This window comes from Rhodanobacter umsongensis (assembly GCF_042654965.1).
In the GTDB taxonomy this organism is placed as follows: domain Bacteria; phylum Pseudomonadota; class Gammaproteobacteria; order Xanthomonadales; family Rhodanobacteraceae; genus Rhodanobacter; species Rhodanobacter umsongensis.
On the sequence record NZ_JBHSMK010000007.1, the window covers coordinates 1 to 42,619 of the forward strand.

At 66.6% G+C, this 42,619-nt stretch carries 39 protein-coding genes; 12 read left to right on the forward strand and 27 right to left on the reverse strand.

What is annotated here, in order from left to right; genetic code table 11:
- Positions 1 to 169 precede the first annotated feature (169 nt).
- The 6 genes from ACFPME_RS11715 to ACFPME_RS11740 form a co-directional block, all read right to left on the reverse strand.
- A complete protein-coding gene (locus ACFPME_RS11715; RefSeq protein WP_377305470.1) occupies positions 170 to 661 on the reverse strand; it encodes a hypothetical protein in 492 nt (163 codons plus the stop codon).
- A gap of 67 nt (positions 662 to 728) precedes the next feature.
- Entirely contained in the window at positions 729 to 1,070 is a 342-nt protein-coding gene (locus tag ACFPME_RS11720) for a hypothetical protein (RefSeq protein WP_377305472.1), read from the reverse strand.
- Positions 1,071 to 1,124: 54 nt separating this feature from the next.
- Positions 1,125 to 1,535 (reverse strand): hypothetical protein, encoded by a 411-nt coding sequence (locus ACFPME_RS11725; RefSeq protein WP_377305474.1) that lies wholly within the window; start codon positions 1,533 to 1,535, stop codon positions 1,125 to 1,127.
- Between the two features lie 99 nt (positions 1,536 to 1,634).
- Positions 1,635 to 2,186 carry a hypothetical protein gene (locus ACFPME_RS11730; protein ID WP_377305476.1) on the reverse strand — a complete coding sequence of 184 codons (552 nt, stop codon included), beginning with the start codon at positions 2,184 to 2,186 and terminating at the stop codon, positions 1,635 to 1,637.
- A 59-nt stretch (positions 2,187 to 2,245) separates the two neighbouring features.
- Positions 2,246 to 2,614, reverse strand: a complete 369-nt coding sequence (locus tag ACFPME_RS11735; protein ID WP_377305478.1) for a hypothetical protein — start codon at positions 2,612 to 2,614, stop codon at positions 2,246 to 2,248.
- Positions 2,615 to 4,095: 1,481 nt separating this feature from the next.
- Positions 4,096 to 4,506, reverse strand: coding sequence for a hypothetical protein (locus tag ACFPME_RS11740; protein WP_377305480.1), 411 nt, complete (start codon positions 4,504 to 4,506; stop codon positions 4,096 to 4,098).
- A gap of 301 nt (positions 4,507 to 4,807) precedes the next feature.
- Between ACFPME_RS11740 and ACFPME_RS11745 the strand changes: the two genes are divergently transcribed.
- Entirely contained in the window at positions 4,808 to 5,782 is a 975-nt protein-coding gene (locus ACFPME_RS11745; protein ID WP_377305482.1) for an integron integrase, read from the forward strand.
- Positions 5,783 to 5,815: 33 nt separating this feature from the next.
- Here the strand turns inward: ACFPME_RS11745 and ACFPME_RS11750 are convergent, their stop codons facing one another.
- Together ACFPME_RS11750 and ACFPME_RS11755 are read right to left on the reverse strand one after the other, a co-directional pair.
- Positions 5,816 to 7,816 carry a hypothetical protein gene (locus tag ACFPME_RS11750; protein WP_377305484.1) on the reverse strand — a complete coding sequence of 667 codons (2,001 nt, stop codon included), beginning with the start codon at positions 7,814 to 7,816 and terminating at the stop codon, positions 5,816 to 5,818.
- 38 nt (positions 7,817 to 7,854) lie between these two features.
- Entirely contained in the window at positions 7,855 to 8,712 is an 858-nt protein-coding gene (locus ACFPME_RS11755) for a hypothetical protein (RefSeq protein WP_377305486.1), read from the reverse strand.
- Positions 8,713 to 9,143: 431 nt separating this feature from the next.
- Here ACFPME_RS11755 and fusA point away from each other — a divergent pair, with 431 nt between their 5' ends.
- A complete protein-coding gene (gene fusA, locus ACFPME_RS11760; protein ID WP_377305488.1) occupies positions 9,144 to 11,183 on the forward strand; it encodes an elongation factor G in 2,040 nt (679 codons plus the stop codon).
- A 21-nt stretch (positions 11,184 to 11,204) separates the two neighbouring features.
- Here fusA and ACFPME_RS11765 read toward each other — a convergent pair whose 3' ends face one another.
- From ACFPME_RS11765 to ACFPME_RS11800, 8 genes are all read right to left on the reverse strand, one after another.
- Positions 11,205 to 12,512 (reverse strand): DUF58 domain-containing protein, encoded by a 1,308-nt coding sequence (locus tag ACFPME_RS11765; RefSeq protein WP_377305490.1) that lies wholly within the window; start codon positions 12,510 to 12,512, stop codon positions 11,205 to 11,207.
- Complete coding sequence (locus ACFPME_RS11770; protein ID WP_377305492.1) at positions 12,512 to 13,519, reverse strand: AAA family ATPase; 1,008 nt, start codon at positions 13,517 to 13,519, stop codon at positions 12,512 to 12,514. The genes ACFPME_RS11765 and ACFPME_RS11770 overlap by 1 nt, the downstream gene beginning before the upstream one ends.
- A complete protein-coding gene (locus ACFPME_RS11775) occupies positions 13,516 to 14,637 on the reverse strand; it encodes a hypothetical protein (protein ID WP_377305494.1) in 1,122 nt (373 codons plus the stop codon). Before ACFPME_RS11775 ends, ACFPME_RS11770 begins: the two co-directional genes overlap by 4 nt.
- Positions 14,634 to 16,145 carry a DUF4129 domain-containing protein gene (locus tag ACFPME_RS11780; RefSeq protein WP_377305496.1) on the reverse strand — a complete coding sequence of 504 codons (1,512 nt, stop codon included), beginning with the start codon at positions 16,143 to 16,145 and terminating at the stop codon, positions 14,634 to 14,636. Before ACFPME_RS11780 ends, ACFPME_RS11775 begins: the two co-directional genes overlap by 4 nt.
- Positions 16,135 to 17,112 (reverse strand): stage II sporulation protein M, encoded by a 978-nt coding sequence (locus ACFPME_RS11785; RefSeq protein WP_377305498.1) that lies wholly within the window; start codon positions 17,110 to 17,112, stop codon positions 16,135 to 16,137. The genes ACFPME_RS11780 and ACFPME_RS11785 overlap by 11 nt, the downstream gene beginning before the upstream one ends.
- The gene (locus ACFPME_RS11790; protein WP_377305500.1) at positions 17,109 to 17,789 is read right to left on the reverse strand and encodes an RDD family protein; all 681 of its coding nucleotides are present in this window, start codon (positions 17,787 to 17,789) and stop codon (positions 17,109 to 17,111) included. Before ACFPME_RS11790 ends, ACFPME_RS11785 begins: the two co-directional genes overlap by 4 nt.
- On the reverse strand, positions 17,789 to 18,307 hold the full coding sequence (locus ACFPME_RS11795) for an RDD family protein (protein ID WP_377305502.1): 519 nt from the start codon (positions 18,305 to 18,307) through the stop codon (positions 17,789 to 17,791). The genes ACFPME_RS11790 and ACFPME_RS11795 overlap by 1 nt, the downstream gene beginning before the upstream one ends.
- An 85-nt stretch (positions 18,308 to 18,392) precedes the next feature.
- The gene (locus ACFPME_RS11800; protein WP_377305504.1) at positions 18,393 to 18,881 is read right to left on the reverse strand and encodes an SET domain-containing protein; all 489 of its coding nucleotides are present in this window, start codon (positions 18,879 to 18,881) and stop codon (positions 18,393 to 18,395) included.
- Between the two features lie 111 nt (positions 18,882 to 18,992).
- On the opposite strand from ACFPME_RS11800, the gene ACFPME_RS11805 reads away from it, so the two are divergent.
- Both ACFPME_RS11805 and ACFPME_RS11810 read left to right on the forward strand, forming a co-directional pair.
- Positions 18,993 to 19,475 carry a hypothetical protein gene (locus ACFPME_RS11805; RefSeq protein ID WP_377305506.1) on the forward strand — a complete coding sequence of 161 codons (483 nt, stop codon included), beginning with the start codon at positions 18,993 to 18,995 and terminating at the stop codon, positions 19,473 to 19,475.
- Between the two features lie 52 nt (positions 19,476 to 19,527).
- The gene (locus tag ACFPME_RS11810; RefSeq protein ID WP_377305508.1) at positions 19,528 to 21,303 is read left to right on the forward strand and encodes an acyl-CoA dehydrogenase C-terminal domain-containing protein; all 1,776 of its coding nucleotides are present in this window, start codon (positions 19,528 to 19,530) and stop codon (positions 21,301 to 21,303) included.
- Positions 21,304 to 21,480: 177 nt separating this feature from the next.
- On the opposite strand, the gene ACFPME_RS11815 is transcribed toward ACFPME_RS11810, so the two are convergent.
- Positions 21,481 to 21,717 (reverse strand): hypothetical protein, encoded by a 237-nt coding sequence (locus tag ACFPME_RS11815; RefSeq protein WP_377305511.1) that lies wholly within the window; start codon positions 21,715 to 21,717, stop codon positions 21,481 to 21,483.
- A 132-nt stretch (positions 21,718 to 21,849) separates the two neighbouring features.
- Between ACFPME_RS11815 and ACFPME_RS11820 the strand changes: the two genes are divergently transcribed.
- A complete protein-coding gene (locus ACFPME_RS11820; protein ID WP_377305513.1) occupies positions 21,850 to 23,778 on the forward strand; it encodes a CocE/NonD family hydrolase in 1,929 nt (642 codons plus the stop codon).
- A gap of 166 nt (positions 23,779 to 23,944) precedes the next feature.
- Complete coding sequence (locus ACFPME_RS11825; protein ID WP_377305515.1) at positions 23,945 to 24,424, forward strand: DUF2127 domain-containing protein; 480 nt, start codon at positions 23,945 to 23,947, stop codon at positions 24,422 to 24,424.
- 6 nt (positions 24,425 to 24,430) lie between these two features.
- Here the strand turns inward: ACFPME_RS11825 and ACFPME_RS11830 are convergent, their stop codons facing one another.
- The 5 genes from ACFPME_RS11830 to ACFPME_RS11850 all read right to left on the reverse strand — a co-directional run bounded on the left by ACFPME_RS11830 (position 24,431) and on the right by ACFPME_RS11850 (position 31,845).
- Complete coding sequence (locus tag ACFPME_RS11830) at positions 24,431 to 25,336, reverse strand: DMT family transporter (RefSeq protein ID WP_377305517.1); 906 nt, start codon at positions 25,334 to 25,336, stop codon at positions 24,431 to 24,433.
- Positions 25,333 to 26,211: a glycosyltransferase family 2 protein gene (locus ACFPME_RS11835; protein ID WP_377305519.1), complete on the reverse strand. Its 879-nt coding sequence runs from the start codon at positions 26,209 to 26,211 to the stop codon at positions 25,333 to 25,335. Before ACFPME_RS11835 ends, ACFPME_RS11830 begins: the two co-directional genes overlap by 4 nt.
- Positions 26,212 to 26,302: 91 nt before the next feature.
- Entirely contained in the window at positions 26,303 to 27,019 is a 717-nt protein-coding gene (locus ACFPME_RS11840; RefSeq protein ID WP_377305521.1) for a hypothetical protein, read from the reverse strand.
- A gap of 62 nt (positions 27,020 to 27,081) precedes the next feature.
- Complete coding sequence (purL, locus tag ACFPME_RS11845; protein ID WP_377305523.1) at positions 27,082 to 30,960, reverse strand: phosphoribosylformylglycinamidine synthase; 3,879 nt, start codon at positions 30,958 to 30,960, stop codon at positions 27,082 to 27,084.
- A gap of 111 nt (positions 30,961 to 31,071) precedes the next feature.
- Positions 31,072 to 31,845, reverse strand: a complete 774-nt coding sequence (locus tag ACFPME_RS11850; protein ID WP_377305525.1) for a DsbC family protein — start codon at positions 31,843 to 31,845, stop codon at positions 31,072 to 31,074.
- Positions 31,846 to 32,080: 235 nt separating this feature from the next.
- On the opposite strand from ACFPME_RS11850, the gene ACFPME_RS11855 reads away from it, so the two are divergent.
- Positions 32,081 to 32,755, forward strand: a complete 675-nt coding sequence (locus ACFPME_RS11855; protein ID WP_377305527.1) for a Fe2+-dependent dioxygenase — start codon at positions 32,081 to 32,083, stop codon at positions 32,753 to 32,755.
- Between the two features lie 90 nt (positions 32,756 to 32,845).
- Here ACFPME_RS11855 and xerD read toward each other — a convergent pair whose 3' ends face one another.
- Positions 32,846 to 33,763 (reverse strand): site-specific tyrosine recombinase XerD, encoded by a 918-nt coding sequence (xerD, locus tag ACFPME_RS11860; protein ID WP_377305529.1) that lies wholly within the window; start codon positions 33,761 to 33,763, stop codon positions 32,846 to 32,848.
- A 49-nt stretch (positions 33,764 to 33,812) separates the two neighbouring features.
- On the opposite strand from xerD, the gene ACFPME_RS11865 reads away from it, so the two are divergent.
- The 3 genes from ACFPME_RS11865 to ACFPME_RS11875 all read left to right on the forward strand — a co-directional run bounded on the left by ACFPME_RS11865 (position 33,813) and on the right by ACFPME_RS11875 (position 36,473).
- Positions 33,813 to 34,316 carry an RDD family protein gene (locus ACFPME_RS11865; protein ID WP_377305531.1) on the forward strand — a complete coding sequence of 168 codons (504 nt, stop codon included), beginning with the start codon at positions 33,813 to 33,815 and terminating at the stop codon, positions 34,314 to 34,316.
- A gap of 47 nt (positions 34,317 to 34,363) precedes the next feature.
- Positions 34,364 to 35,131, forward strand: coding sequence for a class I SAM-dependent methyltransferase (locus ACFPME_RS11870; RefSeq protein WP_377305533.1), 768 nt, complete (start codon positions 34,364 to 34,366; stop codon positions 35,129 to 35,131).
- Positions 35,132 to 35,219: 88 nt separating this feature from the next.
- Positions 35,220 to 36,473 (forward strand): polyhydroxyalkanoate depolymerase, encoded by a 1,254-nt coding sequence (locus ACFPME_RS11875; protein ID WP_377305535.1) that lies wholly within the window; start codon positions 35,220 to 35,222, stop codon positions 36,471 to 36,473.
- 175 nt (positions 36,474 to 36,648) lie between these two features.
- On the opposite strand, the gene ltaE is transcribed toward ACFPME_RS11875, so the two are convergent.
- The 3 genes from ltaE to lptF form a co-directional block, all read right to left on the reverse strand.
- Entirely contained in the window at positions 36,649 to 37,668 is a 1,020-nt protein-coding gene (gene ltaE / locus ACFPME_RS11880) for a low-specificity L-threonine aldolase (protein ID WP_377305537.1), read from the reverse strand.
- 65 nt (positions 37,669 to 37,733) lie between these two features.
- Positions 37,734 to 38,849: an LPS export ABC transporter permease LptG gene (gene lptG, locus ACFPME_RS11885; RefSeq protein ID WP_377305539.1), complete on the reverse strand. Its 1,116-nt coding sequence runs from the start codon at positions 38,847 to 38,849 to the stop codon at positions 37,734 to 37,736.
- Positions 38,846 to 39,970 (reverse strand): LPS export ABC transporter permease LptF, encoded by a 1,125-nt coding sequence (gene lptF / locus ACFPME_RS11890; RefSeq protein ID WP_377305541.1) that lies wholly within the window; start codon positions 39,968 to 39,970, stop codon positions 38,846 to 38,848. The genes lptG and lptF overlap by 4 nt, the downstream gene beginning before the upstream one ends.
- 100 nt (positions 39,971 to 40,070) lie before the next feature.
- On the opposite strand from lptF, the gene ACFPME_RS11895 reads away from it, so the two are divergent.
- Together ACFPME_RS11895 and ACFPME_RS11900 are read left to right on the forward strand one after the other, a co-directional pair.
- Positions 40,071 to 41,558 carry a leucyl aminopeptidase gene (locus ACFPME_RS11895; protein ID WP_377305543.1) on the forward strand — a complete coding sequence of 496 codons (1,488 nt, stop codon included), beginning with the start codon at positions 40,071 to 40,073 and terminating at the stop codon, positions 41,556 to 41,558.
- A gap of 24 nt (positions 41,559 to 41,582) precedes the next feature.
- Positions 41,583 to 42,005, forward strand: coding sequence for a DNA polymerase III subunit chi (locus ACFPME_RS11900; protein ID WP_377305546.1), 423 nt, complete (start codon positions 41,583 to 41,585; stop codon positions 42,003 to 42,005).
- A gap of 15 nt (positions 42,006 to 42,020) precedes the next feature.
- On the opposite strand, the gene ACFPME_RS11905 is transcribed toward ACFPME_RS11900, so the two are convergent.
- Positions 42,021 to 42,619: ATP-binding response regulator (locus ACFPME_RS11905; RefSeq protein ID WP_377305548.1), on the reverse strand; the 599-nt coding region annotated here is incomplete at its 5' end.

The following is a 42,619-nucleotide window of genomic DNA, read 5'->3' on the forward strand; positions in this document are numbered from 1 at the left end:
CCCAGATGTATGGATCGTTGGGTTTGAAGTTGGCGAATTGGTCCCACAGATACCAGCCGGTCATGAGACCGACCGGCACGAGGATTGCTGCAAGGAATGCGAGAGTGGTCTTCATGAGCCCTAACGCTTGAGTTAAGCGGCGGCGAAGCCGTCCGCCTTGAACGAGATGTTAGCTGCCGCCGCCGAATACTTGATGTGGACCGGCCACAGCGAACGGGTTTGCGAAGGAAACCACACCAGCCTTTATGGTGTAAGGAAAGTAAATTGTTGCGTTGTAGCCGTTATGGTGTTCGACCTCGATGGCCACGGCATCTGATTTTGATGATGTGCCAGGTGCCTGCACGCGAGCATCGTACGCAAGGGCCGTTGCACGGACCTGGCCTGCTTTTGCCTTTGCTGCAAAGCCTGCGTGCAACATGGTAATTACCTCGGCGGAGCTTGGATGCCCTTGGCCGTTGTAGCCCATTGCCGCCTCGACCTTGCCAGAGCTGGTGAGCTCTACCCCAAACGGATAGAACTCCCCGCGTTTGGACAGAGCTTGCTCTGCGAAGGGGAGGACAGCGTCTACGAGTTGCTGAGCTTCTTCTTTTGGAGTCGCAGCCATACTTAAAGCCGGCACGAAGAGGGCGAAAAAAAGCAGACCATTTTTGAAGAGTTTCATAGGCGGCTAACGCTGGAGTTAAGCGGCGGCGTAGCCGTCCGCCTTGAACGAGTGGTTAGCGCCCACCCTACGCAAAATTGATTTGAAAGTCGAAGCCTGTCACGAAGGATGAAGAGTGAAGCGCGTCCTTGTAGGACGGCAGATGCAGCACGCTCGAACTGAAGGTTTTGAAGAACATTGACACTTCGTCTTGCGGCACCGAGTAGCAATCGAGTTGCACAGTGACATGCGCGCCATTGGACTCAGGAAACTGTTGGGCGAGGTGGCCGTCAATTGCCGCATCAATGCAGCCGTAAAGCCTGCTCTGAACTCGGCTTAGATTTGCTGATACGTCCTCCCACGGCCCTTCCTCGACCAACACCATTCGCCATGGATCTTTTACGATGAAGTCGATGGTCACTTCAGACATAGGCGCTAACGCTGGAGTTAAGCGGCGGCGAAGCCGTCCGCCTTGAACGAGTGGTTAAGTGGACGCTCCGAAAGCCGCGAACACCGGATCTATGCTTAAGTCGCCGAAGTACGATTGCACAAACACGGGGTCCCCAAACTGGCGCTTACGACCGGGGGCAAGAGGAGTATAGATACTCCACACCTCGTCGACTGGTCCCGCGGCCCCTGGAAATTTCGCCTTCGCGCCGTTGCCAAACACAAACGTCAGATTCGAAGAATTGTCCACTTCGACGCACTGAACCGTGCAAGAGGTGGCTAATACGAGTGCCTTGGCTAGCTCAGCGTCTGATTGCAGATTGCTGTCAGGATCGGCCTCCGCGTTGAGGACAACGTCGTTCAACTCGGCGAGGAAGCCTGAAGAAACGGCCGCACTGTTTTCGCCAAGACTAAACGAAACCTCCCATGCGTTACGCAAGTATTCCACGCGCGTTATCCACGCACCCGCAAGCAAGCGAGTAAGACTCGCAGAGCATTGCTCCTTGGACGTGGAAACGTGCACTTGCGAATCACTCCCCATGGCCACCTAACGCTTGAATTGAGCGGCGGCGTAGCCGTCCGCCTCGAATGAATTGTTAGACCCACGCTGCACGTGAAACTCTCTGGCCACCACGAAGTTTCTGCCTGCGACGAAGGATTGCATAGGCCAACGGCTAGGGAGATGGGGCAACACTGTGAACTTTACGCCCGCTGCGCCAAGTATCGGATGAACCAATGCGACGATTGCGTTGGGTGCGCGGAGCAATAGACCGGCACCTTTTTGGAGCAGGCTAGATGGGTCTGCTTGACGATTGAGGTAGTCGTTTGACCTGCGCCATGGCCCTACGACAACGGCAACCTGAGAAGCAATACGCTCGAGAATTTGGGTGGGGTCTGTTGCAGGCGATGCGACGTAAATTGAGCTCCAAGGCTGCGAATAGTCGATTAACACAGGATGATCGGTGACCACTCCGAACTGGTCGCACTCAGGCGAGACGAAATGCTGCTCCTGTTTGTGTGCAAAGTGGAACCTGAACTCACCTGAAGAATCCGCTAGTTCCCAGAACGTGGTCTGTCGACGTGTAATGCGTGCGGTCATCACAGTGGGCCTAACGCTGGAATTGAGCGGCGGCGCAGCCGTCCGCCTCGAATGATTGGTTAGGCCTGACGAACAGCATCGGCGAAAGGCCTGAGGGATACGATGGACGGTAGTGTCTTGGGGGCCTCTCCAGCAAGGCCGTAGACTTCCAAACCGGAGAGGACGCCTGTTTGCTCATAGACAAAAATGCCACTGAGTTCGTTGGGTGCGCCAAATAGGAAGTCGGCGAGGATGTGCATGCCACCTTTGGGGTCTGGCATGCCAGGAACAGCTAGGTTGAAACTGGCACAGCCACAAGGACACTGCCAGGGAGCGACCAACGCCTGCTCCAGTTGCGGCAGGAAGGCAATTGCCCCTGGGTTGCCATGCTCCAGCATCCAGTGGACGAGGTCATGCTCTTTCGTTGTCAGCTGCCGAAGAGTGGTCACACAGAAGGCCTAACGCTGGAGTTAAGCGGCGGCGTAGCCGTCCGCCTTGAACGATTGGTTAGCCACCGGAGCTACCCAGAGCAAAGCAACTTTAGTCGAATGTCGCGGACAGTGGCCCACTTAGAAGTGTCGACTGTACCGCTGGCGGCAACTTGATAGAACTGACAATCCTCGTTGGGGCGAGGATTGATGGCGCATGTAGCTTTGTAGATAAAGTGCGGCACACCATGAGTGGCGTTGCGCTGCAGCGATTCGTTACGGCAGGCGCCTAAAAGCGAATGAAATACGAAGTCCGTTGCTTTGATGTGTTGAATAAGTGCAGCGTCGTCAGCGCGAAGATCCGACGGGAACGAGATTGCACTGCTTGGCAACGCGCCGAAGCACATGACCAATAGCAGAGCTGAACTGCGGGATCTGGCTATGACGGGATTCTTCAAGTTGATGGCTAACGCGGGAGTTAAGCGGCGGCGAAGCCGTCCGCCTTGAACGAAATGTTAGCTGCCGCGCAGCCCTACATAGGAACGTACGACCGTAAGCTCGTGACTGGTACGCATCAGAGTGCCCGACGTGTCCCGAGTGTGCACGAGGATCATAAGAGAGTTTGGGTCGCTCCAACTTATTGTGGGAACCGGAAGCCCTTGATCTCCGTTGAGGCCGTCGTATTCCAGCGGAACTGTGTAGAACCAGCCGCCCTTGCCAAGTTTCTCAACTTTGACGCTCACGCTGTTCGCAGCGAGACCGAGACCCCACCTACAAATCTGATTCTTCATTTCAGCGCGATAAAGGCCACTGGGTGAAGTCACCGCTTGTAGCGTTGACCTACAGGCTTCGGCCTCGCTGAACTCATGATGGTAAGCAGCGGCAAGAAGGCCTGCGATTGCAAGCACGATCCCTGCGCCGATTGCACCCCCGATGATGTATGGCTTGTGCACGTGGCCCCTGGCTTTGACAGCTAACGCTGGAGTTAAGCGGCGGCGAAGCCGTCCGCCTTGAACGAGATGTTAGGCAACGCTGCCGCGAAACGTCTTGAGCGCGACAAACTCGCCTGCTGTTGAGCCAAAGGCCATAGCAGCATGCCACCACACAATCATGACGCCCTGCGATGTGGCATGAGGCAACGTAAACAGTGAACCAAGGAACATGCCGCTAAGCAACAGGCTAGTTACGCGAAGGCACTGTAACGAGTCTGCCCACCACCCACCGCGAAACCCGCGCGAAAACGAAGCGGCAGGAAGACGAGTTGTTGTGCGTGAACGCGCATACCCGACCGCCAAGGACGGAAAGACGAGGAGGCCTAGGAAAGAGACGGTTACGAAAACCCAGTCTACGTTGGTGTGGCCTTGAGTTTTGCCAAAGATCGGCAGGCCACCAAGGAAGGCGGCTGCAAACGACGCTAAATACATCCATGGCCACAGTCGTTTCATTGCGCTGCCTAACGCTGGAGTTAAGCGGCGGCGAAGCCGTCCGCCTTGAACGAGTGGTTAGGTGGACGCTCCGAAAGCCGCGAACACCGGATCTATGCTTAAGTCGCCGAAGTACGATTGCACAAACACGGGCTCCCCAAACTGGCGCCTACGACCGGGGGCAAGAGGAGTATAGATACTCCACACCTCGTCGACTGGTCCCGCGACGCCTGGAAATTTCGCCTTCGCGCCGTTGCCAAACACAAACGTCAGATTCGAAGAATTGTCCACTTCGACGCACTGAACCGTGCAAGAGGTGGCTAATACGAGTGCCTTGGCTAGCTCAGCGTCTGATTGCAGATTGCTGTCAGGATCGGTCTCCGCGTTGAGGACAACGTCGTTCAACTCGGCGAGGAAGCCTGAAGAAACGGCCGCACTGTTTTCACCAAGACTAAACGAAACCTCCCAGGCGTTACGCAAGTATTCCACGCGCGTTATCCACGCACCCGCAAGCAAGCGAGTAAGACTCGCAGAGCATTGCTCCTTGGACGTGGAAACGTGCACTTGCGAATCACTCCCCATGGCCACCTAACGCTTATTAGACCCCACATTGGGCCATATGCCTCGGATGTTCAGCTCCAGGACGCTCTTCGTCAAGCGGACAAATCTCACGGACGGACAAGGGTTTGCCGCATGGTGGGCGCCGTGCGAAGGGGCGAGGATGGCCTTTGCATATTGAGTGGAGCGAGGCGCTATGTCTTATGGCCCTGGAAACGCAGGAATAAACCGTATGGTCGGTGGTTCGGCTGCACCGCGGTTGATGGACGAAGTGCGGCGGGTATTGCGGCTGAAGCATTACAGCATGCGTACCGAGACGGTCTATGTCGGCTGGATCCGCCGCTTCATCCTGGCCAATGGCAAGCGGCATCCACGCGATATGGGCGAAGCCGAGGTCGAGGGGTTTCTGTCGCATTTGGCGGTTCAAGGCAAGGTGGCGGCGGCGACGCAAAACCAGGCGTTGGCGGCACTGCTGTTCCTGTACAAGCAGGTGCTGGGTATCGACCTGCCATGGATGGAAGGAGTGGTGCGGGCGAAGCGGTCGCAGCATGTGCCGACTGTGCTTTCGCGTGACGAGATCACACGCGTGCTGGCGAGGATGGACGGCCGACCGTGGCTACTGGCGAGCCTGCTGTACGGCACCGGCATGCGCCTGATGGAAACGCTGCGGCTGCGGATCAAGGACGTGGATTTCGGGCGCAATGAAATCACCGTCCGCGACGGCAAGGGTGGCAAGGACCGCCGTACCATGCTGCCGCGATCGCTGGCCGAATCGTTGCTGCGCGAGATCGAACGTGCCCGCCTGCTGCACGAGGTTGATCTAGGCGAGGGATTTGGCGCGACCTGGCTGCCGCACGCGCTGGCACGCAAGTATCCGAATGCCCCGCGGGAGATCGGCTGGCAGTACGTGTTCCCCGCTACGCACCGTTCCCGTGACCCACGCGAAGATATCGAGCGCCGGCATCATGTTGACGACGCCATGCTCTCGCGCGCCTTGAAGAAGGCGTGCCGCGCCGCCGATATCGCCAAGCTGGTGAGTGCGCACACGCTGCGCCACTCGTTCGCCACCCATCTGCTGGAATCCGGATACGACATCCGCACGGTCCAGGAACTGCTCGGCCACAAGGATGTCGCTACCACCCAGATCTATACGCATGTACTCAACCGCGGAGGCCACGGTGTGCTGAGTCCGCTGGACCGAGGCTGAGGGCAAGCCGCGCAGAGGCGACGTCCGCACGATTCAATGGAACTGATCGCTGGCCGGCACCCACGACGAGCTGGATGAAGACGCGGGCGTGCCCGCCGGCTTGACCGGCAGTACGATGCCTTCGCAGCCGGGTGGCGGCGGGCCGCCGGCGACGCGGGCTGCGGCGCATTCGGCGCCGTTGTCGAACTTGACCATGGGTGCCGGCGCCGCACTGCTGACTGCCGGCGCCGGCGGTGCCAGCGGCCTGGCGGGTGCGAGGTGCATGCGTTCGTAGACCTTGGCGTCGACCGGCTTCGGCGGCGGGTCGGGATTCCTGCAGCCGAGCAGCGACATCGGCAAGAGCGGCATCACCGCGCATTCGACGCGCACGCCGCGCGGCAGATGGAAGGTGTGCTTCACGGTGGTTTTTTCCACGGCGTGGCGCAGCGCGGTGTCGATCGAGCTTTCGCCCTCGGGCGCCCAGTCCTGCTCGAAGCGGGTTGGCCGGTAGCCGATGTTCGGCGTGCCGTGGTTCATGATCTCGGTATCGCCGCGCGGCTTCAGTTGCACATAGCTGCCTGGCGCTCCCTGCTGCGCGCCCGCAGCCAGGCTGCCTTGATCGGCGCCGGGCCGGTTGCCGCCCGGCTGGCCGACTCCTTGCTGTTTGCCCACACCCTTGTCGCCAGGCTTGCCCCTCGTCGGTCGCGCGGTCGCCGCGGTGCTGCCTGCGTTCTCAGGCGCGACGGGCGCGCCCTCGGGTTCGCCGGGCTTGGCTGTGTCGCTGCCTTGAGGGATGGCGTCGGGTGCGCTGCTGACGTCGCGACCCGCGGCAACCTCGGCCGGACTGGGCGTGATTTCGTGCGCTGCCGCCTGCTCGGCGGTGTCGGGTGACGGCGCCGGAGCCGCCTTGCTGGCGGTGGCGGCTGTCGCAACCGGCACGGCCGGAGCGCTCGGAGGCACGCTCAGCTGGGGACGTTCGATGGACGGCTGGACGGCTATCCTGGATGCCGCATCCGCGACGTCGATCTTCACCGTCGGTGCGGCGGGCTTCGTTTGTGTCGGTACGCCAGCGCTCAGCGGCACGGCTTCGAGTTCGGCCTCGGCTACCTCGATGGCCGGCGCCTGCACCTGCGGCTTTTCCATGGGAACGGTCGGCGCAGGCATGTTCGCTCGCGCCTGCAGGTTCACACTGGGCGATGGCTGGGCGGGCAATGGAACCGGTTGCAGTTCGGGCACGGGTGGCGCGGCCGGCGGTTGCGCGCGCGCTGGCATCACGCTCGCGGGCGACGCCGTCTTTGGCACCTCGGCGTTCAGCGCCATGCTGGACACGGCGATGGGTGGCGAGGACGGGGCCGATACTTCCGGCAGTGCCAGCGAGGCCGGTGGCAGCAGCGGCTGGTTGCCTTCCAGCTGCGGCTTGCGTACCGACTCGGGCTGGAACTTCGGGGGCACTGGCGGCTGCAATGACGTGGTCGGCAGCGTCACCGATGGCGGTTCGACCGCGAGGGGTATGGGCTGCAGGTCGGGCGTCGGCGAAGGCTGCGGCAGACTGACCGGCGGCGGTGGTGCGGCCACCGGCTTCGGCACCGGTGCGCGCGGTTCTGTCGCCTTTGCGATGACCGGTGGCGCGGCGGCCGGTGGCGATTGCACCGCGACAACCGCCTGCGTATGGGCGCTGCGCTCGCGGGTGGGTGTGGGCCGGGTGCTGCGGCCCTGGTGCCGCGGCCCGCGCTCCTTCGGTGGCGTGCCGCGCACGGGTGGCGGAGGCGGCGGCTCGGGCGGCTCGATCAGGCGCACCTGCAGAAACGACTGCGGCGATTCCGGCGGCAATTTCAGCTCATACGCGGGGCCGAGCACGAAGGCGAACAGGAACAGCAGATGCACCAGCAACGCGCCCAACGCGGCCAGGATGCGCAGCTTGTTGTCGCGTGGTCGCTGGCGGGTGCGCTGGTGATAGACGCGCGCCCGCATCGCCGCCGCCAGCGGCGAGTTCAGCATGATCCGCGCTGGATTGGCCGAACGGGTGGCGGGTTGATCCGGGGGTGGCGAAGACATGCGAGCAGTGTAGCGGGCGCCGCCGTTCCGCATGACGCTCAGTGGCTGCGGTTGGCACCTGCGGCGCGCTCGCGCAGTTCGGCGTCGATGGCGCGGTTGGGCGTATCCACGGGGCAGCCCCATGCCAGCGGTTTGCCCGCCCGATACATCGCGATGCAGGCTGCTTCGTCGGGCTTCCTCGGCGCGTGCGCGGAACCGTCCAGCGGCCGGGCCGGCGCCATGCTGAGGCGCTCGTCGCCGTCCTTGGCGGAGGGCGGCGCGGGCGGGTCGCCACCGCAGCCGCCTGCCAGCATGGCGAGGGACACACCGCAATGAATGCGCACGCCGCCGGGCAGATGGATGGTCTTCTTGACGGTGGTCTTGTCCACCAGTTTCTGCAGCGCCTGGTCGACGGCGCTGCCTTTGCTCCAGTCGTCCTCGAAGCGGGTCGCCTGGTATTTGATCGGGCTGTCGTGCTGCATGATGCGCGCGTCGCCGCGCGGCAGGTTCTGCACGTAGCCAGGTGCGGGCGTGCTGGCGGAGGCCGCCGGCAAGAGCGGCTGGCCATGTTCGTCATACAGCCTTACCGCCCGGGGCGGCGTGGGCGTCGGCAGCTGCAGGGTCATCGCGTTCTTGGCCACCGGTTCGGAGCGCTTCGGCAGCGCGCGGATCTTCGGCGGCGGTGGCGGTGCCTGCCGGGGCGGCGGCGCGGCGAGGGTGGCAGGGGTGCGGGCAATGAAGCGCACCTGCAGCACTTCGCTGGCTTGCATGTCGCGGGGCGCGGCGAGCGGCGGCGGACGCATGCCATACCAGATCGCCACCATGAAAACGCCATGCAGCAGCACCGCCGCGACCAGCGCCAGCCAGCGCCATGGACGCTCGTGAGCCGGCTCGTCATCGCGGGCGCGCGGCGGCACCGCCCGCAACGGCGGGATCGATCCATCGTGCGGATCAGGCGATGGCTGACGAAGATGTGCGACCTGCGTCGAACGGACGATGGCGATGCCTCATGGAATGCGGGTGACGGCGTACAGGATGCGCGATGGTGCTTGAATCCCACCGCACCGGGGGTGCTTGCCCGGGTTTGATGGCACACCCCCTGACAGACCACGCGCGCCGCACCGCGGTTCCCCGCAGTGCAACTTGACCACGCCGGTGGTTCGCTCAAGTCTAGGCGGACGGCGCACGGCGCCGTCTCTCCGCCATGACCGCTCCCGCCCGGTGCCACGCCATGCCCTGCACCGGCGCGAGACGACCATGACGGCCCGCCATCGTCAGCCGCCAATGCGCGGCCTCATGCGGCGCCGTTCATGCCACGAGGCCACGCCCTGCATGGGAGGGTCGCATCGTGACGTATTCCACGGAAAGCATCCGCAACATCGCGCTCGCCGGACATGCCGGCACCGGCAAGACCACGCTGTTCGAAGCCCTGCTGCTGGCCGGTGGCGTGATCCAGGCACCGGGCACGGTCGAGCGCGGCAACACCGTATCGGACACCGACAGCCAGGAAAGGGCGCGCGCGCATTCGATCGACAGCTGCATCGCCGGCATGGACCGCGGCGACTGCCACTTCAACCTGATCGATACCGCCGGCTACGCCGATTTCCGTGGACCCACGCTGGCCGCGCTGGCTGCGGTGGAAACCGTGGCGGTCGTGGTCAATGCGATCAACGGCATCGAGCACGGCACCCGCCGCATGATGATGCACGCCAAGCAACGCGGCCTGGCCCGCGTGCTGGTGATCAACAAGATCGACTTCGACGGCGCCAACCTTGCCGCACTGGTGGATGCATTGCGTGATGAGTTCGGCACCGAATGCCTGCCGGTGAATCTGCCGGCCGGGCATGGCCGCCGCGTGCTGGACTGCTTCTTTCACAGCGAGGGCGCCACCGATTTCTCTTCGCTGGCCGAAGCGCACCAGCGCATCCTCGACCAGGTGGTGGAGATCGACGAAACCGTGATGGACCAGTACCTCGACGCTGGCGAAGGCGCGCTGACACCGCAGCAGTTGCACGATGCGTTCGAGCAATGCCTGCGGGAAGGTCACCTGGTGCCGATCTGCTTCGTCAGCGCGCGCACCGGCGTGGGCATCAACGAGCTGCTGGACGTGGCTGCGCGGCTGCTGCCGAATCCGGCCGAGGGCAACCCGCCGCCGTTTGCGCGCGGCGATGGCACGCCGCTGCAGGTCAGTGCCGATCCGACGGCCCACGTGATCGCCGACGTGTTCAAGATCGTCAATGATCCGTTCGTGGGCAAGCTCGGCGTGTTCCGCGTCTGGCAGGGCACGATCCGGCGCGACAGCCAGCTGCTGGTCGACCACGGACGCAAGCCGTTCAAGGTCGGTCATCTGTTCCGGCTGCAGGGCAAGACGCATGTGGAGATCGAGGCGGCGATACCCGGCGACATCGCCGCGGTGGCCAAGATCGAAGAGATCCACTTCGACGCGGTACTGCATGATTCGCACGACGAGGATCAGATCACGCTGGCCCCGCTGGTGTTTCCTTCACCGATGTTCGGCCTTGCGCTGGAGCCGAAACACACGGGTCAGGAGCAGAAGCTGTCCAACGCGCTGGCCCGGCTGGCCGAGGAGGATCCGTGTTTTCGCGTCGAGCATCACAAGGAGCTCAACGAGACGGTGGTGTGCGGATTGTCCGACCTGCATCTCAAGATCATGCTGGAGCGCATGCGCGAGCGCTACGGCGTCGAAGTGACAACCCACCCGCCGCGGATTGCCTACCGCGAAACGATCGCCGGCCACGCCGAAGGCCACCACAAGCACAAGAAGCAGACCGGGGGTGCCGGCCAGTTCGGCGAGGTGTTCTTGCGCATCGAACCGCTCGATCGCGGCGCCGGTTTCGAGTTCGTCGATGCGGTGAAGGGCGGCGTGATCCCCGGCCAGTTCCTTCCGGCGATCGAGAAAGGCGTGCGGCAGGCCATGGAACGCGGTGCGATCGCGGGCTATCCGCTGCAGGATCTGCGGGTGACCGTGTACGACGGCAAGTCCCATCCGGTCGACTCGAAGGAGGTCGCCTTCATCAGCGCCGGCAGGAAGGCGTTCATCGACGCGGTCGGCAAGGCCCGGCCGATCGTGCTGGAGCCGATCGTCAACGTCGAGGTGGCGATCCCCGAGCACAACGTGGGCGATGTCACCGGCGGCCTCGCCGGCAAGCGCGCGCGCATCCTGGGCACCGACTCCCAGCGCGGCGGCGAGCTGGTCATCAAGGCGCAGGCGCCGCTGGCCGAACTGGTCGACTACCCTACCGAACTGAAGTCGATGACCGGTGGACGTGGCCGTTACAGCCTGGACCTCAGTCACTACGAAGCGGTACCGCCCACGGTGCAGAAGCAGCTCAGCGAGGCCTGGAAGCCGCATGTGGAGGAAGAATGAGGCGCGAGGCAGGATCGACGCCTACAACCGCCCGCCGCGCTTCAGGCTGAGGTAGCGTTCGATCAGTGCGCCGGACAATTCCGCGCAGCTGACATCGAGCATGTTGATGCCTTCGCGGCGCAGGCCTTCGTGCACGCGCTCGCGCTCATTGAGGTAGTGCATCGCCGCTGCGCTGCGGATGCTGGTTTCCAGGTCGGCGCCCGGGTCGACTGCAGCGCGGTCCAGCGCCAGTTCGCGCAGGCTGACCAGCATCACCAGATGGCGCTTGGACAGCATGCTCACCGCCATGCGCAGCTCCACGTCGTCCTCGTCGCGCACGTTGGTGATCAGCACCACCAGTGCGCGGCGTTGTTGGTGCGCCTGCAATGCGCTGGCCGCAGCGAGGTAGTCGGTGGCCAGCGGCATCGCCTGCAGGTCGTAGCCGGCGCCCAGCAGCATGTCCATGCCGCCGCTGCCCTGTTGTGGCGGCAGCCAGCGTTGCTGCTGGCCGGTGCACGCCAGCATGCCGACGGCATCGCCCTGGCGCAGCGCGATGCTGGCCAGCGCCAGCGAGGCATTCAGCACGTGATCGAAATGCGCCAGCCGATCGTCCTGCGCCAGCATGCGCCGGCCACAGTCCAGCATCAGCACCACCTGCTGGTTGCGCTCGTCGCGATACTCGCGCGAGATCAGCCGGCTGCTGCGCGCGGTGGCCTTCCAGTCGATCTTGCGCAGGCTGTCGCCGACGCGGTAGTCGCGCAACTCCTGGAACTCGGTGCCCTCGCCGCGACGTCGCTGCAGCCGCGCACCGACGCTGCGCGAAGCGAGCTCCACGCTGAGCCCGGCCAGCTCGGCCAGCGAGGCGAAGTTGGGATACACCCGCACGGTCGACGGTGCGCCGACAATGCGGCGCGACGACCAGCAGTGCCACGGCGAGCTCAATTGCAGATGGCAACCGTCGAAGACGAACTGGCCGCGGGCATCCGGCGTCACCCCATAGTCGAGCAGTACGTCGCTGCCGGGCGGCAAGGAAACCTTGCACGGCATGCCGCGCACGGCCCAGCCGCCCGGATGCAGATCGTGCAGCTGCAGTCGTTGTATGCGTGTCGTGGATGAGCGCAGACGCAAACTTACCCGCGCCTCCGGTCCCAGCGGCATCACCGGCGATACGTCGCGCTGCACGCCGGGTGAAGCCAGCCGCCGCAGACGCCAACCGTCGACCAGCGCCAGCGACGCGATGATTCCGCCGCAGGCCAGCCACGCGCTCAGCGGCAGCCAGGCCAGGCTGGCCAGCGCACCGAGCACGGTCCAGCCGCACAGCAACCAGAGCAGGAGGGGAGCCGGTCGCATCATTGGCGCGGCGCAGGCACCTTGTGCAGCAGCGCGGTGAGCACGTCGTCGGGGCGCTGACGTTCGATCAGCGCTTCCGGCGCCAGCATGAGGCGATGCCGCAAGGCCGGCAACGCCACCGCGCGCACGTCGTCGGGCGTGACGAAATCACGGCCGTCCAGTACGGCCTGCGCGCGCGCCAGCCGCGCCAGCGCAAGCCCGCCGCGCGGGCCGGCGCCGCCGATCACGCCCGGCCACTCGCGCGTGGTGCGCACGATGCGAACGGCGTAGTCGGTAACCGCCATGTCCATGCGGGTAGCGGCCACACCTTGCTGCAGCGCCAGCAGCTCTGCCTGCCCCATCACCGGCCGTACCTGTGACACATCGAGGTCGGACGCCACCTTGCCGTTGACCACGCTGGCGACCATGCGGCTCTCGTCCTCCGCGCTGGGGTAGCCGATCACCACCTTGATCAGGAACCGGTCCAGTTGTGCTTCGGGCAGCGGATAGGTGCCCTCCTGCTCGATCGGATTCTGCGTGGCCACCACCATGAACGGCGCCGGCAACGCGAAGCGGCGGCCTTCGATGGTCACCTGCCCTTCCTGCATCGATTCCAGCAGCGCCGCCTGCGTTTTCGCCGGCGCGCGATTGATCTCGTCGGCCAGCAGCAGGTTGGCGAATACCGGGCCGCGACGGATCTGGAAGCGCTCGGCTTTCGGATCGTAGATGGCATGGCCGGTGACGTCGGCAGGCATCAGGTCGGGCGTGAACTGGATGCGGCCGAAGGTGCAGCCGACCGACGCGGCCAGCGCGCGCACCAGCAGGGTCTTGCCCAGTCCCGGCACGCCTTCGATCAGTACGTGGCCGGCCGCAAGCAAGGCCAGCAGGACCTGATCAAACACCTCGGCCTGGCCGATGAACGCATGCGCGACCTGCGCGCGCAGCGCCCGCGCATGCGCGCCGAGTTCGTCGATCGAAAGCGGCGCCGGCGGCGTGACCGGGGCGGCGGCAAGTGTCTCGGTGGTCATGGGCGGCTCCTGAGTCGCGCCAGGGTGAGGATGCATGCGCGAAACGCCTGTGCGTTCGCGGGTGACTGGAAGGCCTGGGCGATCTGTGCGGCACCGAGGTCGCTGCGCTCGGCCAGGCGCGCGTACAAGGCCTCGCCGTTGAGCATCGCGCAGGCCGGATCGCGCCGGCGCAGGCGCGCAAGTACCGTGTGACAAGCCAGCCCGTGCAGGCTGCGGCCGCCATCGCGGCGGTACAGGAACTCGCCGGCGGCCTGGACGTGTTCGAGCAGGGCCCGGCGATGCAGCGCCGGCGCCGGCATCAGCGGGCCCAGCCGCGCACTGCGCATGGCGGTCCAGCCGGCAAGCAGCAAGGTCAGCGCGAGCAGTGCCGGCCAGCCATCACGCACCAGCCTTTTCAGGAACGAGATGCCGTCCAGCGCATAGACCAGATAGACGCGGCCGTGGCCCATGTTGGGTGCCAGCAGGCGCCAGCCGAACTGCTGCGCCGTCGAGTGCTTCATGCCGTCGTGGGAAAGAGTATTCAAGTCGACCAGCAGGCTGACCGAGCCGCTGGCTAACCGCGTGCGGGCGAACAGGTAGCCTCCCTGCGCATCGCCGATCGCGGCCTCCACCGCCGCGCGGGCAGCCGGCCGGAGCCGGAACCGCCAGCCGCACAGCCGGGCAGCGTCCTTGTCGCCAGTGATCCCATCCGCATGGATCTCGCTGCAGGCGTAGTCAGCCCGGTACGGGTCGAGCAGACCCAGCGCCTCGAACAATGGCGTATGGACGGCCAGATCCGGGCGCCCCGGCGACAGCAGCAAGTGGCCACCGCTGCGAATCCACGCGGCAATGCGCGCGGCGTCGTCGACATCGATACGGGCTGCGTCGTCGCCGAGCACCAGCGTATCGCCCGGGCGCAACGGCATGCGTCGCGGATCGAGCGTGGTCAGCGAGGTCGCCGGCAGGTTCAGCCGATCCAGCGTCTGCTGAAGCGCGAAGAAGCGGTTGAAGCGCGCTTCGCCGGTAGCGGCCACCGGTTCGGTGATCTCCTTCTGTTCGAACAGCGTAAAGAAACCGCCCACCAGGAGCAGCAGGCCAGCGAGCACCAGCAGCGACACGTAGAGCGGCTTGCGGTTCATGCCTGCGTCCCCGCCTGCGCCGGCCAGCCGGCGAGCAGGCGCTCGATGCCGGCGTCGTCCGGGTAGCGGCCCGCATAGGCGGCGAACTGCCAGGTGCGCACGATCGCGATGATGCGTTGCGCGCGGGCCGGATCGTCGATCGCCGCGGCTCGCCGCAGCCAGTCCGCCTCGGTCGCATCAGGCGACGGTGCCACCTTCAACAAACGCGATGTCTGCGCCACGCAACCGCGGTATAGCAACGCGAGGGCTTCGCGCTGGCGCTGCGCATGCCACAGCGCACGGGTGGCGCCGGCCAGATCCGCCGGCAGTGGCGCATCTGCCACCACAGTCGGCTGCCTGTCCAGGGCCACCGCCAGCGGCGGCTCGGCCGATGCTTGCAACAGGCGCCCGCGCCAACGCCAGGCGAATCGCAGCAGGGCGCCGATCGCCACGACCAGCGCCAGCCACAGGAAGATCTTGAACACCGTGGCCAGTGCGGCGCCCAGTGCCGGAAACGGTATCGCCTGCGCGGCCGGCGTGGGCTTCGGCGTGTACTTGAACACCCACCGGCGGACGGTGTGCTCGCCGCCGAAACGCGGGTCGCGATAGGCCTGCATCGCCGCCGCGGCAAAACGCTGCCCGGCGCTGTCCGGCGGTTGGCGGAACACTTGCTGCAGCGAGGTCGCCGCGGGCTTCGGTGGGGCAGCCGCTTGTGCCGGCATCGGCCACGCACAGGCGCATGCCAGCACCACGCCCAGCAGCTTGCCCAGCCCCTGCAGCCGGGTACGCAGGCGCCGGAACGCCAGATCGATATCCCACGCTTCCAGCTGCGTGCGGCGGTTGAGATACAGCGCGAAGCCGCACGCCACGTACAGCGGCTCGATCGCGCTCATCGCCAGATAGGCCACGGCCGCACCCAGCAGAATCCATACCGTCGATGCATCACGCACGTCGTGGCGAAAAAATTCGGCCAGCGACAGCGGGCGCCATTCGTCCGGTATCAGCAACAGCGCCAGCAGCCACACGCTGAGGAACAGCACCAGCTCGAACTGCAGGCAGCCGTAGGTAAGCAGGCTGGTATCGGCCACGATGCGCCGGCGCAGCACTTTCCAGCGTGCCACGCGCTGCTTGCGTGGCGCGCCTTCGAGCAGTTCCATCGGCAGGCGCAAGGCGCGATTGCTGTCGACGCGCAGCCAGCTGAGCGCCGCCAGCGTGCTGCGCCAACGCCACTGGCGCTGGCCGCGCAGGGTTTCGCGCCAGCCCGGCGTGCGCTCGAACACCGCGCGCGACAGGACGTACAGCGGCACCCGGTCGAACAGCGGCTTCAGCCACCACATCAGCACCAGGCCAAGCCACGGCAAGCCCAGCAACACGCCCAGCGCATTGCACAGCACGAACACCGGCAAGGTGAAGGCGAACCACGCCGACCACACCGCCGCGGCATTCGCGCGCAGCATCGCCGCGCCCAGGTCGATCGCTTCGCGCGGCCCGCGCGGCCGCAGCACCACGCTGATCCGTTCAAGCTCCATGCGTGGGCGCCCTGCCGCCGCGCCACAGCCAGCCCAGCACCAGCAGCCACAGCAGCGCGCCGCTGCCGAACTTCAGCCCATCCGGCAAGGCCGCGATCGACGACCAGTACGCCTCGATGAACGCCGCCGCCAGCAGCATCGCGAACGCGCCCAGCGCCAGTTGCGCGCCGACCCAGCCGGCCGCGACCAGTGCCGGCCCGCGTCGCTGCCGGCCTGGCGCCAGCAGGGTCAGGCCCAGCCGCAGGCCGGCACCGCCGGCGATCACCAGCGCACTCAATTCGAACGCCGAATGGCCCACCACGAAACGCCAGAACGGGCCGCCGTAGCCGATCGCGGTCAGATGCCCGGCGATGCCGCCGATCAGCACGCCGTTGGCGCCCAGCACGTAGATCGCACCCACCCCGAAGAACAGCCCCGAGGCGAACGTGCGGAACGCGATGCTGACGTTGTTCATCACGTAGAAGCCGAACATCTGCATGTCGGTGCCGCTGCTGCGGCCGATGTGGGCATTCGCCGGGTCGTACATCTTCTCGAACTGCGCCAGCTGCGCGCTGCTGAACACCGTATGGGCCAGTTCGGGGCGCACCTGCATCAGCACCAGGGTGATCAGCGCGGGCAGGTAGAACAGCACCGCCGCCGCGACCATGCAGCGCCACTGCGCGCGCACCAGGCGGGGGAAACCCGCGACCAGGAAACCGGCCACCCGGTGCCAGCGCGGTGCCGGCGCCCGATACAGTACGCGGTGTCCCTGTTGCACCAGGCGCTGCAGGCGATCGGTGACTTCATGGCTGTAGCCGCGCCCGCGCGCCAACGCCAGATGATGGCAGAGGCGCCGGTACGACAGCGGAAAATCCAGCGCCTGTTCTTGCCGCAGCGTGCGTTTCGGCTGCCGCTCGAGCGCGCTCAGCCACGACTGCAGGCTGTTCCATTCGCGCTCGTGCAACGCCACGAAACGCTGCTGCTTCATGGTCGGCCCAGCAGCCAGTTGGCATGCGCGATCAGTTGCCGCACGGCTGCCGTGTCGCTGCGCGCGGTCAACGGCGTGAGCAGGTTGGCCAGTTCCTCCTGCCGCTGCAGGGTGAGCTGGCCCGCGCGCTCGGCAAACTCCACCAGCGCGGCCTGCTCGTCGGCGGCCAGCACCAGCGGCAACGGCACGGCAGCGACCGCCGGCACCTGCTGGCCCGCGGGCGGCTCGCTCGCATGGATCACCATGGTGCCCGCCACGATGTCGCCCAGCCGGCGCCCGCTGGGATCGATCAGCGTGCTGGCCAGACCCACGCCATACACACCGGGCAGCGCGTCCACCGCGCGCAGCAGGTTGCGCACTACCGATGGCAGCCAGGTCACCGGCGTGCCGTCCGCGTTGACCACGCGCAGGCCCAGTGCGCGCTTGCCCAGCGTCTGCCCGTCCAGCCAGACCTCGCACACCACCCAGTACGCCCACATCAGTGCGAACAGCAGCAGCATGGCCAGCCCGTTGCCGCCCACGCCGAACAGCGACAACGGGATCATGGCCACCATGAACACGCCCATGCGCAGCAGCAGGTCGACCATCCATGCCTGTGCGCGCGGCAAGGCGCCTGCCGCGCGCAGATGCAGGGAGATGCCCTCGGGCGTCTCGATCTCGCGAACGGTGTCGAGCATCAAGCGTCGACGACGATGGTGTCAGCGATCAGGTCGTGCAGGCAGCGGCGTTCCTTGCCGAAGATCAGCAGCGGGTCGACCAGATTGACCAGCCGGCCCACGCCGGGAATCATGCTGATCAGCACGACCGGCATCACGCGCAGGAAGAGGTAACGGGCCACGCCGACGCGGCTGCCGTCGGTGCGCACGATGGCAATATCCAATGCACGCTTGCCGATGGTCTGGCCGCTGCGGTGGATCATCATGCAGTTGACGACGAAGATGCCGATCAACAAGGCCAGCCCCAGCAGCACGACGCCCACCATCGGCGCGACCGGCTTCAGCCCGTGCCTGACGTCGCCCGCCATGGTGGCGCCCCAGATGATCGGGAGAACCCAGATCAGGTTGATCACCCCGTCCAGCAGTGCAGCACCAAAGCGCTTGCCGCGGGTGGCCTTGCGGTTCTCCAGATCGTGCGCGTCCCACGCGGCCACATCGTCGACCACCGCCGCTGGCGCGGCGTACGGATTCGTTTCCATCGCTTCGTTCCCCTTGTGCTGCCCTCGCCGCCCTCCCCCATGTCGGGCAACTCGCCAGAGTATAGAAGTGAATTTTGATCGTTGCCTACCGCTTCGGCTTTAGCAGGGTGCCGGTGCACCTGGGCGACCCGCACAGGCACGCCCACAGCTTTTTCAGACGTGCGGTATGCGGCACGTCGAGCACGATGCCGTAATCGTAGGTGAGCTCTTCGCCGGGCTTGATGTTGCGAATCGCCTCGATCAGCACCCTGTCCTTGCGCGGATCGCCGCTGGCGCTTTCCTCGACGACGGCCCGGCAGTTCGGCGCGCAGCTGTGGTTGATCCAGCGCGCACTGTTGCCGTGCTCGTTGGCGTCGATGATGTAGTCGTCGTTGAGCGTGAACAGAAAGGTGTGGCCGGTCTCGCCGCCATCACCGTACAGCTCGTCGGCCTCGGCGTGGGTCCGCAGCGTGCCCTTGTACTGGATGATTTCCTCACCCTTGGCGATAGCGCTCACGGCGAAGACCCCGTTGCCGTGGATCGGTGAGCGGCGGGCGATGATGCGGCGTGCTGGATGGGTGCGGGCTGACGGCATGGGCGAATCTGCTGGCTCGAAGAATGGGAGCGGCGATGATGCCCGTTGCGGAGCGTCATGGGAATTTCCGCCAACTTTGCTAAGATTCAAACAATCGTTTGAGGTGAAGCCATGAAACGACTGCTGCACGGATTCTTGCTCGTCCTGCTGAGCGCCGGCGTGGCCGCCTGTGGCCCGGCGAAGAAAAGCATCTACCCGCCCACGCTGAGCATCCAGCAACTGTCGGTGCTGCCCAGCGGCCAGTGGCGGTTGACCGTGCGCATCCAGAACAACAGTTACGCGGAGATGGATTTCAAATCGCTGGACGGCCAGTTGCAGATCGCCGAACTGGTGCCGATCCGCCTGCATCAGACCTTCGCCCGCGACATCCCCGCGCTCGCCGGCGACGTGATCCAGCTCGACGTGCTGCCCACTACCGCCATGACGCAGGCGCTGCAGGCGATCGCGGGCAAAGGCAGTGCCGGCGCGCTGGCCTACCGCGTCAGTGGCAGAGCCAATGCCAAGCCCGAACAGGAGGACGCGCCGCGCGCGTTCGACTTCAGCGGCAGCGACTGGCTCTCGCCGGTGCCGGGCATTCCCGGCACGTATCGCTGACCCTACCTACGTCACCTCCTCATCGCCCGTCACCCTTACCCCAGGAATCACCATGACCGCTTACAAGGCTCCCCTCGACGATCTGCGCTTTGCCCTGTTTGACGTGCTTGGCGCTGAAAGCACCTTGACCGGCCTGCGCGATGGCGCGGCGCACAGCCGCGACCTGCTCGACGCCGTACTGGAAGAAGCCGGCCGTCTCAGCGAGCAACTGCTGGCGCCCACCAACGGCCCGGCCGACGAGGAAGGCTGCCGCTTCGACAAGGCCACCCAGACGGTGACCACGCCGAAGGGCTTCAAGGAGGCGTTCAAGCAGTTTGCCGAAGGCGGCTGGACCGGCTTGACCAACCCCGAGGCCTACGGCGGCCAGGCCTTGCCCAATGTGCTGGGTACGGCGACCACCGAGATCTTCCAGTCCGGCAACCTGGCCTGGAGCCTGTATCCACTGCTGTCCGAAGGGGCCACCCACGCGCTGGAAGTCCACGGCGAGGAGTGGCAGCGCGAGCGCTTCATGAAGCCGATCGTCGCCGGCCGCTGGACCGGCACCATGTGCCTGACCGAACCGCAGGCCGGGTCCGACCTGGGCCTGCTGAAGACCCGTGCCGAACCGGGTGAGAACGGGACCTGGAAGATCACCGGCACCAAGATCTTCATCAGTGCCGGCGAGCACGACCTCACCGAGAACATCGTGCACCTGGTGCTGGCGCGCCTGCCCGACGCGCCCGAAGGCAGTCGCGGCATCTCGATGTTCATCGTGCCGAAGTTCAAGGTCAACGAAGACGGTTCGCTCGGCGCGCGCAACACGGTGGCTGCCGGTGCGATCGAACACAAGATGGGCATCCATGCCTGCTCCACCTGCGTGATCAACCTGGATGGTGCCGAGGGTTACCTGATCGGCAAGCCGCACAAGGGCCTGATGGCGATGTTCACCATGATGAATGCGGCACGCCTGTCAGTCGGCGTGCAGGGGCTGGCGCTGGCCGAGCGCGCATTGCAGAACAGCCTCAACTACGCGCGGGAGCGGCTGCAGTCGCGCGCGCTGTCCGGCCCCAAGTTTCCCGACAAGCCGGCCGACAACCTGCTGGTGCAGCCGGACGTACGGCGCATGCTGCTGACCCAGCGCGCGTTCGTCGAAGGTTCGCGCGCGCTGCTGCTCTATACCGCGCTGCAGACCGATGTGGAGGCGCGCGCCACCGACGAGGCGGCACGCAAGACCGCCGGCGAGCTGGTCGCGTTCCTGATTCCGATCGCCAAGGGCGTGGTCACCGAGCTGGCCCAGGAGTGCACCAAGGAGGCGCTGCAGATCTACGGCGGCCATGGCTACATCGCCGAGAACGGCGTGGAGCAGTTTGTGCGCGATGCCCGCATCATCACCTTGTACGAAGGCACCACCGGCATCCAGGCGGCCGACCTGCTGGGCCGCAAGATCCTCCAGCTGCAAGGTGTCGGCTTCAGGCATCTTCTCGAGGAGATCAGCACGTTCTGCCAGCAGCACGCGAGCGACGAATCGCTGCGTGCGTTCATCGCCCCGCTCGCCGTCGCCACCAAGAACTGGAGCGAGCTCACCCTGAAACTCGCCCAGCGCGTGCAAGCCAACCCGGAGGAACTCGGCGCCGCCGCGGTCGACTACCTCTACTACTCAGGCTACGTCGCGCTGGCCTACATGTGGGCCCGCAGCGTGGCGGCCAGTGAAACCGGCGCGCATGCCGCTGCCTTCCGGCAAGCCAAGCGCGACACCGCGACGTTCTATTTCGCGCGCATCCTGCCGCGCTGCCTGACCCACCAGGCGGCGATCGAGGCGGGTGTGGATACATTGCCGTCGATTGCCTGATGCGTCAGTAGAGGCAACCAGGAACAAGCCCGGCCCGCCGGCTCGGCCCAAGGCCTCGCCGTCGATTGACGTCAGCACGGGTGTCGAACCGGGTCACCTTTGGCTCAGCAGCGACACCGACTGCGCGCCGGCCCGTGCTTCCGGGACTCCGCGGCCCCGGCCGCCGCACGACCCTTCTCACGACCCATACGCATCCCGGCACGGCGCGTCGGCCATGCGCAGGTATTGCTCGATCATCGCCTCATGCGCCGCCGCAGCCTGCAGGAGTTCCCGCGCCAGCGCCTCCTGCGCAGCGGCGACGGTGGACGGTGCCGGCCTGGCGGGCGGCGCCTTGGCGATCCGCAGGTCCGGCGCAGCGGCCCTGGCCGGTTCGGACTCGAGCAGATAGGAGATGTCGTAGGCTTGTTCGCTCATGCCCCCAGCAAAGCAACAGGCTTGCCAACTTCCCCCGGCACTTCCCCGGACCGCCATTGGCGTTACCCTGAGCGCGTCGTCCATCGGGGGATCGCCATGACATCGAATCGCACCACTGCCGCGTTACAGCCCATGTTGTTCGCCCTGCTGCTCATGCTGAGCGGCGCGCTGCAGGCCGCCGACACGCCGCCGCAAGCGAAATACCCGGCCTACCCCAGCGAGACCCCGGCGAAGTTCGTGCCGGCCACCGGCAGCTTCGACTACGTGCAGCGCGACGTGATGATCCCGATGCGCGACGGGGTAAAGCTGCACACCGTCATCCTGATCCCGAAGGGCGCGCAGCACGCCGGCATCCTGCTCACCCGTACGCCGTACGACGCCAAGGCGCTGACCACGCACACCATGAGCGGGCACCTCGGCCCGATGCTGCAGGGCTACGACAACGCCACCGACGTCATCGTCGAGGACGGCTACATCCGCGTGGTGCAGGACGTGCGCGGCAAGTACGGTTCCGAAGGCGACTACGTGATGAACCGGCCGGTGCACGGGCCGCTGAACCCGACGCCGGTGGACGACGCGACCGACACCTACGACACCATCGACTGGCTGGTGAAGAACATCCCCGAGTCGAACGGCAAGGTCGGCACGCTGGGCATCTCCTACGACGGCTTCGAGCCGCTGATGGCGCTGGTCAATCCGCATCCCGCGCTGAAGGTGTCGGTGCCGATGAACCCGATGGTCGACGGCTGGATGGGCGACGACTGGTTCCACAACGGCGCGTTCCGCCAGCAGAACCTGAGCTACATCTACGAACAGACCGCCAGCCGCGACAACTCCATCAAGTGGTGGACGAACTACCACGACGAGTACGACCAGTTCATGCACTACGGCTCCGCCGGCGCGCTGGCCCACGCCTACGGCATGGAACAGCTCGGATTCTGGAACAAGATGCTGGCGCACCCCGCCTACGACGGTTTCTGGAGCGAGCAGGCGGTGGACAAGCTGCTCGCCGCGCAGCCGCTGAAAGTGCCGGTGATGCTGGTGCACAGCCTGTGGGATCAGGAAGACAGCTACGGCGCGCTCGCCGTGTATCGCGCGATCAAGCCTAAGGACACCAGCGGCAACATGGTCAGGCTGGTGATGGGCCCGTGGCATCACGGCCAGGAGATCGACGAAGGCAGCTCGCTCGGCGCTGTCCGGTTCGGCAGCGACACCGCCCGGTATTTCCGCGAATACATCCTGCGCCCCTACCTCGCGCAATACCTCAAGGACGGCGCACCCAGGGCCGACCTCGCCGCAGTCACCGCCTACCAGACCGGCAGCAACCAATGGCAACGGCTGGATCGCTGGCCGCTGGCCTGTGCGGCCGGCTGCCCGGCCAGGAGCCGCGCGCTGTACCTGGAGGCCGGCAACAAACTCGGCTTCACCGCGCCCGCTGCCGGCAATGATTACGACGAATACGTGTCCGATCCCGCGCACCCGGTGCCGTACCGTGCGCGGCCGATCCAGCCGATGGGTTACGACGTCGGCCAGACCTGGTCGCAATGGCTGGTCGACGACCAGCGCGAAGCCTCCGGTCGCACCGACGTGCTGAGCTATGTCTCCGACGTGCTCACTGCGCCGCTGAAGATCAGCGGGGCGCCGGAAGTGAACCTGGTCGCCTCCACCAGCGGCAGCGACAGCGACTGGGTGGTCAAGCTGATCGACGTCTATCCCGACCAGGTCGCCGGGGAACCGGAGATGGGCGGCTACCAGCTCGCCGTCGGCATGGACATCTTCCGCGGCCGCTACCGCGAGGGCTTCACCCAAGGCAAGCCGATCGCCGCCGACCAACCGCTGCCCTACCGCTTCGCCCTGCCCGCCGCCAACCATGTCTTCCTGCCCGGCCACCGCATCATGGTGCAGGTGCAATCCAGCTGGTTCCCGCTGTACGACCGCAACCCGCAGACCTTCGTGCCGAACATCTTCCTGGCCAAGCCGGCGGACTACGTCAAAGCCACGCAGCGCGTGTACCACGCACCGGCGCAGGCGAGTTTCATCGCGTTGCCGGTCATCGATTGAACCGCCCGGGGTGAGTGCCTGCCATCGCGCTGCGAGGTGGACCACGCCTCGCAGCAGCGCCCTTGGGTCGTGGCGGCAACAACCGCCTCGACCAATCGCCGTGCGGCGGCGACAATGGCGTTTCCTCTACGGTGGTCGCCATGATCGCCACGCCGGCGCTCCCCGCATGAACCCGATCCCCTCGCGACGCTCCCCACATGGCGTCGGCCTGCGCGTCATCGCCATCTATGAAGCGGTGAAGACCGTCGGCCTGCTGCTGGTCGCGGTGGCGGCGTTTCATCTGAACCGCACGCAGAACTTCGACCACCTCATGCACTGGCTGGAACATCTGTCGCTGGCCGACAGCAACGGCCTGCGCTGGAAGCTGGTCGATCTGCTGCAGCAGATGGGTCCCAGCAAGTTCGTGGCGATCGGCATCGTGGCGCTGGCCTATGCGCTGATCTTCGGCATCGAGGGCGTCGGCCTGTGGCTGGGCAAGTACTGGGCGGAGTGGTTCACCGTGATCGCCACCGGCTCGCTGATCCCGCTGGAGCTGTACGAGACCCTGTACCACTTCGGCTGGCTCAAGCTGGCCACGCTGCTGGGCAACGTGGCGATCATCATTTATCTGGTGCGTGTCGCGCGACAGCCGCGAAGCGCGGACTGAAGCCGCTCACACCTCGTGATGCACGGCCTCGCTGGGCAGCTCGCCGGCAACACCGCGCCGCGGCATCAGCTCAACCAGGTACATCGCAGCCAGGATCAGCCCGCCGCCGAGCAGCATGCGCCAGCTCAGCACGTCGCTGCCCAGCGCCACCGCGAAGGCGGCGGCGAACACCGGCTCGGTGGTCATCACGATCGCGGCGCGGGTCGCCGGCAGATGCGACTGCGCCCAGGTCTGCATCAGCATCGCGCCGGCGCCAGCGACCAGGGCCATGTACAGCACGGCAAACCATGCGCCGGGGTCGGGCGGCAGCAGCGGTCCGCGCGGCGCGGTGGCAAGCAGGCAGACTGCGGCGATCGCCACCATCTGCACCGCCGACATGCCGAACGCTTCGCCCTGGCGCGACCACTGGCCGAGCCCGACGATGTGCAGCGCATACAGCACTGCCGACGCCAGCGTCAGCCACACGCCGAGGTCCACCGAGACGCCGTTGAGCGACAGCAGCGCCAGCCCGGCGGTGGACAGCAGCACCGCCAGCCAGACCACGCCGGCCATGCGCTGGCGCAACAGCAGCATCGCCAGGATCGGCGTGAACACTACATACATGCCGGTGGCGAAACCGCTGACGCTGGGCGCGATCAGCGACAACCCCCAGGTCTGCAGCAACTGGCCGGCGCCGTACACCGCGCCGAGCAGCAGGCCGCGCGCGGTCTGCCGCCGGCCGAGCCGCAGCACCGGCCGGGCGAACAGCAGCAACATCACCAGCGCGGCGATGACGAAACGCACGGCGAGGAAATCCGCCACCGGCATGCGCCCGACCACGTCCTTGATCAGCACGAAGGTCGAGCCCCATACCGCGGTCATCGCAAGCAGGCCGAGCGTTGCCAGCGCGCCGATCCGTCGCGACGCCGTCATCGACGCAGCAGCCGCCACAGCTGGCCTGGCACGCACAACAGGAAATGCGACCAGATGCCCAGCCAGACCGCGCCGGCGACCAGCGGGTTGCGCGCGGCCGGATCGTGCTGGCGAAACCAGCGCCACATCCCCCGATGCTTGTAGCGGCTGACGAACACCGGACGATGCCGGCTCGATCCACCCTTGCCGTGGTGGACGCGGATATCGCCGGCCAGCAGCACCTGATATCCCAGATCGCGCACGCGCCGACACAGGTCGAGATCCTCGCAATGCAGGAAATAGCCCTCGTCGAAACCGCCGAGCCGCTGGAACACCGCATGAGGCAGCAACATCAGCGCGCCGGATACCGCCTCCACCTCGATGACCTCGGCAGGAATCGGTTGGTCGACGTTGATCCTCTCGCCGGGGCGGTCGAGCAGGCTGTTGATCGAGCGCTGCAGCAGCGGATCGCGCCGCCAGGAAGCGGGGTCGACGACACCCTGCGCATCGGCGACCGCCACTCCGATCAGGCCGGCCTTCGGCCTGCTGGCAAGCAGGGCCAGCAGGCGGGGCAGGTCGTCGCCGCGCAACACGCAATCGGGGTTGAGCACCAGCAGCGCCTGGCCGCGCGCCTGCCCGGCGGCGAGATTCACCGCCGGGCCGAAACCCAGGTTGCGATGGTAGTAGATCACCCGCAGCCGGGCATCGTTCGCGTGTGCCCGCTCGATCGCCGCGGGCATGCCGTCGCGCGAGGCGTTGTCGATCAGGATCAGTTCCAGCGACACGTGGCTGCGCAGCACCGAATCCACGCATTCGCGCAGCGCGATCCCGCTGTCGGCGGAGACCACGATCACGCTGAGGGCCAGCGGGAACGGTGATTGGTTGGAGTCGGTCATGGCCATCGCGCCAGTATGCGCGGAGATGCCCGGCCGGAAAACCGCGCTTCGCCGAGATGGGCAAAGCCGTCGCGCGGTGACCGGCATGCGGTCATCGCAGGGCGTCTTCGTTGCGGTCGCCCAGCACCGCCGACAGGACCTGCGGCATGTCGTCCTCGCGACGGCTCAACCACGGCTGCTCGCGATACCAGCCGCTCAATTGCCAGCCGCGCAGGCGATGCCGCTGGTTGCTCTCGCGATCCCACAAGACAATGCCGCGGTCGCCCGCCAGGCGCGCGGCGAACCAGCGCCCGGCCGGACTGAACGCGGCCTGCGGAGCGACGCCGTCGATCCTGCTGCCATCGGCAAAGAAGTGACTGCCTGCGCGAAAGTCCACGCGGCCGCCGGAGGGATCGATCAAGCCGTCTTCCGCCCGCCGCCACACCGGCGCCTGCAGCTCGATGATTTCCGCGGCGGGACCGATCGGCGCCCGCGCCAGCTCGGGCCATTCGGCCGCGTCCGGTGCCGGCGGTGCGCGGCGCAGATCCCGATCGAGCCACGCTTCGAGCCCTGCGAGCAGGGTGTAACCGGCCAGGGCGCCCAACAAGGCCGCGCCCCAGGCGAACGCATCGCCACCCAGGGTCCGCTGCGAGGCAAAGAGCACGCCGGGCAAACCCCAGCGCATCGCCCTCCGGATCAGCACGACGTGCTCGTCGGCGAACCGGTGCTGCAGCAGCGAGACAACCGCGGCCAGCGCCAGCAGCAGTGGCAGGCCCAGCCACCATGGCAACAGCGCCAGCAGCGCGAGCCAGGCCAGCCCCGGCAGCATGGTCTTCCACGCAGGCCAGCGCGCGGCAGCCACGACTCAGCCGCGCATCACGCGGGGTACGATCAGCCGCACCACACGCGCGCGTTGCGGAACATGCGCATCCACGGCGAATCCTCACCCCACTGTTCCGGATGCCAGCTCAGCTGCACGCTGCGGAACACGCGCTCGGGGTGCGGCATCATGATCGTCACGCGCCCGTCGGCGGCGGTGAAACCGGCCAGACCACCGGGCGAGCCGTTGGTGTTCAGCGGGAAGTTCTCCGTCGGCTTGCCGCGGTTGTCGACGAAACGCACCGCGCCGTTGGACTTGGACGGGCTGCACACCTGCGGAAAACTGACCCGGCCTTCGCCGTGCGCCACCGCCACCGGAATCCGCGAGCCGGCCATGCCCTTGAAGAACAGGCTCGGCGAATCGAGGATCTCCAGCGTGACCAGCCGCGACTCGTACTGCTCCGATGCGTTGCGCAGGAACTTCGGCCAGTGCTGCGCGCCGGGGATGATCTCCTTCAGCTGCGCCAGCATCTGGCAACCGTTGCACACGCCCAGCGCGAACTTCGTCGGGTCGGCGAAGAACGCGCTGAACTCGGCGCGCAGATAGTCGTTGTACAGGATCGAGGTGGCCCAGCCGCGGCCGGCACCGAGCACGTCGCCGTAGGAAAAACCGCCGCAGGCCGCGAAGCCGCGGAAGTCCGCCAGCCGGATCCGCCCGCTGGCGAGATCGGACATGTGCACGTCCACCGCATCGAAACCGGCGCGGGTGAACGCAGCCGACATCTCGACCTGGCCGTTGACGCCCTGCTCGCGCAGGACCGCGATGCGCGGGCGTTCGCCTTTGCCGATGAACGGCGCGGCGACATCCTGCGCCGGATCGAACGTGAGCTTCGGCGTGATGCCGGGGTCGGCGTCGTCCAGCCGCCACTCCGACTCGGCGTCGGCGGTGAGCGGGTTGTCACGCAGGCGCTGCATCGCGTAGCTGGTTTCGTTCCACGCCTTGAACAACGTGGTCCAGTTCCACTTGAACAAGGTGTCGTCGCCCAGGAACAGCTTGATGCCGAGCTTCTCCTTCGGCCGGCCGATGCGATAGGTGATGCCGGCCAGGCCGTACTTGACCAGCAGCGCCTCGAACGCCTCGCGGTTCGCCTCGGCCACCTGCACCACCGCACCGAGCTCCTCGTTGAACAGCGCGCGCAGCGTCGCCTCGGCCCAGCCGTCCAGATGGATTTCCAGCCCACAATGGCCGGCGAACGCCATCTCCAGCAAGGTGGTGATGACGCCGCCGTCGGAGCGGTCGTGATAGGCCAGCAGCAAGCCGCCCGCGTTCGCCTCCTGGATCAGATCGAACAGCGCCTTCAGCCGCTTCGCATCTTCCAGATCCGGCGGCACGCCGCCGGTGCGGTTGAACACCTGGGTCAAGGCGGAGCCACCCAGGCGGTCGCGCCCGGCGCCGAGGTCGACCAGCCACAGCATCGAGGTCCCGCGATCGAGCTTGAGCTGCGGCGTGAGCGTGCGGCGCACGTCGCCGACGCGGGCAAAGCCGGTGATCACCAGCGATACGGGCGACACCGTGCGCTGCGGCGTCTCGCCGTCGTGCCACTCGGTCTGCATCGACAGCGAGTCCTTGCCGACCGGGATCGAGATGTCCAGTTGCGGGCACAGCTCCATGCCGATCGCCTTGACCGCATCGAACAGCGCGGCGTCTTCGCCGGGATGGTTGACCGCGGCCATCCAGTTCGCCGACAGACGGATTTCGCCGAGGTTGGCGATCGGTGCCGCGGCGAGATTGGTGATTGCCTCGCCGACTGCCAGCCGAGCCGCGTCGGCGCTGTTGAGCAGCGCCACCGGCGCACGCTCGGCCATCGCCATCGCCTCGCCGGCGTAGCCGTCGAAGTCCGCCATGGTCACCGCGCAGTCGGCCACCGGCACCTGCCACGGGCCGACCATCGGGTCGCGATGATTGAGGCCGCCGACGGTGCGGTCGCCGATGGTGATCAGGAAGCTCTTGCTGCCCACCGTGGGCAGGCGCAGCACGCGCAGCAACGCCTCGTCCATGCCGATGCCGGTGAGGTCGGGCACCAGGTCGATGCGCGGCTTGATCCGCTTCGCGTCGCGATGCATCCGCGGCGGCTTGCCGAACAGCACGTCCATCGGCAGGTCGATCACGGTCAGATCGCGGCGTGGATCGGCCAGCACCAACTGGCGCTCGACCGTGGCATCGCCGACCACGGCACAGGGACAGCGTTCGCGCACGCACAGCGCCTGGAACTCGGCCAGGCTTTCCGGGCCGATCGCCAGCACGTAGCGCTCCTGCGATTCGTTGCTCCACACCTGCATCGGCGACAGCGAGGGGTCGTCGCACGGGATCTTCGACAGGTCGATCACGCCGCCCACGCCGGCATCGTTGAGCAGTTCGGGGATCGCGTTGGACAGGCCGCCGGCGCCAACGTCGTGCACGCTGACGATCGGGTTGTTCTCGCCGCGTGCGCAGCAGGCGTCGATCACTTCCTGGCAGCGCCGTTCCATCTCGGCGTTGTCGCGCTGCACCGAGGCGAAGTCGAGCTCGGCACTGGATGCGCCGCCGGCCACCGACGAGGCCGCGCCGCCGCCGAGCCCGATCAGCATCGCCGGGCCACCCAGCACGATCACCTTGTTGCCCGGCTGCACCTTGCGTTTCAACACGTGGCCGGCGCGCAGGTTGGCGAGGCCGCCGGCCAGCATGATCGGCTTGTCGTAGCCACGGCGCAGGCCGGCTTCGCCGGTCTCATGCTCGTAGCTGCGGAAATAGCCGCCCAGGCACGGCCGGCCGAATTCGTTGTTGAACGCGGCGGCGCCGAGCGGCCCATCGCGCATGATCTCGAACGCGCTGGCCATGCGCGGCGGCAGCGGACGTTCCACTTCCCACGGTTGCGGATGGCCGGGAATGCGCAGGTCGGACACCGAGAAGCCGGTGAGCCCGGCCTTCGGCTTGCCGCCGCGGCCGGTGGCGCCCTCGTCGCGGATCTCGCCGCCGGCACCGGTGGCCGCACCCGGCCATGGCGCGATCGCGGTGGGATGGTTGTGCGTCTCCACCTTGATCGCGAAGTCGATGCGCTCCTCGTGGCCGCGCCATACGCCATCGACCGGATCGGCGAAGAAGCGCTTGCCGACGCTGCCCTCGATCACCGCCGCGTTGTCCGAATAGGCGGACAGCGTATGCGCGGGCGAATGCTGATGGGTGTGCTTGATCATGCCGAACAGGGTCTTGTCCTGCTCCGCGCCGTCGACGGTCCAGCTGGCGTTGAACACCTTGTGCCGGCAATGCTCCGAGTTCGCCTGGGCGAACATGAAGAGTTCGGCATCGCTCGGGTCACGGCCCAGTTCGGCATAACGCGCGGCCAGGTATTCGATCTCGTCGTCGGCCAACGCCAGGCCCAGCCGTGCATTCGCCGCGGCCAGGGCCGCCTGCGGATCGGCTCCGAGCGCGACATGCATCAGGTCGCCCGGCGATCCGGCCAGGAACAGCCCTTGCGCGTCTTCGATGCGTGTCAGCACCGACTGCGTCATCGCGTCGTGCAGTACCGCCATGATGGCCGCGTGGTCCGGCGCCTCGGCCGGCGGCAGGCCAGCCACCAGCCAGGCCAGTCCGCGTTCCACCCTGCGGATGTCGGAGCCGGGTACGCCGAAACCGGCACCATGCAGGATGTCGGTGGCCTTGCTCGACCACGGCGAAATCGTGCCGAGCCGCGGCACCACCCACAACGTCGCCGGTTCGGGAACGGCATCTTTCGCTTCCAGGACAGCCAGCAGACGCTGACGCGGCACGCCACTGGGCGCCACGTCGGTGTCGATGAAGTAGACGAACCACGACGCCTGCACCCGCACACCGCGATGCAGGGCATCGAGGCGGGCATTCAGACGTTCGAGACGAAACGGCGAGAGGGCGCTCTGCCCGTCGAGTGCGATCATGCGGGGAAGGGCTGCTATGCGAAGGAAACGCCTATTCTAGCCGATGCTGCAATACGGCATGACCGCCAGCCCGAACCCGCCCCGCACCGCCGTTCCGGGCCTGATGAAACCTCAGCCGCCCTTCTGCAGCGCCCGCAGCAGCTGTTCCGGGGTGACGTAGCCGCCGAGCGTGCTGCCGTCCGGCCCGATGATCATCGGCGTGCCGGTGACGCCCAGCTTCACGCCCAGGTTGAACTGGTCCTTGACCGGATTGGCGCACGTCGCCGGCGCCGGCGCATGGCCTTCCTTCGCCGCGGTGAATGCGGCCTTGCGGTCGCTGGCGCACCAAACCGACACCATCTCGGTATAGGTCGGCGTGGGCCGTCCGGAGGTGGTGGTCAGGCCCTCGCGCGGCCAAGCCAGGTATTCCACCGCAATGCCTTCCTTGTTGAACGCCGCAACGTGCTGGTGCAGCGCGCGGCAGAAACCGCAGTTGACGTCGGTGAACACGCTGATGGTGTATTTCGGATGCGGCGGCGCGAACACGATGCGCTGGGACGCCGGCACCTTGGCCAACTCCTCCTTGCGGAAGCGGCTCCAGGCCGCATCGCTGACGTTCTGGTGCCGACTCAGGTCGATGACGTCCCCATGCATCAGGTACTTGCCATCGGTGCTGACATAGATCATCTGGCCCGCCGCGATGACCTGATAAAAGCCCGGTATCGGCGCCGCCTCGATCGAATCGATCTGGATATCTGCCGCCAGTCCCTTGACCGCCTGCCGCACCATCTGCTCGGCGGCCGGGGTGACCGTGGCGCCGGCGACGGGCGCGGCACCGGCTTGGGCGGCAACCGCGCCGGACGAAAGGCCACCAATGCACAACGCCAGCAACAGCTTCTTCAACATGCCAACCTCGTCAGGAATCGATCCGCGCGCACGCTGCGGGCGCAGGACCACATTCTCGCACAGGCGGCTGAACGCTCTGCGGCACCGTGAAAGGCGAGTGCCGCGGCCGCCGGCCACGGACGTGAACCGCGCCTCGGTTCAATGGTAGATTTCCCCGATCCCGGACGGCGGAAACGGTTCACCCAGCCCCCGCCAGCCGGCACACCCACAGCTCGATCCGACAGGCGGACCCATCTTGATCATTTGCGCTCCCCATGTCCTGACCGCCGAAGAACTCGGCGCCATCCACAACGAACTCCATGTCGCTTCATTCGTCGATGGCGCCAGCACGGCCGGCTGGTCCGCACGCGACGTCAAGAAGAACCTGCAGGTCGCCATGAACACCGAAAGCCTGACGAAGCTGCAGGATGTCGTGCGCGCCGCTTTTCTCCGCAATGCAAAATTGCAGGCGGCGATCCTGCCATTCGCGGTGACGCAGCCGCTATTCAATCGTTATGACATAGGCATGACATATGGCCTGCATGTCGATGCCGCCGTCATGGGCGGCCTGGGCAATTCGGTGCGCAGCGACATCGCGATCACCGTATTCCTGTCCGACCCGAAAACCTATGACGGCGGTGAGCTGGTCGTAAATGCCAATGGCATGGAGTGCGGATTCAAACTGGAGGCCGGATCGGCCGTTGCCTACCCGGCCAACTCCCTGCACCAGGTCACTCCTGTCACGCGGGGTGCCCGCCATGCCGCCGTGATCTGGGTGCAGAGCCAGGTGCGCGATGCCAGCAGGCGCGAACTGCTGTGGGACCTGGACAACGCCAAACGGCAGATCTTCGCCAGCGAAGGCAAAGGCGCCACGTTCGATGCCATCAGCAGGTCGCATGCGAACCTGCTGCGCATGTGGGCCGACGTATAGGCCGGACCGTCGCCGGCGGGTCGCGGCGACAGATGCCTTGTAGTTGCACCGGGCGCGGGCGGCAGTGGCGATTGTCCGCCAGGATGTTCCCTAGCCGCGAGGGTGATGCTGCGCATGCAGCCGCTTCAGGCCTTCCTTCGCCACCAGCGTGTAGATCTGGGTGGTGCTGAGCGAGCTGTGGCCAAGCAGCATCTGCAGGGCGCGCAGGTCGGCGCCGTGGTTGAGCAGATGGGTGGCGAAGGAGTGACGCAGCACGTGCGGCGAGATGCGTTTCGGATTGATGCCGACCTTCAGCGCATAGCGTTTCACCAGGGTCCAGAACATCTGCCGGCTCATGCCTTCGCCGCGCTTGCTGAGGAAAAGCGCCGTCGGCTGGCGGCCTTTCGCCAGCGCCGGCCGCGCCTCGACCATGTACGCACCGATGCGCGCCAGAGCTTCCTCGCCGACGGGCACCAGGCGGTCCTTGCCGCCCTTGCCGGTGATGCGCAGCACGCCCTGGCGGGTGTTCAGCGCGGCCAGCGGCAGCTCGACCAGCTCGGACACGCGCAACCCGCTGGCGTACATCAGTTCCAGCATGGCGCGATCGCGCAGGCCCAGGGTCGTGGTGATGTCGGGCACATGGAGCAGGCTTTCGATCTCGCGTTCGGCCAGCGCCTTGGGCAGGCTGCGCGGCGTCCTGGGGCGTTCGATCAGCAGGGTCGGATCGGCAAAGCCCGGCTCGGCGCGCGCGAGGAAAGCGTAGTAGCGACGAAACGCCGACTGCCGCCGCGCCATCGAACGCACCGCCACCGACCGTGCGCCGTGATACGCGGAGATGTCCTCGCGCTGCGCGCTGTGCAGGGTTCGGCTGCGACCGGCCAGCCACGCCGCCAGTGCCTCGAGATCGCGGCGATACGCATCCAGCGTGCGATCGGCCAGGCCGTCCTCCGACCACACCCGTTCCAGAAAGCCGCTTATGCTCAGCCGGTCGGCTTCGGCGATACTGTCGCGCTTTTCTTCCTTTTCCATGCGCACGATGCTGGGCATTGCGCGCGCACTACGCAAGCGACGACTACCGATGCCCGCGACCCTCGCCACCACCGATCTCCCGTCCCCGTTGTGGCGCCGCCTGCTGGCGCTGGTCTATGACCTGCTGATCGTGGTGGCGATCGTGATGGTGGTGGGCCTGCTGTGCCAGCTGGCCACCGGCGGTCAGCTGATCCACACCGCAGGCAAGACGGTCGTGCCGGTTTGGTACCAGCTGCTGCAGGCGCTGGTGGTGATGGCGTACTTCGTCAGTTCGTGGCGACGCGGCGGGCAGACGGTGGGCATGCGCCCCTGGCACATCCGGGTCACCCGCGAAGACGGTGGTACGCCGTCCATGCAGCAGGCGCTGATTCGCGCGCTGGTCGCGGCAGCGCCGCTGGTGCTGTTGATGCTGGAGCCGGTACTCGGTATGAGGCCCACGTTATGGACCTTGCTGGGCGTGTGGGCCGGCTGGTTTGCGGTGGCGCTGTTCGATCCGCGTCGTCGCGCGCTGCATGATTTTGCCGCGCATACCGAGATCCGCCTGCTGGGTTGACCGGCCGCTTCACACTTTGCTCAGCGCTTAGAGGATCCAATCCGCCGATGTCCCAGCCACGCCCCGCGGAAAGCCGCAGCGACGCCGAACTGATCCGCACCAACCGCGGCTTCTACGAATCGCTGTGGTCCCAGGCGAAGCTGATCGGCCCCGAGCGCTTCAACACCTGGCCGCTGCTGCGCGAACTGGCCGCCGCCGCGCCGCGCCGACTGGAAGTGGCGCCCGGCTTGCGTCCGCGATTGCCGCTGGACGGCACCTGTTTCGTCGACCTCAGCCGCGCCGCCCTGCGTCGCCTGCACGCGAGCGGCGCCCATGCCGTGCACGGCATGATCGGCGCCCTGCCCTGCGCGGACGCCAGCTTCGAGCTGATCTGCGCGCTCGACATTCTCGAACATGTTGCCGATGACGACAGCGCGCTGGCCGAGCTGGCGCGCGTAGCCACACCCGGTGCCAGCGTGCTGCTGTCGGTGCCGCTGCATCCGGCGGCGTGGACCGCGTTCGACGATTTCGTCGGTCACTGCCGCCGGTACGAGCCCGCGCAGATCATTGCCCGTATGGCGCAACACGGCTTCGTGATCGAACAGAGCGCGGTATACGGCATGCAGCCGAAATCCTCGCGGCTGCTCGACCTCGGGCAGTGGTACCTCACCCATAAACGCGAACGCGCAATGTGGTGGTACAACCGGGTGTTCATGCCGCTGGGCCTGCACTTCCAGAAACCGTTGCGATGGCGCGACGGCCTGGGCGATACGCGGGATGTCGACGAGCTGCTCCTGCGTTGCCGCTTTCGTCCCGGCGCGATGCCAAGTCGCTGATCGCGCCGCGCAGCCATTTTGCGGCGTTGCAACACGGCCGGGGCGAAGGCGCTAAGATGGCTCCTTTCGTCTCCCGGCATTCCCTCCGATGCTTTATCAGATCCACGAATGGCAACGCTCGTTCCTCGGCCCGCTGAGCTACTTCGCGCAGGCGAGCGCGAGCATGCTCAACGACAACAGCAGCCCGTTCGCCAGGCTGCCCGGCGCGCAACGACTGGCGGCCGGCTACGAGCTGGTCCACCGGCTGGGCAAGGATTACGAAAAGCCCGAGTTCGGCATCCATAACGCGACGGCCCACGATCAGGAGATCGCGGTGATCGAGCGGATCGCGCTGGCCAAGCCGTTCTGCCAGCTCAGGCGCTTCAAGCGCTTCAGCGACGATCCGGCCACCATCGAGAAGATGAAGAACGATCCGGTGGTGCTGGTGGTGGCGCCGTTGTCGGGCCACCATGCCACGCTGCTGCGCGACACCGTGCGCACGCTGCTGCGCGATCACAAGGTCTACATCACCGACTGGGTCGATGCGCGCATGGTGCCGATCGATGCCGGCACGTTCGGGCTGGACGACTACGTCGCGTACGTCGAGGAATTCATCCGCCACATCGGCGCACGCCAGCTGCATGTGATCTCGGTGTGCCAGCCGACCGTGCCGGTGCTGGCGGCAGTCTCGCTGATGGCCACACGCGGCGAAGACACGCCGCTCAGTCTCACCATGATGGGTGGCCCGATCGATCCGCGGCGCAGCCCCACCAGCGTCGACAACCTGGCCACCACCCAGCCGCTGTCGTGGTTCCGCGGCAACGTGATCCACACCGTGCCACCGAATTATCCCGGCCGCGGCCGCGAGGTCTATCCCGGCTTCCTGCAGCACGCCGGGTTCATCGCGATGAATCCGGGCCGCCATGTCAATTCGCACTGGGACTTCTACCAGGACCTGTTGCGCGGCGATCTCGACGACGCCGAATCCCACCGCAAGTTCTACGACGAATACAACGCGGTGCTGGACATGCCGGCCAGGTTCTACCTGGACACCATCGAGAAGGTGTTCCAGCAGTTCCTGCTGCCGCGCGGATTGTGGGACGTCGCCGGCGAACGGGTGAATCCCGCGGCGATCACGCGCAGCGCCCTGCTCACCATCGAGGGCGAGCTGGACGACATCTCCGGCCTCGGCCAGACCGAAGCGGCACACGACTTGTGCAGCGGCATCCCGGCCAAACGGCGCGCGCACAACATGATCGAAGGCGCCGGCCACTACGGCATCTTCAGCGGCCGCCGCTGGCGCGAGACGGTTTATCCCCAAGTGCGCGATTTCATCCGCAAGTTTGATCAAGCCGCAAAATAATCGCCCACGGGTACCCGGCGCGTTCCGTCGGTTTCAGCGCGCAAAGCGGTCGCGGCAAGGCGCTCGACCGCTCTGCGCCTGGAGCTAATGCTTCAGGCAAGGCAAAGAGAGTGACTCGGCCTCAACCGAAAGGACGTGGGCGAACAAGACCTCGGCCGCCAGCAGCCGGCACGCCTCAGCCCTGTCTGAAAAACGCTGCGAACGCCTCGACCGTGCGCTCGATGCCGTCATCGTCGATATCGAGATGCGTGACCAGCCGCAGCGTGGGCAGATAGCCGATGCTGATACGGATGCCCGCCGCGCGCAGATGGACGTCCAGCTCGCGCAGGCGCGCGGCGGGCACGTCGATGAAAACCATGTTGGTGTACTGCCCGAGCAGGTCGATACCGGCGATTTCGCGCAGCCGGCCGGCCAGGTATGCCGCCCGGCGGTGATCGTCGGCGAGCCGCGCCACGTGATGATCCAGCGCATGCAGGCCAGCCGCGGCGAGGATGCCGGCCTGCCGCCAGCCGCCGCCGGCGACCTTGCGCCAGCGCCGCGCCTTGTCGATCAGGGTGTGGGAGCCCATCAGCACCGAGCCGACCGGCGCCCCGAGTCCCTTGGACAGGCATATCGACACCGTATCGAAATGCCGCGCGATCTCTCGCGCCGGCACGGCGCAGGCTACCGCTGCGTTGAACAGCCGCGCACCGTCCAGATGCAGGCCGAGGCCGTGCGAACGCGCCACGTCGTGCGCCGCCGCCAGGTAGTCCAGCGGCAGCGTGCGGCCGTGCCAGGTGTTCTCCAGGGCCAGCACGCGGGTACGTGCGAAATGCGGATCGACCGGCTTGATCGCGGCCTCGATGCTTGCCAGCGGCAGTGAGCCGTCGGCCGCCTGCACGATCGGTTGCGGCTGGATCGAGCCGAGCACCGCCGCGCCGCCACCTTCGAACTTGTAGGTATGCGCGTCCATGCCGACCAGGTATTCATCGCCGCGTTCGCAGTGCGCCAGCAACGCCAGCAGATTCGATTGGGTGCCGCTGGGCACGAACAGCCCCGCATCGAAACCAAGCTCGGTCGCCAGCCGCTGCTGCAAGGCATTGACCGTGGGGTCTTCGCCGTAGACGTCGTCGCCGACGTCCGCCGCCAGCATCGCCGCGCGCATCGCGGCCGTCGGCCGGGTCACCGTATCGCTGCGTAGATCAATCACGTGCATCACCGATCCTCTGTCTGTGGAACCTGCCGACGCCTGGCTGCTTCGCCACGTTCGACGCGCTGCGGTCAGGCGATGCGCCGGAAATACAGCCACGCCGCCAGCGCCAATATCGAGGCCGGCAGCAGGTTGGCGAGCAGCGGCGACAGGCCGTAGACCGTGCCGAAGTTGACCATCGCCTGCTGCAGGAAATACCAGGCTATCGCCAGCAACATGCCGATGAACATGCGCTTGCCCAGGCCGCCGGAGCGCAGTGCACCGAACGCGAACGGCATCGCGCACAGCACCAGCACCAGCACGTTCAACGGGTACAGCGCCCGACCCCAGAAGGCCACCGCGTAACTGCCCGCACTTTGTCCGTTGCTTTCCAGATACCGGATGTTGCGACTCAGGTCGCGCATGGACAGGTATTGGGGCTGGATCACCGACTGCGCCAGCACCTGCGAGTTGAGGTTGGACTGCCACGGCTGGCTGGCGATCGTGCTGGCGTGCGTACCCCGCGCATCGAGCGTGGTGCTGCGCACATCGTGCAGGACCCACTGGTTGCCGTCGTGTTCGGCGGTCTTGGCCCATTCGAAGCGATCGAGCTGGCCGTCGTTGCCGAAGGTGAATACGCGCACGTCGCTGAGCTGCACGCTGCTCACGCCATCGTGCTGCTTCAGCGACGTGCCGCGGGCATTGATGATGGTGTTGCCGTCGCGCGCCCACAGCCCGCTGTTGGTGCCCATGCCGAGGTCGCCGGATTTCATCCGCAGCTGCATCGCCTGCGCCTGCTGGTCGCCCCATGGCGCCGCCGTCTCGCCGAGGATCACCACGCCGACGATCAGCACCGCCACCACGCCGACCGCCGAACCCGCGATGCGCAGGCGCGACATGCCCGCCGCACGCAAGGCGGTCAGTTCGCCGGTGCCGGCCAGCCCGCCCAGGCCGAGCAGGCCACCGATCAAGGCGGCATTGCCGAACATCTCGTAGGCGCGCCGTGGAAACGTCACCAGTACATAGACCACCGCATTGCTCAGCGTGTAGCCGTGCTTGCCCACGCTGCCGAGCTGGCGCAGGAACTGGGTCACCGCGTCGAAGCCGGTCAGCACCAGCCACACCATCAGCAGCGAGCCGAGCACGCTCATCGCCACCAGCCGGTCGACCCGCTTGATGTTGAACATGCCGGCGAGAGACAGCGTCATGTCGGCGCACCCGTCTGCAGCTTGCGCGGTCCAGCCGCCTTGCGGGGCGAATACTGCTTCCACAGCATCCAGCCGGCCAGCGCGAGCACCACGGCGTGCAAGGCCCACAAGGGCGCCTCGTTCTGCCAGTGGCCCTTGCCGATCTGCGCACGGCCGAGCGCAAGCAGCAGGTAGTACAGATAGAAGCTGACCACGGCCAGCAACAGGCGGCCATATCTGGGTTCGCGCGGACTCTGGCGCGACAACGGCAAGGCCAGCAGCAACAGCACCAGGGTCAGCGGCGGCGCATTCGCGCGCCAGGCGAACTCGGCGCGGTCAGCCGGGTCGTTCGACTGGGCCAGGGTCCAGCTGCTCTTCGAGTGCGCCGGATCGTCGTCATCGTCGGCCTGCACGCTGGACAACGAGGTGTCGTTGCGCTGGTACTGCATCTGCCGCCAGTTGTCGGCGCCCAGCGGAATCTCGTACTGCCAGCCATCCTTGAATGCGATGAAGCGGCCTTCGCCGTTGCTTTCCTGGTACAGCTCGCCGCTGGCCGCGTTGACGACTTTCAGGCGGGGCGGGCCATCCTTGTCGGCGCTTTCCGTAGCGACGAAAGTCCGCCCCAGCTTGCTGCCGTCGCGGCTCAGGCTGTCGACGAAAATGATGCCGCCCTTGCCCGGCAGGTTGGTGAAGCGCCCCGCGTCCAGTCCGGCCGCGATCACCGAGCGGTTCGCCGCCGCGACCATCGCATCGCTGGTGCGCACCGCCCACGGGCCCAGCCACAGCGACACCAGCGCGGTGATCGTCACCAGCACCACGCCGAGGATCAGCACCGGCCGCAGCAAGCCGCGCGGCCCCATGCCCGAGGATGCCAGCACATGCATCTCGCTCTCGCGGTACATCCGGCCCAGCCCCATCAGCACGCCGATGAAACTGGCCAGCGGCATCATGTTGGTGAGGCCATCGAGCGTGCGCAGGCCCAGCACCTGAAACATCACGCTGGGCGGAAAACTGCCGTTGGCGACCTGCTGCAGCACCTTGGCGAACGCGCTGCCGGCCACGATGACCAGCAGCACCACCACGGTGGCGGCCACGGTCTGCGCCAGCTCGCGCAGGAAATAGCGGTCGAGGATGCTCAGCATGCGATAAACTTGTCCGCTTACCCACCCACGCCCGATCGGCGCGGCAAACCGCAAGTCTAGCCTGTCCGGCCGCTGCCGGGCCCATGCAGGAAACATCCCGATGACACTCCAGTTCAGCCTCGGCACGGCCGCTCCCGAAACCGTCGACGCGGCCTGCGTACTGGTGGGCGTCTACGAAAACGGCGCGCTGACCAGCGCGGCCGAGCGGCTGGACCATGCCGCCGGCGGCCTGATCAAGCGCCAGATGGAAAGTGGCGACATCAGCGGCAAGGCCGGCAGCAGCACGCTGCTTTTTGCACCGGCCGGCGTCGCTGCAAAACGCGTGCTGGTGGTGGGCCTGGGCACCCAGAAGTCGTTCGATGCGGCGCGCTTCCAGAAGGTCAACCTCGAAGCCGCGCGTGCGCTTGGGCGACTGCCGGTGGCCGATGCCGTGTCGTATCTGACCGAGGTGGATGTACCCGGCCGCGACAGCGCGTGGCGCGTGCGCATCGCCGCGCTGGCCAGCGATCATGCAGCCTATCGCTACACCGCCACGTTCAAGCCGCGCGACAAGAGCAAGCAGCCCGAGCTCTCCGCGCTCACGTTTGCAGGCGCCGCTGACGCCCAAGGCGGGCTCGACCAGGCAACGGCGATCGCCGAAGGCGTGCGCTTCGCCCGCGAGCTGGCCAACCTGCCGCCGAACATCTGCAACCCGGCGTACATCGCGGCGCAAGCGCAGGCGTTCGCCGACACACAGGACAAGGTCAGCTGCAGGGTGCTCGATCATGCCGAGATGGAGAAGCTCGGCTTCGGTTCGCTGCTGGCGGTGGCGCGCGGCTCGGTCAACAAGCCGCGACTGATCGCGCTCGAGTACAAGGGCGGCAACGACGGCGACCAGCCGTATGCGTTCGTTGGCAAGGGCGTCACCTTCGACTCCGGCGGCATCAGCCTGAAACCCGGCGCCGGCATGGAGGAGATGAAGTTCGACATGGGCGGCGCGGCCGGCGTGCTCGGCGCGTTCGTGGCGGCGGTGAAGATGGGCGTGAAGCTCAACCTGGTCTGCGTGGTGCCCAGCGTGGAGAACATGCCCGACGGCGACAGCTACCGTCCCAGCGATGTATTGACCAGCCTGTCCGGCCTCACCATCGAAGTGCTCAATACCGATGCCGAAGGCCGACTCATCCTGTGCGATGCGCTGACCTGGACCGCGCAGACGTACAAGCCGCAGGCGCTGGTCGATGCCGCCACGCTCACCGGTGCCTGCGTGGTCGCGCTGGGCAAACACGCCAGCGCCCTGATGAGCAAGCACGACGACCTCGCCGCCGAACTGCTCGCCGCCGGTGAGGCAACCCTCGACCGCGCCTGGCGCCTGCCGCTGTGGGACGACTACCAGACCCAGCTCGACTCCGGCTTCGCCGACGTCGCCAACATCGGCGGCAAGAGCGCCGGTGCGATCACCGCTGCATGCTTCTTGTCGCGCTTCACCGACGGCCAGCGCTGGGCCCACCTGGATATCGCCGGCACCGCCTGGGAGGAAGGCCGCAAGGGCCTGGCCACCGGCCGCCCGGTGGCGTTGCTGGCGCAGTGGCTGCTGGATCGTGCCGGCTGAGCGCACCCAAGGAGCCGACCTGTCATGCCACGTGCCGACTTCTACCTGATCGACAAGCCGCGCTTTCGCGAGCAACCGCTGTTGCTGGTGTGCGAGCTGGCGAAGAAAGCGTTTGCGGCGCAGCAGCCGACGCTGATCCTGACCCGCGACTACGCCCAGGCCGAAGCCGTCGACGAACTGCTGTGGGCATTCGACGAAGACGTGATGATTCCGCATCAACTGGCCGGCGACGACGACGATGCGGACACCGCCGTACTGATCGTGCCGCCGGACATCGCCACGGCCGATCGGCCGTTGCTGATCAACTTGCGCGAGACCTGCCCCGGCGGTCGTTACCAGCGCGTGCTGGAAGTGGTGGCCGCCGATCCAGCCGAACGCGACGGTTCACGCGCGCGCTGGCGCGAATACCAGCGGCTCGGTTTCGAACTGCACAAGAACGACATGTAGCCAGCGGCGTGTCGTTCAGGCCAGCGCGATGGCCGGCGGCGACTCGGCAACGACGGTGCGCGCCAGCGCACTGGCCAATTGCTCGCCGCTGAGCGGTTTGCGCAGGTAGCCATCCATGCCGGCCTCGCGCGCATGGAGTTCGTCGCCGCTGCCGGAACGCGCGGTCACCGCCACGATCGGCAGATGCTGCCCGGCATGCTCGCGCTGGCGGATCAGCCGGGCGATCTGGAAGCCATCGACGCCGGGCAGGTCCAGATCCAGCAGCACCGCGTCGAAACGCGCATGCGCCAGCTCGGCCAGCGCGGCCAGGCCGTTGGCCACATGCACCACCGCGTGTCCCTGCTGCTCCAGCAGGCCGCCGATCACGGCGGCCACGATGGTGTCGTCCTCCACCAGCAGCAACCGGTAGGGGCGGCCTGCCGCATCCGCCGAGGGCCGCGGCGATACCGCCGAGGGCTCGGCGAGCGGCAACCGCACGTGGAAGACACTGCCATGCGCGACGCGCGATTCCAGTTCGATGCTGCCGCCCATCATGTCGACCAGCTCGCGGCAGATCGCCAGGCCCAGCCCGCTGCCGGCGCGCCGCTGCGGACCGTCCGCCTGTTCGAAGCGCT

Coding starts and splice junctions, on each gene's coding strand:
- ACFPME_RS11800 (WP_377305504.1), bottom strand. CDS start 18,881: ATGCCGTCAGCCCGCACCCATCCAGCACGCCGCATCATCGCCCGCCGC.
- ACFPME_RS11825 (WP_377305515.1), top strand. CDS start 23,945: ATGAACCCGATCCCCTCGCGACGCTCCCCACATGGCGTCGGCCTGCGC.
- ACFPME_RS11780 (WP_377305496.1), bottom strand. CDS start 16,145: ATGGAGCTTGAACGGATCAGCGTGGTGCTGCGGCCGCGCGGGCCGCGC.
- lptG (WP_377305539.1), bottom strand. CDS start 38,849: ATGACGCTGTCTCTCGCCGGCATGTTCAACATCAAGCGGGTCGACCGG.
- ACFPME_RS11815 (WP_377305511.1), bottom strand. CDS start 21,717: ATGAGCGAACAAGCCTACGACATCTCCTATCTGCTCGAGTCCGAACCG.
- purL (WP_377305523.1), bottom strand. CDS start 30,960: ATGATCGCACTCGACGGGCAGAGCGCCCTCTCGCCGTTTCGTCTCGAA.
- ACFPME_RS11790 (WP_377305500.1), bottom strand. CDS start 17,789: ATGCTCGACACCGTTCGCGAGATCGAGACGCCCGAGGGCATCTCCCTG.
- lptF (WP_377305541.1), bottom strand. CDS start 39,970: ATGCTGAGCATCCTCGACCGCTATTTCCTGCGCGAGCTGGCGCAGACC.
- ACFPME_RS11745 (WP_377305482.1), top strand. CDS start 4,808: ATGGTCGGTGGTTCGGCTGCACCGCGGTTGATGGACGAAGTGCGGCGG.
- xerD (WP_377305529.1), bottom strand. CDS start 33,763: ATGGAAAAGGAAGAAAAGCGCGACAGTATCGCCGAAGCCGACCGGCTG.
- ACFPME_RS11795 (WP_377305502.1), bottom strand. CDS start 18,307: ATGGAAACGAATCCGTACGCCGCGCCAGCGGCGGTGGTCGACGATGTG.
- ACFPME_RS11840 (WP_377305521.1), bottom strand. CDS start 27,019: ATGCTGCCGGGGCTGGCCTGGCTCGCGCTGCTGGCGCTGTTGCCATGG.
- ACFPME_RS11770 (WP_377305492.1), bottom strand. CDS start 13,519: ATGACCACCGAGACACTTGCCGCCGCCCCGGTCACGCCGCCGGCGCCG.
- ACFPME_RS11785 (WP_377305498.1), bottom strand. CDS start 17,112: ATGAAGCAGCAGCGTTTCGTGGCGTTGCACGAGCGCGAATGGAACAGC.
- ACFPME_RS11820 (WP_377305513.1), top strand. CDS start 21,850: ATGTTGTTCGCCCTGCTGCTCATGCTGAGCGGCGCGCTGCAGGCCGCC.
- ACFPME_RS11720 (WP_377305472.1), bottom strand. CDS start 1,070: ATGTCTGAAGTGACCATCGACTTCATCGTAAAAGATCCATGGCGAATG.
- ACFPME_RS11865 (WP_377305531.1), top strand. CDS start 33,813: ATGCCCGCGACCCTCGCCACCACCGATCTCCCGTCCCCGTTGTGGCGC.
- ACFPME_RS11775 (WP_377305494.1), bottom strand. CDS start 14,637: ATGAACCGCAAGCCGCTCTACGTGTCGCTGCTGGTGCTCGCTGGCCTG.
- ACFPME_RS11805 (WP_377305506.1), top strand. CDS start 18,993: ATGAAACGACTGCTGCACGGATTCTTGCTCGTCCTGCTGAGCGCCGGC.
- ACFPME_RS11835 (WP_377305519.1), bottom strand. CDS start 26,211: ATGACCGACTCCAACCAATCACCGTTCCCGCTGGCCCTCAGCGTGATC.
- ACFPME_RS11850 (WP_377305525.1), bottom strand. CDS start 31,845: ATGTTGAAGAAGCTGTTGCTGGCGTTGTGCATTGGTGGCCTTTCGTCC.
- ACFPME_RS11810 (WP_377305508.1), top strand. CDS start 19,528: ATGACCGCTTACAAGGCTCCCCTCGACGATCTGCGCTTTGCCCTGTTT.
- ACFPME_RS11730 (WP_377305476.1), bottom strand. CDS start 2,186: ATGACCGCACGCATTACACGTCGACAGACCACGTTCTGGGAACTAGCG.
- ltaE (WP_377305537.1), bottom strand. CDS start 37,668: ATGCACGTGATTGATCTACGCAGCGATACGGTGACCCGGCCGACGGCC.
- ACFPME_RS11830 (WP_377305517.1), bottom strand. CDS start 25,336: ATGACGGCGTCGCGACGGATCGGCGCGCTGGCAACGCTCGGCCTGCTT.
- ACFPME_RS11895 (WP_377305543.1), top strand. CDS start 40,071: ATGACACTCCAGTTCAGCCTCGGCACGGCCGCTCCCGAAACCGTCGAC.
- ACFPME_RS11875 (WP_377305535.1), top strand. CDS start 35,220: ATGCTTTATCAGATCCACGAATGGCAACGCTCGTTCCTCGGCCCGCTG.
- ACFPME_RS11750 (WP_377305484.1), bottom strand. CDS start 7,816: ATGTCTTCGCCACCCCCGGATCAACCCGCCACCCGTTCGGCCAATCCA.
- ACFPME_RS11715 (WP_377305470.1), bottom strand. CDS start 661: ATGAAACTCTTCAAAAATGGTCTGCTTTTTTTCGCCCTCTTCGTGCCG.
- ACFPME_RS11765 (WP_377305490.1), bottom strand. CDS start 12,512: ATGCGACCGGCTCCCCTCCTGCTCTGGTTGCTGTGCGGCTGGACCGTG.
- ACFPME_RS11900 (WP_377305546.1), top strand. CDS start 41,583: ATGCCACGTGCCGACTTCTACCTGATCGACAAGCCGCGCTTTCGCGAG.
- ACFPME_RS11870 (WP_377305533.1), top strand. CDS start 34,364: ATGTCCCAGCCACGCCCCGCGGAAAGCCGCAGCGACGCCGAACTGATC.